48 protein-coding genes and 3 pseudogenes (1 of these 51 running past the window's edge) are annotated in these 57671 nt (G+C 44.3%); 27 read left to right on the plus strand and 24 right to left on the minus strand.

What is annotated here, in order from left to right; genetic code table 11:
* Positions 1–172: 172 nt before the first annotated feature.
* From JL57_RS01755 to JL57_RS01775, 5 genes are all read right to left on the minus strand, one after another.
* Positions 173–1399 carry an IS110 family transposase gene (locus tag JL57_RS01755; RefSeq protein WP_034140340.1) on the minus strand — a complete coding sequence of 409 codons (1227 nt, stop codon included), beginning with the start codon at positions 1397–1399 and terminating at the stop codon, positions 173–175.
* A 360-nt stretch (positions 1400–1759) separates the two neighbouring features.
* On the minus strand, positions 1760–2323 hold the full coding sequence (locus JL57_RS01760) for a Fe-S-containing hydro-lyase (RefSeq protein ID WP_034140341.1): 564 nt from the start codon (positions 2321–2323) through the stop codon (positions 1760–1762).
* Positions 2323–3180, minus strand: coding sequence for a fumarate hydratase (locus JL57_RS01765; protein WP_034140342.1), 858 nt, complete (start codon positions 3178–3180; stop codon positions 2323–2325). The genes JL57_RS01760 and JL57_RS01765 overlap by 1 nt, the downstream gene beginning before the upstream one ends.
* Before the next feature lie 357 nt (positions 3181–3537).
* Positions 3538–3945, minus strand: coding sequence for a hypothetical protein (locus JL57_RS01770; RefSeq protein ID WP_291299575.1), 408 nt, complete (start codon positions 3943–3945; stop codon positions 3538–3540).
* Positions 3946–4001: 56 nt separating this feature from the next.
* A complete protein-coding gene (locus tag JL57_RS01775) occupies positions 4002–4799 on the minus strand; it encodes an acyl-CoA dehydratase activase (protein WP_034140343.1) in 798 nt (265 codons plus the stop codon).
* A gap of 182 nt (positions 4800–4981) precedes the next feature.
* Here JL57_RS01775 and JL57_RS01780 point away from each other — a divergent pair, with 182 nt between their 5' ends.
* Positions 4982–5566 (plus strand): Uma2 family endonuclease, encoded by a 585-nt coding sequence (locus JL57_RS01780; RefSeq protein WP_034140344.1) that lies wholly within the window; start codon positions 4982–4984, stop codon positions 5564–5566.
* Here JL57_RS01780 and JL57_RS01785 read toward each other — a convergent pair.
* From JL57_RS01785 to JL57_RS01855, 15 genes are all read right to left on the minus strand, one after another.
* Positions 5553–6563, minus strand: a complete 1011-nt coding sequence (locus JL57_RS01785; RefSeq protein WP_034140345.1) for a 2-hydroxyacyl-CoA dehydratase — start codon at positions 6561–6563, stop codon at positions 5553–5555. The genes JL57_RS01780 and JL57_RS01785 overlap by 14 nt on opposite strands.
* A 9-nt stretch (positions 6564–6572) precedes the next feature.
* Positions 6573–7823 carry a methylaspartate ammonia-lyase gene (locus JL57_RS01790; RefSeq protein WP_034140346.1) on the minus strand — a complete coding sequence of 417 codons (1251 nt, stop codon included), beginning with the start codon at positions 7821–7823 and terminating at the stop codon, positions 6573–6575.
* Positions 7824–7862: 39 nt separating this feature from the next.
* Positions 7863–9317 (minus strand): methylaspartate mutase subunit E, encoded by a 1455-nt coding sequence (locus JL57_RS01795; protein WP_034140347.1) that lies wholly within the window; start codon positions 9315–9317, stop codon positions 7863–7865.
* Positions 9318–9334: 17 nt separating this feature from the next.
* Positions 9335–10714 (minus strand): methylaspartate mutase accessory protein GlmL, encoded by a 1380-nt coding sequence (glmL, locus tag JL57_RS01800; protein WP_034140348.1) that lies wholly within the window; start codon positions 10712–10714, stop codon positions 9335–9337.
* Between the two features lie 27 nt (positions 10715–10741).
* Positions 10742–11152 carry a methylaspartate mutase subunit S gene (gene glmS, locus JL57_RS01805; RefSeq protein WP_034140349.1) on the minus strand — a complete coding sequence of 137 codons (411 nt, stop codon included), beginning with the start codon at positions 11150–11152 and terminating at the stop codon, positions 10742–10744.
* Between the two features lie 49 nt (positions 11153–11201).
* Positions 11202–12104 carry a glutamate racemase gene (locus tag JL57_RS01810; RefSeq protein WP_291299576.1) on the minus strand — a complete coding sequence of 301 codons (903 nt, stop codon included), beginning with the start codon at positions 12102–12104 and terminating at the stop codon, positions 11202–11204.
* Positions 12101–13054, minus strand: a complete 954-nt coding sequence (locus tag JL57_RS01815; RefSeq protein WP_034140350.1) for a GntR family transcriptional regulator — start codon at positions 13052–13054, stop codon at positions 12101–12103. Before JL57_RS01815 ends, JL57_RS01810 begins: the two co-directional genes overlap by 4 nt.
* A gap of 401 nt (positions 13055–13455) precedes the next feature.
* Positions 13456–15075, minus strand: coding sequence for a cell wall-binding repeat-containing protein (locus tag JL57_RS01820; protein ID WP_034140351.1), 1620 nt, complete (start codon positions 15073–15075; stop codon positions 13456–13458).
* A 375-nt stretch (positions 15076–15450) separates the two neighbouring features.
* The gene (locus tag JL57_RS01825) at positions 15451–16668 is read right to left on the minus strand and encodes an ABC transporter permease (protein WP_034140352.1); all 1218 of its coding nucleotides are present in this window, start codon (positions 16666–16668) and stop codon (positions 15451–15453) included.
* A complete protein-coding gene (locus tag JL57_RS01830) occupies positions 16665–17390 on the minus strand; it encodes an ABC transporter ATP-binding protein (RefSeq protein ID WP_034140353.1) in 726 nt (241 codons plus the stop codon). Before JL57_RS01830 ends, JL57_RS01825 begins: the two co-directional genes overlap by 4 nt.
* A gap of 113 nt (positions 17391–17503) precedes the next feature.
* On the minus strand, positions 17504–18997 hold the full coding sequence (locus JL57_RS01835; RefSeq protein WP_034140354.1) for an efflux RND transporter periplasmic adaptor subunit: 1494 nt from the start codon (positions 18995–18997) through the stop codon (positions 17504–17506).
* 314 nt (positions 18998–19311) lie between these two features.
* Positions 19312–20886: an ATP-binding protein gene (locus tag JL57_RS01840; RefSeq protein ID WP_034140355.1), complete on the minus strand. Its 1575-nt coding sequence runs from the start codon at positions 20884–20886 to the stop codon at positions 19312–19314.
* Positions 20883–21569: a response regulator transcription factor gene (locus JL57_RS01845; protein ID WP_034140356.1), complete on the minus strand. Its 687-nt coding sequence runs from the start codon at positions 21567–21569 to the stop codon at positions 20883–20885. The genes JL57_RS01840 and JL57_RS01845 overlap by 4 nt, the downstream gene beginning before the upstream one ends.
* 212 nt (positions 21570–21781) lie before the next feature.
* The gene (locus tag JL57_RS01850) at positions 21782–22219 is read right to left on the minus strand and encodes a MarR family winged helix-turn-helix transcriptional regulator (RefSeq protein ID WP_034140357.1); all 438 of its coding nucleotides are present in this window, start codon (positions 22217–22219) and stop codon (positions 21782–21784) included.
* 161 nt (positions 22220–22380) lie between these two features.
* A complete protein-coding gene (locus tag JL57_RS01855) occupies positions 22381–23121 on the minus strand; it encodes a GerMN domain-containing protein (protein ID WP_291299577.1) in 741 nt (246 codons plus the stop codon).
* A gap of 263 nt (positions 23122–23384) precedes the next feature.
* Here JL57_RS01855 and JL57_RS01860 point away from each other — a divergent pair, with 263 nt between their 5' ends.
* Positions 23385–24125: a ZIP family metal transporter gene (locus JL57_RS01860; RefSeq protein WP_034140358.1), complete on the plus strand. Its 741-nt coding sequence runs from the start codon at positions 23385–23387 to the stop codon at positions 24123–24125.
* Positions 24126–24454: 329 nt separating this feature from the next.
* Here JL57_RS01860 and JL57_RS01865 read toward each other — a convergent pair whose 3' ends face one another.
* Entirely contained in the window at positions 24455–25147 is a 693-nt protein-coding gene (locus JL57_RS01865; RefSeq protein ID WP_034140359.1) for a GDSL-type esterase/lipase family protein, read from the minus strand.
* Between the two features lie 166 nt (positions 25148–25313).
* Between JL57_RS01865 and JL57_RS01870 the strand changes: the two genes are divergently transcribed.
* The 3 genes from JL57_RS01870 (at position 25314) to JL57_RS33265 (ending at position 26950) form a co-directional block, all read left to right on the plus strand.
* Entirely contained in the window at positions 25314–25796 is a 483-nt protein-coding gene (locus tag JL57_RS01870; protein ID WP_034140360.1) for a YlbF family regulator, read from the plus strand.
* Positions 25797–25979: 183 nt separating this feature from the next.
* Positions 25980–26573, plus strand: a complete 594-nt coding sequence (locus JL57_RS01875; RefSeq protein WP_045691471.1) for a hypothetical protein — start codon at positions 25980–25982, stop codon at positions 26571–26573.
* 29 nt (positions 26574–26602) lie between these two features.
* Positions 26603–26950 (plus strand): hypothetical protein, encoded by a 348-nt coding sequence (locus JL57_RS33265; RefSeq protein WP_291299578.1) that lies wholly within the window; start codon positions 26603–26605, stop codon positions 26948–26950.
* 88 nt (positions 26951–27038) lie between these two features.
* Here JL57_RS33265 and JL57_RS01885 read toward each other — a convergent pair whose 3' ends face one another.
* Positions 27039–28784: an IS1634 family transposase gene (locus JL57_RS01885; protein WP_034140361.1), complete on the minus strand. Its 1746-nt coding sequence runs from the start codon at positions 28782–28784 to the stop codon at positions 27039–27041.
* Between the two features lie 210 nt (positions 28785–28994).
* Between JL57_RS01885 and JL57_RS01890 the strand changes: the two genes are divergently transcribed.
* The 9 genes from JL57_RS01890 (at position 28995) to JL57_RS01930 (ending at position 37646) form a co-directional block, all read left to right on the plus strand.
* Positions 28995–30137: a histidinol-phosphate transaminase gene (locus JL57_RS01890; protein ID WP_034140362.1), complete on the plus strand. Its 1143-nt coding sequence runs from the start codon at positions 28995–28997 to the stop codon at positions 30135–30137.
* Positions 30124–30828 (plus strand): energy-coupling factor ABC transporter permease, encoded by a 705-nt coding sequence (locus JL57_RS01895; RefSeq protein WP_034140363.1) that lies wholly within the window; start codon positions 30124–30126, stop codon positions 30826–30828. The genes JL57_RS01890 and JL57_RS01895 overlap by 14 nt, the downstream gene beginning before the upstream one ends.
* A gap of 25 nt (positions 30829–30853) precedes the next feature.
* Positions 30854–31150: a hypothetical protein gene (locus JL57_RS01900; protein WP_291299579.1), complete on the plus strand. Its 297-nt coding sequence runs from the start codon at positions 30854–30856 to the stop codon at positions 31148–31150.
* On the plus strand, positions 31071–31982 hold the full coding sequence (cbiQ, locus tag JL57_RS01905; protein ID WP_291299580.1) for a cobalt ECF transporter T component CbiQ: 912 nt from the start codon (positions 31071–31073) through the stop codon (positions 31980–31982). The genes JL57_RS01900 and cbiQ overlap by 80 nt, the downstream gene beginning before the upstream one ends.
* Before the next feature lie 68 nt (positions 31983–32050).
* On the plus strand, positions 32051–32851 hold the full coding sequence (locus tag JL57_RS01910; RefSeq protein WP_291299581.1) for an energy-coupling factor ABC transporter ATP-binding protein: 801 nt from the start codon (positions 32051–32053) through the stop codon (positions 32849–32851).
* A gap of 204 nt (positions 32852–33055) precedes the next feature.
* Positions 33056–34480 carry a cardiolipin synthase gene (gene cls / locus JL57_RS01915; protein ID WP_034140387.1) on the plus strand — a complete coding sequence of 475 codons (1425 nt, stop codon included), beginning with the start codon at positions 33056–33058 and terminating at the stop codon, positions 34478–34480.
* A gap of 291 nt (positions 34481–34771) precedes the next feature.
* Positions 34772–35284 (plus strand): RNA polymerase sigma factor, encoded by a 513-nt coding sequence (locus tag JL57_RS01920; protein WP_034140366.1) that lies wholly within the window; start codon positions 34772–34774, stop codon positions 35282–35284.
* Positions 35281–36558 (plus strand): DUF4349 domain-containing protein, encoded by a 1278-nt coding sequence (locus JL57_RS01925; RefSeq protein WP_034140367.1) that lies wholly within the window; start codon positions 35281–35283, stop codon positions 36556–36558. Before JL57_RS01920 ends, JL57_RS01925 begins: the two co-directional genes overlap by 4 nt.
* A 239-nt stretch (positions 36559–36797) precedes the next feature.
* A complete protein-coding gene (locus JL57_RS01930) occupies positions 36798–37646 on the plus strand; it encodes a YitT family protein (protein ID WP_034140368.1) in 849 nt (282 codons plus the stop codon).
* Positions 37647–37708: 62 nt separating this feature from the next.
* On the opposite strand, the gene JL57_RS01935 is transcribed toward JL57_RS01930, so the two are convergent.
* Entirely contained in the window at positions 37709–38434 is a 726-nt protein-coding gene (locus tag JL57_RS01935) for a polysaccharide deacetylase family protein (protein ID WP_291299585.1), read from the minus strand.
* A gap of 2 nt (positions 38435–38436) precedes the next feature.
* A complete protein-coding gene (locus tag JL57_RS36180; RefSeq protein WP_366556968.1) occupies positions 38437–38670 on the minus strand; it encodes a DUF6268 family outer membrane beta-barrel protein in 234 nt (77 codons plus the stop codon).
* On the opposite strand from JL57_RS36180, the gene addB reads away from it, so the two are divergent.
* From addB to JL57_RS02000, 13 genes and pseudogenes are all read left to right on the plus strand, one after another.
* Positions 38568–42380, plus strand: a complete 3813-nt coding sequence (addB, locus tag JL57_RS01940; protein WP_034140370.1) for a helicase-exonuclease AddAB subunit AddB — start codon at positions 38568–38570, stop codon at positions 42378–42380. The genes JL57_RS36180 and addB overlap by 103 nt on opposite strands.
* Positions 42377–46513: a UvrD-helicase domain-containing protein gene (locus tag JL57_RS01945; RefSeq protein WP_034140371.1), complete on the plus strand. Its 4137-nt coding sequence runs from the start codon at positions 42377–42379 to the stop codon at positions 46511–46513. Before addB ends, JL57_RS01945 begins: the two co-directional genes overlap by 4 nt.
* Positions 46514–46748: 235 nt before the next feature.
* Positions 46749–49781 (plus strand): FAD-dependent oxidoreductase, encoded by a 3033-nt coding sequence (locus JL57_RS01950; protein WP_034140372.1) that lies wholly within the window; start codon positions 46749–46751, stop codon positions 49779–49781.
* A gap of 40 nt (positions 49782–49821) precedes the next feature.
* The gene (locus JL57_RS01955) at positions 49822–50289 is read left to right on the plus strand and encodes a hydrogenase iron-sulfur subunit (RefSeq protein WP_045691635.1); all 468 of its coding nucleotides are present in this window, start codon (positions 49822–49824) and stop codon (positions 50287–50289) included.
* Complete coding sequence (locus JL57_RS01960) at positions 50282–51235, plus strand: 4Fe-4S dicluster domain-containing protein (RefSeq protein ID WP_034140373.1); 954 nt, start codon at positions 50282–50284, stop codon at positions 51233–51235. The genes JL57_RS01955 and JL57_RS01960 overlap by 8 nt, the downstream gene beginning before the upstream one ends.
* A 10-nt stretch (positions 51236–51245) precedes the next feature.
* The gene (locus JL57_RS01965) at positions 51246–52262 is read left to right on the plus strand and encodes a 4Fe-4S dicluster domain-containing protein (RefSeq protein WP_034140374.1); all 1017 of its coding nucleotides are present in this window, start codon (positions 51246–51248) and stop codon (positions 52260–52262) included.
* Positions 52262–53104, plus strand: coding sequence for an FAD/NAD(P)-binding protein (locus JL57_RS01970; protein WP_034140375.1), 843 nt, complete (start codon positions 52262–52264; stop codon positions 53102–53104). The genes JL57_RS01965 and JL57_RS01970 overlap by 1 nt, the downstream gene beginning before the upstream one ends.
* 23 nt (positions 53105–53127) lie before the next feature.
* Complete coding sequence (locus JL57_RS01975; RefSeq protein ID WP_034140376.1) at positions 53128–54372, plus strand: (Fe-S)-binding protein; 1245 nt, start codon at positions 53128–53130, stop codon at positions 54370–54372.
* 653 nt (positions 54373–55025) lie between these two features.
* Positions 55026–55872: pseudogene (locus JL57_RS01980) on the plus strand (DegV family protein).
* A 458-nt stretch (positions 55873–56330) separates the two neighbouring features.
* Complete coding sequence (locus JL57_RS01985) at positions 56331–56591, plus strand: hypothetical protein (RefSeq protein WP_034140377.1); 261 nt, start codon at positions 56331–56333, stop codon at positions 56589–56591.
* Between the two features lie 157 nt (positions 56592–56748).
* Positions 56749–57096 carry a hypothetical protein gene (locus JL57_RS01990; RefSeq protein ID WP_034140378.1) on the plus strand — a complete coding sequence of 116 codons (348 nt, stop codon included), beginning with the start codon at positions 56749–56751 and terminating at the stop codon, positions 57094–57096.
* A pseudogene (locus tag JL57_RS01995) lies at positions 57089–57637 on the plus strand (ABC transporter ATP-binding protein); the annotation flags it as partial. The gene JL57_RS01990 and the pseudogene JL57_RS01995, both read left to right, overlap by 8 nt.
* 3 nt (positions 57638–57640) lie before the next feature.
* Positions 57641–57671: pseudogene (locus JL57_RS02000) on the plus strand (hypothetical protein); its annotated part runs 1117 nt beyond the window's last position; the annotation flags it as partial.

Consider the following 57671-nt stretch of genomic DNA (forward strand, 5'->3'; position numbering starts at 1 on the left):
AGCCAAGTTTTCTTACGAAAATGAATCTACGCGCTGTCATTTCATACTGTTATTTCAGTGAACATTAAAACCCTCAAAACCCTCAAAACCCTCTAAATCTTTGTTTCCAAATCACCTACCCCTAAAAAGACAATAACATGCCCGAGAACACTGTTATAGCTACGCACGGAGGTTATGATGCTTTAACTATTTGGTATCCTTTTGATTCTAGTGCCTTAATCAAACGTTGTTCTTTCTTCTTCTCCTGATTTTCGATAAACTGTGTACCAAGTTCTTGATATGGGGTTTTAGTTTGTAAAATTTGATAGGCTATTCTAAGAATTAAGTGAGCTACAGCTACTATGGCTTTGTTTTTGCCTAAACGTTTTACCAAACGCCAATAGGTTGCTGATAATCGTGTATTTCTTGTAACAGATGCAGCCCATGCACATTCGCATAAAACACCTTTTAAAGCTTTATTACCTCGTTTCGTTTTACTCCCTTTTTTTTTACCAGCGCTTTCATTATTACCTGGGCTAATTCCGCTCCAAGATGAGAGATGGCTATCATTAGGAAATACAGACATATCTGTACCGAACTCGGCGATCATAATACTTGCAGCTCTTTGGTTAACTCCAGGAATTGTATCTAGTAATTCAACTTCATTACGAAATGGTTTTAAACACTCATCAATTTGACGTTCAACGCGTTCTATGGTCTCTTCTAAATATAAAAGGTGATTCCAGGAATAACGGATCATATCTCGATGATGTGGGCGGACATTTCCATTTAATGCTTCCATTAAATCAGAGATTTTTGATTTTATAGGCCCAAAAACCATATTACGAAGTTTAGACGCAGTTAAAGTTTCTCCTTGAATTAGGGTTTCTAAGATACAACGGCCAGAAACTCCAAAGATATCCGAAACATAGGTGGTGATTTTAATATTGGCATCTTGAAGAATCTTGTGGATTCGATTCTTTTCTTGAGTAACCTCTTGAACTAACTTTTTGCGATATCGAGTTAGATCACGGAGGTCTCGTATGTCATGAAGAGGAACAAAACTCCCCTCAATGAGCCCACTGCGAAGAAGTTGCGCAATCCATTCAGCATCTTTAACGTCGGTTTTTCGACCAGGGACATTCTTAATACGCTGAGAATTTGCAAGAAGTTGCTTAAAAGAACAACTCTCTAGGATATTCCATACAGGCTTCCAATAGACCCCAGTACTCTCCATAGCAACATGGGAGCAATTAAACTCTTCAAGCCATTTAGCTAATGCAAGGAGTTCGGTCGTTGTAGTAGAAAACGTTTTAACTACTTTCTTAGGCTTTAGATCAAGAGGACCAGTGAGTATACAAGCTACAACTGTTTCCTGGTGAACATCCAAGCCAGCACATGATTCCAAAATAGCGTCCATTTGAACCCTCCTTTAATTAATTGGCGGGAGATTCAGTAACCTGAAACTAAAAGAAATTTCTTACACGTGCTCAAGGCACACTAATTTGTACTCAAAGGTTACTGAAACCAGTTTCTTTAACGGGGGAAATTCCACCAATAAACTTGCGGATATTTAACTCCCGCCAATAAGAGTATTCCAAATGGAAGACTATGGAATTCGCATGACTGGAAAACATTTTCATTCTAATTTGTGAACGCCGGGGTTCATGATTGTTTCTTTATTCAGATCAGATTAATCAATTTATTCAGGCTCATACTAAAATGAGAGGCTTTTGTGCCATTTAGCACAAAAGCCTCTCAAAACCCCACTTGAAGTGAGTTATTCTTTATGCCTTCTGTACAGCGCTTTCCCAGATTCATATAGATTGTTTCCCTCATGATCGATAATCACCATGACTGGAAAATCTTTCACGACTAAGCGTCGGACTGCTTCCGGCCCCAGTTCGGGATAGGCAATGACCTCAGCTGAAACAATGCGCTTAGCAATGAGGGCACCTGCTCCTCCGATCGCTCCAAAATAGACAGCACCGTGGTTCTTCATGGCTTCAATCACTTCCGTTGAACGAAGCCCTTTACCGATCATTCCAGTCAAGCCTTTTGGGATCAGCTTTGGTGAATAAGCATCCATGCGTCCGCTCGTCGTTGGCCCTGCCGAACCGATCACTTGCCCTTCTTTAGCCGGTGTCGGTCCGACAAAATAGATGATTTGATCGTTCATCTCAAAGGGCAAATCTTGGCCTTGCTCAAGAGCCTCGACCATTTTTTTATGGGCTGCATCTCGCCCAGTGTAAATAATCCCATTTAGTAAGACATTATCTCCAGCCTTCAGGCCCCTAAGCTTTTCCTGGGTAAGGGGTGTTTCAATGCGAATAGCTTCACCCATTAGTTTTCCCTCCCTTGCAAGGTAATTTCCTTATGACGAGTTGCATGGCAACCAATGTTTACTGCAACTGGCATTCCTGCAATATGCGTGGGATAAACTTCTAAGTTAACGGCTAGAGCGGTCGTTATTCCTCCAAAACCTTGGGGCCCTATGCCTAAACGATTGACACGATCTAATAATTCTTCCTCGATTTTCGCTAGGCGTTCTTCCGGATTGTGTTTCCCGACTTCGCGAAGTAAGCACTTTTTAGCAAGGTAAGTGGCTTTTTCCATTGTTCCTCCCACGCCCACTCCGACAATAATCGGCGGGCAGGGATTTCCACCCGCTCGATCGACGGTGTCCACCACAAATTGCATCGCACCCTCGAGACCTTCAGACGGCTTGCACATTTTCAAGCCCCCCATGTTTTCACTGCCGAACCCTTTAGGTGCCACCACTAAATGCAAAGCATCACCAGGGACGATATCGTAATGGATCACTGCCGGAGTATTATCTCCCGTATTGACTCGCTCAAAGGGATCCTTGACGACAGATTTGCGTAGATACCCTTTGTCATACCCTCGGCGTACCCCTTCATTAATGGCCTCGGTAAGACCTCCACCAACCACGTGCAAATCTTGGCCAATTTCTACAAAAAGAACCGCCATCCCCGTGTCTTGGCACATTGGGACTCTCTCATTGTGTGCTATTTCAGCGTTCTCAATAAGACGTTCTAAAACCTCCCGGCCTAAGGTCGAGGGTTCAACTTTTAATGCCTGATGAAATCCAGTCATTATATCCGCACTAAGGTCATAATTTGCCTCAATACAAAGCCTTTCAACCGCTGCAATAATCTCTTCCACGAGTATTTCCTTCATCTTCTCTACCTCCTCCTCAAAAGTCTTTTATGTCATAACCATTTCGAGGTTAATGCTACATTTCTGAATATTTCCAATCCCCGTCTCTTATTGTACTCCTAAGCAAAGCAAAAGCAAGAGACAATTTGAGGCACAAGTTCCAATTTAACATTTAGTAGTCAGTCAAATGAGTTCTTGCATAAACTATAGGCAAATACGAGCTTGAACCAGCACTGTTGACTGCCTTAACTTTGTAATAATAGGTGGTATCGGCCCAAAGTCCGGTATTTACATAAATTGTGTTTGTTACCGTCGCAATCCGGGTATATGTTCCAGAAGACGAAGTTGCCCCGTAAATATAATAGGATGTAGCGTTGCTTACTGAATTCCAAGTAAGGTGTATTTGATTGCTCTTTTTAACCAACGGGCAATGATTACAATTCCTTGGTAAAGTACAAACGCAATCAAGAAACCCCAGAGACCTTCCACAATATCTTGAAATTCCATATTGCCACGACCAGTTATTTTTTGCCCAATTTCTATAGCAAAAACAAGAACAACAAGGACAGTAAAGGTATAAATGAAGGAAATCACAGTTAGACTGTACCGAACAAGATACTTGAATAACCTATTGACAAGTATAAAAAGCACTATTCCCAAAAATCCAATGACCAAAAAATGCAGCTGTTTATCGTTGAAGTTTAGATCCAATTGCCGAGTCAATAGGACTAATTTATCGTGGAAATAGTTCATAATGCTGACTATGAATTTCAAAGTACTGCTCAATACTATAACCTCCAAGGTTGCCTATAATATTTTCCCAGGGCAGTAGTAGCGCTAAATCAAGTGTCTCGCGACTCTCCGTGAATGCAACACCCAATCGCCCCATTAAACTGAGGTGATTGCGGTATAACAATCCGCCTGCCCGACCCAGCTTCTAAAAGCTTAGCTACCGCATGGTTATGCGCGACTCCTCCGGTAAAGACCAGAAATTCACCGGTGAAGGAACGTAGGAGAGGCAAAATACGCTTGACAATTGTTGCGTTAACTCCAGCCGCGAGTTCAGCTAAGGGGAACCCTTCCACAATCTTACCGATCAACTCGCTTTCCCCAAACACGGCACATGTCGAGTTCAACTCCACCGGAGCATCTGCATATTGTCCTAGTTCTTCTAGTGACACATCAAGAATGTCCGCCATATTTTCTAAGTAGCGTCCAGAAGAGGCCGCACACTTATCATTGGTCATAAAATCGATCATTTTTCCCTTTCGGACTTGGATGATTTTACTGTCTTGCCCACCAAGGTCAACCAACGTAAAATCCGTGAGCCCCGTCTGATAAATCGCTCCCAATACATGCGCCTTAAGCTCCGGAATTGCCTCTCCACCAGCAAGTTCCAAAGTATTACGCCCATAACCGGTGGAAATTAAGCGTTTCACCACAGGCAGCCCCAACGCCTCAAAGTCCACAACCAGCTTTTCTCCCTGCTTTCGCCCATACTCCCGGTAAAAACGGATCGTATCCAAGCTTTCCAAACGGAGGATTTCTAAAGGCTCCTCTCTCTTCGGCAGCACCATGAGGGCGATCTTCACACTCCGACTCCCTAAATCAATTCCACAGATAATTTCTTGTTCAGACATGGGATTCCCCCCCTGAAATATTATGTACAAGGTATTATTTCTTTCTCATAACTATTTACTTGTAATTTTATGGTATAAATGGTAACTCAGTTGATATCATGCCAGTACGAGGGTTATAATAGTAATAATTAATACTTCTACGCTTGATTGACGAAAGCGGGAAAATATAAGGGAGTGCTTATATGCCATTATCTCAAGAAGAAAAAAAATACACGTATGCAGACTACTTGACATATCCAGAAGATGAAAGATGGGAAATTATTAATGGAATACCCTATTTGCAAGCATCTCCAGCACCTATACACCAAGAGACCTTGATGGAATTAGCTAAACAAATTGCAGTCTATTTGACAGGGAAAACTTGCACTATTTACCCTGCACCTTTTTGTGTAAGGCTGCCACAAGGCTTTGAGAAGGATGAAAAAGAAGTCAAAAACATTGTGGAACCCGATATTTCTATTATCTGCGATAAATCCAAAATTGACACTAAGGGTTGTAATGGAGCGCCCGATATGATAATTGAAATAATTTCCCCATCGTCGATAAAAAAAGATAGGTTTGTTAAGTTTCACCTCTATGAAAAGGCTGGTGTTAAAGAATATTGGATAGTAGAACCTGATCAAAAACTCGTTAGTGTTTTTCTTCTTCAGAAAAACGAACGATTCAGTCGTCCAGAAATGTACACTGATGAGGATACTATAAATGTATCTATCTTTGCCGATTTAATCATTGATTTAAGTACAGTTTTCACTTCTACCCGAGCATAGACAAAAAAGACTCTAACCTCATTTTACTGCGTGCGTCCAACCCAGTTGGATTTTCCCCCTCTAACGTTAAAATTGGATAATCAAGTTTCTTTCGTATAATCAAATCTTCGATCTGGCGATAACAAAAGCTTTGGGTATAGTGAATAATCCCGTCTAGTTGGCGGCGCTCTGCCTCCTTGGTGATATCCTCAATTCGTTGAAATACTTTATAAGGATAGGTGTATAAGCGGTACTGTTCCACGACGTCTTCCGTCTCAAAGGGCATCGCAAATTGTCTCTGGACTTCATTAAAAACCACACGGGCTCCGTGTTCTTCCAAAAAATCATACAGTTCGGGAAAAATAGGTGGAACCCCGATAAAACCAAGGCGAAGTTCACGCCCTTTCCTCCGTGATCCTAAACGTATCCGCTCTGAAAACGGTTCCCGTCCGCGCAACCTTTGGATAAAACCCTCCATCTCCCGAGCAAAGCCCTCAGGGTCGCCATTAAAATCTGAACAAGAAACAAGGTAGAGGTGGTTTTCAAATCCGCTCACACGGTTTTCTTCCCATGTCAGTCGATCAATTTCCCACGCTAAGGCTCGTACCTGATCAAGGCGCTTCTTTTGCAGATTTACGCCCTCCCACGTCGCACCTAAGGTTTCAATTAATTTGTCCATTTGAAGACGGAGCATATCAGGATCTCGATCATAGGGAAAAGCAAACGGGATAATTTCAATCCCCTCAACTTCCCAAGTCTCCATCAGGGCGTGAGTATTACTGCAATCTCCTTGAGTCACTGCAACAATGCTCTGAATGTCTGGATTATGCAAGGCTGTCGTATACAATCCCTTGATCCAACCGCAGACATTCCGTGGGTAACCGGCAAGCTCTGCCTCTTCTACTCGACGCATGGCTTCCGAACTGGTAATAAAAATATTGTTTAAATCAACCGGCGTCTCCCCCGCTGCGAAAATTACTTCAACTGGTACCGTCGTTGTTAACCCTATCTTACTCATAATCGCTGTCTACTCCTTGTTCCATTCCCTCTTTAACAAAACAAGCGTCCTATTCATCTCATTGTGCACGATCATATAGCCTTCATCCACGCCCATACCCGGTTTAGCCAACAATTGATCCGGGCGGGTGGCAAGGGATACATGCACAGCAGTTCGAGCTCCTGAATCTGTTTCATTACAGGATCCACCAACATAGGCACCTACGCCGTACTTCTTGGCATAAATTACTGCTTCAATCGTGTTCTGAATCCCCCCTAGATCCGGAGTCTTAATTTGAACCATGTCAGCAGCTTGAGCATCTACAAACTTAACAATATCTTCATAGGTATTGCACCATTCATCCGCCACGATTTCCACCTGAACTCCTCGAACCCTTAAAGCGTCGCGCAAGGCTTTGAGTTGTTCAATCTGACTGATTAAACTTCCGGCATCCATGGGTCCTTCGATTCTTAGATGCAAGGGGGCAGCTGCTTTTTCTAACTTGGCGAAGTAGTCTACCATTCTATCCACATTATCTTCAAAGGCAATTCCAATCGTACCATAAACGTCAATGTGCAAAACTGGACGATATTCCTTGCTTCCCAGCGACAGAACTCGGTTTCTAAGCCACTCCACATACTCCAAAAGCAGTTCTCCATTTTTGCCCAACTTCGTCTCAACATGGTTAATCAAGGCATGGGGTAACACCCCGGCACGTTTAATAATTGCCTTATCCGCATTATCATAGCGATCATCTCCGGTTTGAGTAAAAATTGGTACAGGCTCCAGAATCATCGGAAGATGATATTCCTTAAGTATGACTTCTGTCATCGTCTTTTTCTGAGCTTTAGCCACACCAGCTAGAATTGCTTGGCTTACCCCATAACGGATGGCAGTATGATAGCGCTCCCCATTCGGACGTCTCAAATTCTCAATCCTATCCACTAAGTTTTGGAAGGAATCCAATTGCTGACCAATAAGCATAGGCGCAATCTCTTCTAGAATAATGGGTATAAAATCCTCTGCCAAAAAAAGCGGATCCCGACCACCCGCACCAGAATATTGGACAGCAGCGCAATCCCCCGATGCCACTTGGCCATCCTCCAGGATTAACATAACAGAAATTGACTCACCCCGTTGACGAACCGCCTTAAATCCTGACGTTTGCGGCTCCCCGTTGTAAGTAAACCCATCATGAGTAGCACCAGATTTAATCGCTAGTTGGTCATCAAAATAAAAACCCGTAAGCCCTGGCGAAGCAATGACATCTACGATTTTCATTATATGTAGCCCTCCCTCCATGAGTCTTCTCTTCTAATGCTAACCCCTTGGCCGCCCAACGAGCATCCCTTTCCCAATCGCATATATGTCATCGATCACCATCTGGAAGGATGGATCTCGATCCTCATCTCGCCCACGCTGGGCAATTCGCTCTCGATGAAACTCCTTGATCGTCTCATCAAAGGGGATATTACCGAAATCCAAGAGCCTCACAGCACCTGTGGTATCCCGGGCGGGGAGAATCTTACCCGCATTATAACGGCTCGGTGCAAACGGGACATCAATCACACCGGCTTGAAATGCTCGGACGGTCCCGACCGCAGCATCTCCCTCGCCTAGTTCGAGGACCCGATCCAGAATAGCCCTTGTCTCCATCAAAATCATAGTCTCTTCCAAGGCTAACTCACCGGTCATGGGCAGAGTTTGGTCTTTTAACATGTTTAAGACTTGCTTCGTGGCACGTAGGCCTGCTGCGTTAGCCTCTTTAGTAGGAATGCCCAGTGCTTCGTGGGGAGTTTTTACAATCACTTTAGAAACTTTGGCTAAGGCTGCGGTCACTGCCCCCCACGAAATAACTCCAAAGGCCTTAGCCTCATCTTGCGGAAAACCACCCATCCATTGATGAAAGACCGTAGTAATCATTACCTTTGGATAGCCTAGTTTTGCTAAGTACTCTTCTGCCAGATTAGGCAGCGTATGCAGAGCAGCGACGTCTTGAATGAGATTACCGCATTGACCGTAACCAAGGGTCAAGCTGCGAACTCCCTGCGCAACTGCCAGGATCCCTTCCAGAACTGCCACTGCATGGGAAATGGCAGGTGGAACAAGCGTCCCGGTTAACGGTCCAAAGGGCTCACGGTTAATTTTGACACCTTGCTCCTCGTAGAGCCCGATCAGGCGGTCGACATACTGCCAGTATTTGATCGTACTTTCTATAGAAACGTCTTTAGAATAGGGAATGTTATAAGAAATTCCGCCCCCTTCGTAGTCCGTAAAGCCACCGGCGATCGTCACCTCGGCAAGTAGCCGCGCATCCGGAGTTCCATGCCGGACTTGGATCGGTACTTGAACACTTTCGACCACGCGCCGACAAGACGCCACCCCATGGTTGACTGCTGGAAATCCATTCAGCATTGAGCGTCCGATAGCCGCACTTTCTTCCATACCTGCTTGTGCTTCGGTGTAACGGTTTTGCCGGGTATAGGAATCGATCGTGGATGGCAGAAAATCTGCGCCTCCTTCATCTTGCAGGAAACGCAACAATTCAATATGCTCATTAAGCAGAGCTACGCCGGCACGAGGTTGAGCAAATGTGATCCCTTGAGCTTTTCCCTCGGCTAGCTTCTCAGCAAAGATTTTGCTTTTAGGTAATGATTTTTGATACGCTACCGCTTCCTCAAAGTTAACATCCTTACCTGTTTCCCATTGCCCCAAAACTTCCAGCCGCTGGCGCTGAAACTCTTCTGCGTCCATTTGTTTAACCGTTAATTCCATTTCTAAAACCCCTCCTACTAAAGTTTGACGATATATTTCTTCATAATCCTGAGCGCGGCGAGGGGTGCTACTTCACGAAGCAACCCCATTGCTGCTAAAATGTACTCTTTATCTAAGTAAAAGACCGCGTTTTGAGGTTTGAGAAGCGTAGGTTCCTCTGTGTTAAAAACTGCTCCTCGCAAGATACCCAAAGCATCAGGGTGGTGAAGGAGGACCCCTCCCGTCCCGATCACCACAGGTAGCGGCGTTAAATCCTTGCCATGCTGCACATAAGTCGCACCGAACGGAGTATAAACTACCTCAATCGTTCCGACATGACGGTCTACAGCCAACCCTACAGCCACTCGGCCCATAGCCACATCGAACTTGACTTCTTCCTCTGATTGAGGAATTCGCCAAGGATCTTCTTTACATAAACTTAATTGGAATTCAATTTGATCTTCTGCCCAACCCAGGTAGTCGCTCAAGCGTCGACCGGCGGCCTCCACTAACGCCTCTGAACTGTAGCGCATCCCCAAGTCGCCCTCAACCGTTCGCTTGGCATAAGGTTCTGGTAACCCTTTCAGCATAACGCTGGGTTTACTCGGGTCCCCCCTGGCAATCGAATACACATCCGTCGTAGCCCCCCCGACATCCACAATCATGAGTTCGCCCATCCCCTGTTCAGAACCATGTCCCTGAGCCAGAAGTTCTGCTGCTGAAAGCACCGCCGCTGGTGTCGGCATCATAATCCGTTCCAGAAATTCCTCGGCTGTGTCTAATCCCTTGGCCTGAATGATGTGGGTTAAGAACACATCCCTAATCGCTAAACGGGCAGATTCTACTGACAAGACGCCGAGCTCTGGCATCACATTGTCTGCTACAACTACAGGACTATGCCGTTTGCGCAGGATTTCTGCAGCCTGGGCAGCCGCTACCTTATTTCCCGCAATCACAACAGGAAGGCTTTGGGGAAGCTTGCCCAGCATTTCTGCATTTTTTAAGAGGACTTCCTTATTACCCCCATCCGTTCCTCCCGCTAACAAGAGGATATCTGGTTTATAACTAATAATTCTATTCAGATCAGCTGGCGTCAGTTCGTAGCTAAAAACTTGAAGCACTCGAGCACCCGCTCCGAGGGCTGCTCGTCTGGCTGCTTCGGCAGTAAGTTCTTTAACCAACCCACTGGCAATCATTTTTAACCCACCGGCCGCACTACTGCAAGCCAGCTTGCGAGCAAAATTCCAACCGCCTGCAGGCTCAGGAATCTGAGCTAAGGCTGCCTTTAAACCCTCCATAATACTAGTTTCAATGGTTGTACCCGCTCTGGCCGTCCCCACTATCTCCTCCGAATCAAGGTCTACAATGGTCACTTTCGTAAACGTACTGCCAAAATCTATGAGAAGGACTGCTTGCAAGGTCCGTTCCCCCCCTTTAATCCACTCCTAAATACCTAAATCTTTACGTAAATCCTCGATCGGTGTCTCTGGCATCGTTCCTGGTGGATAAACCCGGTCAAAACCCATCGCTAAAAATCGTTCTTTGACAGATTCAAAGTCCTGTTTCCCACATACCAAGTTACCTCCGACATACATACGAATATTACCTATTCCTGTCTCCTGACACTTCTCACGCAAACCTCGGCAATCCATTTCCCCGTGTCCGTACAGAGATGAAACCAGCAAAACATCGGCATTCGTTTCGATGGCTGCATGGATGAACTCTTCCTGAGTCGCGAGTACTCCAATATTGATCACTTTAAACCCCGCTTGTGTAAAGGCATAATCCAAGATTCGATTTCCCACAGCATGAACATCCGCTCCAATGACCCCTAAGACCAAGGTTTTTTGTTCCAAAATCCATTCCTCCTGGTCGCTTTCTTTCTTAAATTACTCCCCTAAAACCTCACTCACCTAAAATGACTTGTTCTACATGATCGATCTGTTCTTGGAGGAGTGTATTACCCACTTGCCGAAAAAGCCCTGGATCTCCACTCACAAAATAACGAGCCCGCCAATGTTTTTTCCCTAAGACCGATGAAGTAGGTGACTCAATCAATCCCGATCGTTCCCAATCGTCTAGATGCTGAAGTAATATCTCAAGCTCTTTGACCACTGCCAAAGCTGGGTCCACAATCAACACATCTTCTCCCAAGGTCTCCCTGATGACGGATTCAAGAAAAGGATAATGAGTACATCCCAGAATAAGAGTATCCACACCCGCCGCTTTTAACGGAGCTAAATAAGTTTTGGCAATGCCACGTGCTTCTGCTGAATTCGCCAAACCAGCTTCAATTAAAGGTACAAAGAGAGGGCAACCTTGAGCTTTAACTAAGGCGATAGCCTGTTCTCCTTGCTGCCAAGCGTCTCTAAGTTCTAAGTCATCAGGTAAGCTTCCTTTTGCCAGGGCTCGACTCACCCCGGACGCATAGGCTTTGCTGCGCACGGTAGTTTCCGTCGCAATCAGCCCTATTCTTCCAGCGATAGTTTTTTCCACTGCCAAGCGTGCTCCCGGTTCGACCATACCAACCATTGGGATATCAAATCGATCTCGTAGAATAGGAAGCGCGGTTGCCGAACTGCTATTACAAGCTACGACAATCACCTCTGCCCCTTGTCCGATCAGAAACGTGACAATCTCTTCTCCAAAACGGATTAATTCCTCTCGAGAGCGGTTTCCATAGGGTACCCGGGCAGTATCTCCATAATAAACGATTCGGACATCGAGTAATCGCTCCAGAATCTCTTTCATCACGGTAAGACCACCCACTCCCGAGTCGAACATTCCGATTACGCGCTGCTTTTTCAAAACTTCTCCCCCTTTAATTCCAGCAAAAGTCCTCTTATGAGATTAAGACTCCCAGCATCCGGTTCAAAGCGAAACTCGATACACTCCATATTTTGCGGGAGCACTTTTTCAACCCGGAATCGAAGCCTCGGAGCTAGGATTACGGCTCCACATTCCGGCAAAACCTGATTTAACCTCGCCTCATCTGGTTGAATTAGGGTTTTCAGCACTGGGTACAAACCGGCTTGCCTAAGCGCCCCTTTAACTTTTTCAGCAAATTGCTGACTTTCACAGACTAAAGCTAATCCACGCCCCATGGATAACTTGGCAATACGCACAATCGTATCCAGTTTGGGCTGCATAGAAATCCCCAAGATTGGGATGCCCAGTTTACCCAGAAGAATCTTGACTTCCGCAAGATGAGTCACTCCCGTGATCGCCATATCCATTCCGGCCAAACGATCCTGAGCTCGCGGGGATTCCTGGAGTTCAGAAAGCAAGATCGGTAAAAGGCTTACTCCTGAACCGAGATTCCAATTGACTTCCACAAGTTGTTCAGGGTTCGTGACGAGGAAAGCCACTTTCAGTCGTGAAAGAAGCTCTTTCTTTTCCATTCCCCGTACATGAACAAACGACACAAAGTCATCGATGGAAAACCCGAGTCCAACTGCCTCTTCCATGGCCAAATCAACGATCCGGAGGACTTTCTCCTTTCGACCCTCCTGCTGAAGGATTTGCGAAGTATCCTCAACGAAGGTCCCTTTACCCCTTGCCGAACTTAAAATCCCTTCACTCTCCAGTTCCTTATAAGCTTGGCTGACAGTATTTCGGCTAACAGCTAAACTTTTGGCCAACTCCCGTTCTGGTGGAAGTTTCATCCCTGCAGTCCAAATCCCTTGGGTAATTCGTTGTCGGATCTGCTCCTTAAGCTGGATGTAATACGGTACTCCGCTTTTTCGATCCAAATCCATTAATATCCCTCTTCTCTTATTCCTGAAATCCTTGTTATAGAAAACTAAGCAGAGTTTTAATCGTTCTATTTGGCTTAATCCTTTTTGGTCTGGTTAATTAGTCCAATAACTATTATACTTCTCTATTCTTTAGGGTATTCCTTCTTTGGCTAGGTCCTATCAATAAATATTATGAGTAACTTAGTAGTTAGTGATACACTTCTTCCTTTTCAACGTATGAGGAAGAAAGATATCGATCATTCACAGGAAAATCGATCCTACATCTTATGAAATGATTTATAATCTTGTATAGAGAATATTGAACAAAATGGGGCAGTAACAAACTTCTTTAACTAGTTTGTTACTGCCCCTTGGTTATGCTTCCCTACTTCGTTGTTTAAGTTGTTTAGTTATTTAAGTTTTTAGTGGTTCAATATTTGCTGGAGTTGTTGCTCGAGATAATACGAGACTCCACTATTATTGCCTACAACTGCTGACTTTGAAATATACCCTTTATTGAAAAGCAAGAAATAGTTCAGACTCGATGGAACGGTATTTGGAGGGAGCATTGCAACAAAGCCTCCTTTTTTAGCTGCTAATGCGGCTGTTAACAAAGCGCCCGCATAGGGGTTTCCCGAGTTAACATCATCCTGACGAACTAGCCCTGATGTAAAGTAAAGCGGGGACTGAGGAACCTGCGAGTTGTTGAAAAGATTTTGAAAGATGATATTCTGAGTATCGTAACGGTCATATCCACCCCAACGTTTGACTAAATACTTAGCCTGTAGCTCATCTTCCACGGAATCACCAATAACGGCTGTCCCGCCAAGCAAAATAACGTTACTAGCCTTGAGATCTGTCAATGCCTGAATTGTAGAAGGAGGCAGTTGATCTCTATCTGTAAGCAAAATCGGGCTCCCTTGCTCCGCAGCAAAAGCGCTGATCGCGATGGCATCTGGGATTGCATGCCCATTGGCAATATATACGGTGCGAGTGAGATCAATCCCTACATTAGAGGAGATAAGCGCAGCCGTATCATATCCTTGTAATCCAGCAATCCGAGTAACAGTAAACTCGTTACTCAAGGTATCCTGGATGCCTTGCGAAATTGCGACTGTTCCACCGACGATGTAAACATACTGAGCGCCCAAAGTACGAATTGCGGCCAAAGTCCGATCATCTAACTTTGTCGATTTTGTCATTAGAATCGGCGCATCGAGCCTTTTAGAGAGTGGGGCCGCAGCAAGAGCATCAGAGAATTGATCATCTCGTGCCAGAATCACATAAGGAGCCCCCATCGTCCAACCGCTTTGGGCAACCTCAACTGAGAGAGCAACATTATCTTCCGCCGTCCCTCCAATACGCGCATTTTGAGTATAGGCAGGAACTACCGGGATCGAACCGATCACATGACCGGCGAAAACGATGTTCGCTGAACCATATAGAGAGGGTGTCATACTAAACGTAAACGTCCCATCACTGAGAGTTGTAAAAGATACTGCGGATGCCCCAAGTAGCGTTCCGTCTACAGTTCCAGATTTACGGCCCAATGGGTTGCCTTCCGTATCCGTTACCTTAACTCTAATAGTATTATTCTTGTTGATAACAAGAGAATCTGTAATAATTGTCGTAGCATTCAGCACTGTAATAGTTCCAGCGGCTAAAGCTGTACCCGAAGCTCCTTGGCGTATAACTAACTGATACTCACCAGCAGTTTCTAACGTAACGTTGGAAATCGTATAATGTCCTGCTGACCCAGAAACTTGAAATAACTTATCAACTCCCTGAGCATCTGTGATGGTAGCGCTTCCCACAGATCCAGTAAAAGGGTCGGACTTATTATCCCAAAGTTGAACATTTATATTACCTGCTTCTCCGGCAATCAGTCTAGAATCTTCGCTGGTCGCAAAGTTGAGCCAGCCGAGCCATGTACTAGGATCATCACTCGTGGCCGCTGAAGCCACCCCCGGAATCATTCCCAACAGCAAAAATACCATCATCAGTAAACTCAAAACCTTTTGGGTCTGCTTCCTTTTCCCCATATAATATTTCTCCTCCCTAATTTCGGCTATCCTCCGCAAGTCAGTGCAAGTCAGGGACGGTTCTTCACTTGCATTCTTTCTGACACTCAATAAACCGTGCTCCGCTTGCAACTCCTTATCCTGCTTAACAGTTCTTCGAGTTCCTTAGATCAAATGCAAGTCGTTCCTAGCACCGTCTGACCAGAAACTAAGGGACATTACTAAGTGAACACATCAGTGAAGTTCACGGTAAAGCGAGTGCTGATGCTGAAGCATTATCACGCCTAGGTTCACATCTTGCGCTACCCAGAGGTTGGCAGTGATAGCTTCAGCATCCAACGAGCGAGTGAACGTGAACGTGTGTGAACGTGCAATGGCCCCTTACTTTCAAAGACCTTATTCGTATCTTAAAGCATCAATCGGGTCCATTGCCGCGGCCTTTCGTGCCGGGAAGACCCCGAATATAATGCCGATTGCGGCAGAGAAGCCAAAAGCCATCAACACTGAGGACACGGAAATACTGGTATCCATTGCTAAGGCCTTTCCTGCCAGGCTTGATCCTCCATAACCTAGGGCAATGCCTATACCTCCACCTAAGATACTGAGTACGACCGCTTCGATGAGAAACTGCATGAGAATATCCCCGCTTTTTGCCCCGATGGCTTTCCGGATTCCAATCTCTCGGGTTCGTTCGGTGACTGAAACGAGCATGATATTCATGATGCCAATTCCCCCGACCAACAGGGATATGCCTGCAATCCCGCCCAAGAGCATGGTTAAGGTTTGGGTGACACTTTGCATGGTTGCTAACATATCAGCCTGATTCTGTACCCTAAAGTCGTTATCTTTGCCCTCCTGGATCTTATGAGTTTTTCGCAACGTTACCGTAATCTCATCTTGTGCTGTTTGCATAAGGTCCTCGGAGGAGGCCGAGACTAAAATATTTCGTAAGGTTTTCCTGCCGATTAAACGCGCCTGAACGGTTGTGATAGGTGCTGTAATCATATCGTCACTGCTCTGAAATCCGGTAGACCCTGTAGCCGTTGTCACCCCAATGACTTGAAAGGGTACGTTATTTATTTTGATGTTCTTGCCAATGATATTAGCGTTGGCATCCCCCATGAGATTTTCCACAACCGTCGGACCGAGCACTGCGACCCTTGCACTGCTATTCACGTCCGCTTCCGTGATATAACGACCACGGGCCATTGTGACATTTTTAATTATTTCATAGCCCTCTGTGGTACCGATGATGCTCGTAGAGGTATTTCCAGAACCTAAGACCACTTGCGCATTAGTACTAGAAAGCGGGGCTACCGCTTTAACGGCAGATCCTTCCGCAATCTTGTCAACATCGGTCATGCTTAAGCTGACTGAGCTACCTGCCCCCCCATTAACCCCTCCGGAATTTGATTGTCCCGCGCTAATAGTAAGTAGATTCGAGCCCATGCCCTGAATCTGGGAAGTGATCGAAGCGGTTGCCCCATTTCCTATTCCGACCATGGCAATCACAGCCGCCACTCCGATAATAATTCCCAGCATGGTCAAGGCTGACCGCAGCTTATTAGCTCGCAAAGCCCTAAGAGAGACTCGGATACTTTCTAAAAAGTTCACTCTGCCACTCCTTCCTCGAGGACCTGGGCTTGTGCTTTACGAGGATTTTTTACCTTTTCGTCCCCTTCAATGTGACCGTCACGGAAACGCACAATTCGCTCAGTAAATTCAGCAATATCTGGTTCGTGCGTTACAATAATAATCGTATTTCCTGAGGCATGCAGTCCCTGAAAGATCGCCATGACCTCTTCACTGGAGCGACTGTCCAAGTTCCCAGTGGGCTCATCCGCTAAAATGATAGCTGGCTTAGTCACGAGCGCTCGAGCGATGGCCACTCTTTGTTGCTGCCCACCCGATAGTTCTTTGGGACGGTGATGAATCCGATCACCCAGGCCCACTGATTCTAAGGCAGCGATGGCACGAGAACGTCTTTCTTTACCTCCCATTCCTGCATAGAGCATGGGTAGTTCGACATTTTCGACAGCCATGGTTCGGGGCAGAAGATTAAAGCCTTGAAAGACAAACCCAATCTTGCGATTGCGAATGACGGATAAATCATCACCACTGGCCTTCGCGACATCGGTACCGTCGAGATAATACTCACCTTCTGTCGGTGTATCCAGGCATCCTAAAATATTCATCATCGTCGACTTGCCCGAACCCGAGGGTCCCATAATGGCTACAAATTCACCGGCTCCTACGTGAAGGTCCACCCCACCTAAAGCCGCAACTTTTATATCACCGTTAGCATAGATCTTTTTGATTCCTTTGAGATTTATCAAATAATACTCCTCCTGACGTATCCGTCAAAGCAAGTTTAACTGAGTATTCCGTGCTGCCACCTTTGAACGACAATCCATTTGTCTGGTTCGAGCTGCAGGAACTATCAAATTATTTATCTCGGAGGACTACCCATGGTCGCCCTATTTCCGCCGCCGCCTAAACTAAATCCACCGGTAGTTGCTTTAGTTGTTGCCGACGTACTAACCGCGGTGACAACTTCTTGCCCCTCTTTGATACCGCTTTTAATTTCTACATTAGTTCCATCATCCAAACCAAATTCCACCGGGATAAATTGCAGACTTGCTCCGTTTTGTGCACCACTACCAGAGTTCGCCGCGCTCTGAGAATTTGTTTTCGGTTTAGTGTCTGAAGCTATTTGTCCATTACTACCTTCAGCCGAAGTCGCGGGAACCGTGACGCCTTTTTGAGTCCCTCTGGTTTTGATCGCTTCACTAGGTACCGTCAGCACATCTTTAGCTTCTGCTACAATAATGTCAAGATTAGCATTCATCCCTGAACGAAGTTTATCGCTGGCCTGTTCTACAGAGACTGTGACTTTAAACGTTGTAACATTGGAAGCTGTCGTCCCTTGAAGGGCCACTAAGCTCACAATCCCACTGCTATGTTCATCCGGGTACGCGTCAAGGGTGATATCCACTTTCTGACCAACTTCCACCTGCGCAATATCCGCCTGATCAATCATCGCCTCTACTTGGAAATTGCTTCCAGTCGGAGTAAGGGTAATGATTGAATTATCGTTGGTATATTCGTACAGTTGAAGTGGTGAACTGACAACCGTGGCGTCTGTTGGTGCAATTATTGTGGCATTTATTAAATCGGTTTGTGCACTGGCAAGCTGGACCTGTGCTATGGCAATACTGGCTTGTGCCGATTGAAGATCTCCGGATTTTGGTCCATCCGCTTGTTTATCGACTTGATATTGAGCCGACGTTACATCCGCCTGAGCAGAAGATAAGGCGAGAGCAGCTCCTCCATTTTGGGCATTTTCAGCCGTGGTTAAAGCAGCTATGACTTGGGCCAATGAATTTTGCGCAGATTGTAGGGATGACGTATTTCCACTCTGCTGAGCCTTGGCTAAGGCATCACTCGTCAGTTTAACATTCTGATTGGCCAGTAAGACCTGGTTTGCTAAATAACCAGGATCAGCATTTTGCTGAGCGGTGGTTAAATTCTGTAGTGCTTTAGCTAGAGCTGCCTCAGCCTGGGCTTTCGTTTGAGCATTGAATCCATCTTGAAGAATTTGAAGTTTAGATTGAGCGGATGTTAGGTTTGCCTCTTGTTGTAACACGGCGGTCTGAAGCTTGGTATCATCCATCTTCGCCAGCACTTGCCCGGCTTTCACGGAATCACCCGGTTGGATATTAAGTTCCACGATCCGCCCCTTTTCTGGAAAAGTCAAAGGAATCGAGTGGGGAAAGCTAACCGTTCCAGTTGCTGTAATCAGTTTGCTCACGTTTCCCATTTTTGCTTTCGCAGTAATGTTGGAGGCCACAGCGGGTTTTGCTGTGAACTTTTTATAACCCCAATATCCGCCTCCCATGACCAAGACCCCTATGACACCAATTGTCACCCATTTTTTATTCATACTCTTGCTCCTTTTCTCCCGACTTGCTCTAACGCTCTAAGCCTCTCATTGTCTGCCTTCAGTTTCTTCATTTCAAGCTTAATTTTATCCTCTAGCGTTAACTCTTCTCTATCTTTCTTCCTGCCCCTTCGATCCTTCAGAGCATCTAATGCAGCTACTCTACGATCTTCATTCTTAGGGCGTAAGGCCGATTATCTCATTTCTCATAAAAGACAGTAATCTAAATGACGCCACTGAATAATTCTTGCTAAGAATAACACAGTCTTATGGTCAAAGAACGAAGAACATCTTAAGATCTTGTTAAGGCGTTACTTCTATATAGCTTTTGGTTTTACGGGCAATGTAATCTTAAAACGGCTTCCGACGCCAGATTTGCTCTCGACTTGAATGGAGCCACCATGGGCCTGAATAAACTCCCGAGCGATAGCAAGTCCTAGTCCTGTTCCTCCGCTCTCCCGCTCTCGAGCTTTATCTACACGATAAAAACGGTTAAAGATATACTCCAGTTCTTGTTCTGGAATACCCTCTCCAGAATCTTCAACAATGACTTGTACCCAGTCACTGGAACATAAACCATCCGCTTGTTTGGTGATTTCCGCTCTTTCTGCTTTTTCTCCCTTGCGTCGGAAAACATCCCGCAAGCGATGCTTGCTCTCCGTGATGAGTGTTCCGTCATCGACAGACCTTTCAGCCTCGTCGAGTAATAAACGGAGAGATCCGCCAGGTGGCGTATGCAAAAGAGCATTCCCAATTAAATTAACCAAGACTTGGGTCAAACGATCTGGGTCGCCAATAATTTCTGGGGCATACCCTATAATTTCAACAGTTAACTTTCGTTCTTCAAATTCAATGGCAAACTGTTCAGTTATTCGTTCCAATAATAGCCTGAGATTAACTGTTTTAAAAGCCATCGGTAGTTTACCGGCTTCTGCTAGGCTTAACTGCTGAAGATCCCGAACCAAGCGAATGAGTCGCAGAGTCTCATCCTGAATGGGAAGAATAGTTTCTGGTGTAGAGGGGAGAACCCCTTCCTGAATCGATTCTAATTTCCCGAGAATGACCGCCAGAGGAGTTCGCAATTCATGAGCAATATCTGCCACCATGTTGCGCCTTACTTCCTCATTGCGGGTCAATTGTTCCGTCATCCGGTTGAAGTCTTGGGCCAAGATCGCTATATCTCCGTTGCCCTCCACGTTAACTCGTGAGGAAAGATCTCCTTTCCCTACCTTCCGGACGGCTTCCATCAAATGGTTTAAGGGCTTTGTAAAATGACGAGTCAGTAGCATCCCCAAAAGAAGTGCCACTAGAGACGTGATAACCAAGCCGATGAGCATGGCTTGAACGATCGAGGTTCCAATGGTCTTGGCAAGTTTAGTATTACTGGCATTGATAAGGCGATTATCTTGCCAGTAATAGCCCACTGTCTGATTTTTGACTTTGATTTCAGTCCATAGTTTTGTGATTTTTGTGTCTGAAGGAAATTGGGAAAGATGTCTCCCAACGTCTTTATTTAGTGAGTCACTGACAACTTTACGGTCTAAATCAAACACCCAAAAGCGTGGGATTTCGCGGGGAGGTCGAAAATTAAACTTTGAATCCGGCAAAATCAAAATTCGCACCGATTCATTTTGCCCTATCATGGCCCCAAATCTTCGTTCAGGCTCCTCAATAATTTTCTTTACGTAGCCTTGAACTCCACCCCAGCTACCATGCGCCTCATAATAACCACTTAAGAGCCGATTCCAACTCTCGCCATAGGCTTGCTGTACATAAGTTTCAGCATGTCCGAGTAAAGCTTGGGTCGATACTAAGGCAATTGTAGTAAAAACAATCGCCATGAAGAAAACCATACTTATGAGTGCGATAATAAACTTACGCCGCAGGGTCACAGGTCTTCACCAAACCGATACCCTACCCCAAATACTGTTTCTACATATTTGGGGTCGCTTGGATTATCTTCTATTTTCTTGCGCAAATTTGAGACATGAGTATCAATCGAGCGCTCATAATAGAGATATTCCTCCCCCATCGCCTGACGCAAGAGTTGCAAACGGCTATAAACCGTACCAGGACGTGAAGCAAGCAAATGGAGAATATTGAATTCCGTAGGGGTTAAAAATATCTCCTGCCCCCTTTTCTGTACTTTATGACTTGAGACATCCAGACTCAGTTCGCCTCGAATTAAGAGGGAAGAGGTTGTTTCCTGTGAAGTTCCAGAGGAACGCCGTAGTACAGTTTTGATCCGTGCCGCCAATTCCCGCAGGCTAAAAGGTTTGACAATATAATCGTCCGCACCGAATTCTAAGCCCAAGACGCGATCGATTTCTTCAGATTTTGCAGTTAGCATTATGATTGGGATCGTACTTGTCTCACGCAAGCGTTTGCACATTTCCAGTCCACTCATTCCAGGAAGCATCCAATCCAACAGCACTAGATCTGGTTTTTCCCGTTCAATGAGCTGCATGCCATCAAGACCGTTGACCGCCGTTAAGACCATAAATCCTTCCCGGGAAAGGTAATCTTTAACGAGGGTTAATATTTCTGGTTCATCATCCACTAAAACTAGTTTCATAAGCGTTCGGCGAGAGCACCCCCTATCGTCTTCAGCGGGTAGTCATCGCCTTCTCTCCTTACTGTTGTAATTTGTACCTTCTCATAAGTATAGCGGTAAAATTTCTGATGTAGTTAAGGAAGTTCTCAAGATTTTATGGAGATTTCAAGAATCTATTATAATAAGAAGAATACCCTCGCTTAAGCTATCTTAAACGAGGGCAATTTTTACGACTATTTCAACTCCATCCGCTGGGTCAGGAGATGCAAACCATGTAACAATTCTTCGTATTCCTCATCTGTATAATCCCTAAGCACTTCCCCGAGGAAGTTCTGGCGCTCTGCAATCACTGCTTCAAGAACTTGATTTCCTCTCGCCAATAAGTGCAGCTTGACTACTCTTCGATCTTTGTCATCCCGCACCCGTTCAACAAGTTCAGACCGTTCCATCCTGTCAGCTAAGTCAGTCGCTGTGCTGCAAGCTACAAATAAGTTCTTACACAAATCTCCCATCGTTAAGGACCCAAATTCTCGAATGGTTAAGAGTGCATTGAACTGAAGTGCAGAAATCTCCATGTCCATTAGAATCGATCGACCGCGCTTGAACAAAATAGTATCGGCCTGTCTTAAGGTTTCCTCTAACTGTTTTGTCAATTCTTCGGTAGGTGCCATCTTTCATGTCCCCCCATTAGCCATTTAATTTATTTTAACATAAATTAGCAGCTTGTACATCACTAAATATCACGAAGGGAGTTGGGGGAACGGAAAACGGCCCCTGGGTCCATTAAATGGAACCAAGAACCGTTGTTGCGTCCTCACGGACCGTCACCCTCTTAGGTGGAGCTAGGGGGGAAATTGAAGAGGTTGATTGAGCTGGGAGAATTAGGAAGTGCTCCGTTACTGAGGCTACTACTACTTGGTACAACTACCCCTAAGCCAGAGGCGTTGTTAGTCCCTAGACTTGGGACAGATGTGTTTTCAGAAACAGCCCCTTTAACTAGGCTCGCTTTGTATTTTAGCTGTGACGCATCGATTATCCCATACTTGGTAATAGGCTTTCCCTCGATACGAATCTGGACTTGGCTGATCGTCGAAAACTGGGTCAAGGTGTTGACGAGTCCGTATAGTGCCACTTCTGGGGAAACCTTAGAATTTGAGATAAGAAACTCTTTACTTAAATCGACAATAACGACACTGTCCTTAATCGCTATATCCAAAAGAGTTGTGGCTGTAGAAACAGAATTCTGCATTTTCCCTTTTGCAGTTGGTCCTTTCAACCACTGATTAACCGTCTCTCTCGCTAAGCTTACCGTTTTAGGCAACATTCGTTCTTCTTTTACCAGAAATTTCCCAGTTACATCCGCAAAATAAAGCGCTACCGTTTTTCCCTCACTAGGGATTGTTGTTGCAGGAAGGCTTGCGTTTTTATCCCCACTCACACCGATCCAATCTGCAATAGAACTTGAGTTTCCCTCCTTTTGGACTAACTTCTCTAGCGTTCCACAGCCTGTCACAAGAATTATGCTGAGGAAAACAACCCCAATCATTAAACGATCACGGACCTTTAGTCTCATTTTTCCTGCCCCTTCCTCAGACGGATTTTTAGGATAGTTTAGTAAATCACTTCTTAAATTAACTTATGCTTTGTTTGTAAATATAGTACAAGTTCTTACTTACCGTGAACTAAAGAGAAGCCGTTAGGGCCTAAATGCCTTAACAGCTTCTCCTCATTTATTTATAAAATTATATTGAGCGAAGACAACCCGATCGTTGTATAATGCATGGCTGTGAGCCATAAATATGGATATCGTGATGTTGTAGAAAGGAGCTCCTCCCGATGCATGAGATGTCTGAAATTCTCTGGATAAGTATGATTGCTGGGCTGGCAACTACGTTTGGAAGTCTACTTGTTCTCGTGTTTGGCAAGCCAAAAGAGCGCATCCTAGCCTCCTTCTTAGCCGGGGCTGGAGGGGTGATGCTGGCGGTCGTGTTCGTCGATTTGCTTCCGAATGCTTGGAAGATCGGACCCCCACTTCAAGTCGGTTTCGGAATTTCCCTAGGTATCCTCTTCATGTACCTTGCTGACAATCGTCTCAATACTTCAGATAACAGGCTCCCTTTATCTCGACGTCAACGTTTAAAAAGGATCGGTCTTCTGATCGCGACGGGAATCGCGCTTCACGATATCCCTGAAGGCATGGCTATTGCCGTCAGCCAAGAAGCTGCACCAGGCTTAGGCTTCCTTATCTCAATAGGTATTACGTTGCACAATCTCCCGGAGGGAATGGCCACGACCGCACCGTTAATCATGGCCCGCATTCGTTGGTGGAAAATTCTCCTCCTCAACATTGGAATTGCCTTTTTCACCCCGCTCGGTGCCTTGCTCGGACTCTTCGCCCTCGCAGGTGTGAAAAACTCTCTCACGTTTTTTCTATCCTTTGCCGCAGGTGCGATGCTGTTTCTCGTTTTTTCTGAACTGTTGCCCCTCTCCCGCGAACGGCACCCTCATTATGCACTGTTGGGTGGAACCGTGGGATTTGTTTTATTTGCGTTGATTAGTATATTGCTGCCGGCTTAGAGAGGAAGTGGGAGGAAGTGTCTTAGCACGTTCGCACTCGTTCCATTGCTATTCGCTTGAGGATATGGCTAAAACTCAAAACCTCTGGGCTTTCTGCATGTGAACCGTTGAGTTTCTTAACGCTATATCCTCTGCGCTCATTGACGCAATTCCTCTCACATGCTCTCTAAGCTAAGAAACTTCCTCTGGGCTTGTGGGTCGGCGAGGGTTTGGAACGTGTTAGTTCTTCGAAGAGGCTGTTTGCGTTTATGCAAGCTTGAGGACGGTTCTCGGACTTGTACTCGACTTGTACGATTTGCGAGTGCTCTCTCACGCAAGGAGGGTTATTCTTACTTTAGAATTCGTGCAGCATAGTCCCCCATTGCTTTGTATCCCTTGGCATTAGGATACTTCCCATCTATGGTTAAGCCATCTAAGTATTTTCCCTCCGTGTCAAACAGCACAGTTGAAAAATCTAACATCAGGATTTTTTGCTCCTGAGCGTAAGTCATTTCCCATTCTCTTGTTTCTTGAATACTTTTTTGAACCCCGGGATACCCGATCGGAAGGGCCAGGACAGGGATGATATGATTTGATTTGGCCTTTTCCACGATTCCAGTTATATTAGTTTGGACGTCTTTGAGAGGCACTTCCTGAAGGGCATCTCCAATTCCTGCGAAGATAATAACCCTACCTGGCTTCTCTGCCACAACGTCAGTGTCAAACCGATCAAGTAGGTCTTTCGCTGTTTGTCTCACTTTTCCCTTATTGACCACAGTTACCTCTAGGACCTCCGCTGTACGTTGAGTCCAGGAATTCGCCGGATCTAAGGGATATCCTAAGGTAAATGAATCTCCCAAAGCGACTATCTTTGAATTGCTCAGCGTTGGTACAGTATTGGTTACCGTAACCCCAGGTACCGTTTCTCCCACAGGAACTTTGCTACTTGGACCCCATAATCCAAAATATCCTGTGGTCAATACAATTAGAGCTAGCGCAACTGCCACTTGAATTAAGCGTATTTCCAATCGATACGTCCGCATATGATCCTACCTCCTTCCATAAAATATTCTACATCATTCGTCACTTTCCTTCTAACATACCAAAATGCCAAAATACAACTTATTCTCACTTGTCAAATGCTAGACATTATACACCAGTATGCCTTGCAACGCATATTTTGTATAAGGAAAAAAGGAGGTAGCCTTTATGAATTACATTAACAAGGCTCGGGAATTAGGGGAGGCCCTGTCACAGACCCCTGAGATTCAGGCTTTAAAAGCAGCAGAAGCGTCGATTATGGCCGATACTCAAAGCCGGGAGGCCTTTAGCCAGTACCAGGAAAAAGAACGCGGAATTGTAACTACACAAATGATCAGCAAGGTCGTACCAGAAAAAGATTCGTTAGCGCTGCTTGATCTTAAGATCCGTCTTATGAATAAATATCCTCTCATCAAAGCTTATTTTATTCAACAGCAAAATTATGAAAAGCTTATGGCTATGGTTAATCTGACCTTAACGACTGCAATGCATGGTATGCCATCGGCCAATGACCTTCCCATTCCGGAAGAGTTAAAAGGCATGGCACAACAGATCCTTGATAAAATCAGTGGTGGAAATCCCTTGGAAAAGATGCAAATCTCGCCTGAAATGTTACAAGGAATTAAACTCCCTCCAGGCTTCAAATCGTAAAGGAAGTGTGATACAGAGTGCCACCGCAAGGCTATCTTAGGCCCCATATTATTAACGATATCACGCATCCCGTAACTCTAATCGCGTTCTTGATTGTCATCCTATTAGGCGCCTGGGTCACTATTTGCACATGGTTTTAATCGTTTTTTAAGTAAGTTTTGTGGATTTGAAAGGAGGAGCGCCGTGATCAACCGACATGACTGTGCACCCCCGTTGCCGGCAACTCCTTTCTCTTTTTCTATCTTAGTCTCAACTCCCATTCGACGCAATTTACTCTTTAGTCCCGTCAGTGCACTCATATTTCCTTTGGCTAAAACAAACCTTCATTTTGCGGCCATGATTGTTGCTGGTTTAGATGTCCTAATGGCGTTTCTCTTTAAACGATCCTTAGCACATCCCCCCAACCTCTCTTGTACTCCCTCAGATGTTTACCCCGTGACTCTGACCATGCCTCAACTGACCCAACTTATGCAAGCCACCCTCATGGGGCAAGTACCCCTGCCTTCACCTTTACAATCCGTTCCCGGACAAGGTTTTGGCCCTCTTGGAGACGACGAGCCGCTATTCCCTGATAATTTGAGTGTTTCGCTGATTATCTCCGCACCCTTTGCCCCTTTTGACGGTAGTCCAGATACTTCATTCAGTGTCCCCTTACTTGAGGTTCCGGGAGTACCTGGTAACCTAATTATAGCGCTTGGCGCCACCATCGCACAGTTCTTTATCGAACGTGCCGGAGCAGCTACCAACGGAGTGGTTGTACCAAAGTCTAGTCTTTAGAATACCAGATTCGAAGGGAGGGTTCTCGAGTGTCAACCCAAATCTCATCAAATAATTCCCCCTCTCCTTCGCCGTTTTCACTAGGATACTCCTCAATTCCACCCGGTGCATGCCCCTCCGGTTCTTTCCCTTGTCCCAATCCGTCCCTGGATCCCAAGAATCCTGAGGTATGGGATTATGGTTTTGCACGTGCCATAACCTTTTTGCAGTCCCCAGCCCTTGGAGCAGGCATTTTAGCAATTACCTTCTTTTTCTTCATTGCCTTTTTCTCAAATGGACTCTTAGAACGAGTTACCCCAATGACCCTTGGCATTGTCGTTACTTTAGGTACATTAGGGCTTCTTGCTTTGATCGTTCTTATTCTTTTTCTGTTATAACCCGAGTTTGGCGACATTTTTTTCCAGACCCAGGCGTAGCAAGGCTTTAGACCATGCGTAAGAAAGCGTTTTGTCACTACAACATGTTTTACAGTAAGAAATTATTGAACTGGTTAATCACTTTCGGCTTCATCATTTTTTCACAACTAAATAATTTGACCAATTTTTCCTGCTGGTCAGTCATCTCTGTAATAGTTAATGAACGTTGAGAAGAATTTTTTAACCCAACCTGATTTAATCGACAGCTACTCACTTGTCGCAGCAGTTCTTCAGACGACTGTGTGATTTCCGCTTTCCTGAGCATCATCTCGATTGAGTTTATCAGCAAGTAAGCTAAGATGCAGATGGTCACATGGGCTTTCACTCGCTCTGGCCGTGTCAAATAGATGGGACGTAATGCAAGTTGTGATTTCATCTCTCGAAAAGCTTCTTCAATCTTGTTTTTCTCTCGATACTTTTGAATCACTTGTTCTTGTGGGATGGTCATATCGTTTGTAATAAAACAGGTTATTCCGTCCAATCGTCTTTTCTGTATTTCCTTGTTCTTATCAATCTCAACGGATAATTGGAACGATTGAACAATTCTTGTCGTCTTATTGCTTTTATTCACTGTCACCTCAATAGGCGTAACCGTCCCGAGAAGTAATGATTTAAGTTTTCGTTTAGCAAGCATCTTCTTGATATCTCTCTCAATCGCTTCTTTATTACGCGACTTCTTGGCAATCGCCAGACTGGCATTTTTGTCAGCAATCCAAGCCATAGCCTGCGCTATTCTCGTTTCTCGTGATTCGATATCCTCATAAAATCGAGAAACATCAAATGAGAAAATAAATCGGCGCTGATCTATTCGCCCCTCACGTGTATAAAAAAACTGGTTTTCGTCCGTTGGCTGAAATTCATGAAGTGCCAGTATCTGCTCATAATCATCTTTTGAAGCGGGCTCGGGCATAAATTCGTTAAATAACGAGTGGCAAGCCATCTCATCCTTGTCCATCGCTGATAAATAGGTGAGTTCTTGCTCTTCAAGAAGGTTTAAATGATCATCGGACACCATGCCACGATCAAAGACAAGATGACATTTGGTCAAGCCAAATCGTTTTTTCAAGTCTTCGACCACATCGGGCAGCGTGGTAACATCCTGAGTGTTACCTTCAAGTACTTTCCAATAGAAAGGAGAACCTAAGGGTGTAACCATTAAGGCGATCACAATTTGTTGTAAATCGGAGCGGTGATCTCTTGAATATCCTAGTTTGGCAATAATACATTTGCTACCTTCCAAATAAGTTGAAGTAATGTCATAGAAAAAGCCTTCACCAACCGAAGGATCAAACTGCTGAAGTTGCTGATAGATATGAGCCTGCAAGGCAGATTCCCGTTTGTTCAGGTCATCTAAATCGCGATAAACTGCATAATTAGATATTTCAGCTGAACTGCGGTGTATTGCGGGTAAAACCGTATCTTGAACCCATTCCATGACATGAATTTTGCTTCGAGGTTCGATGCAGCGATTGAGAACCATAGCTTCTGTGAGCAATCCATTAGTGAAAAATCGATGTAAGTTGAAGTTCTCCCACAACGAATGTAATAAAAGGATGGGCAGAAACACCCAATGCTTTGTGACTACAATGTCGGAACTTTTAGCTAGTGAAAGATCAGCATCCTGCTGAACCTGTAGAATCATTTTCATCCTTGTGGCATCCTCTTCAGACAAGACACCAAGGTTTTGAATGAGGCGATGCTTAGGTTTTCCGTCTTTATCTCTATAAGAAGCGACAATTTTATAATAATTGTAGGTTTTGCCTTCTTTATTAATGGTAACTTTCTTTAGAAACATTTGTGGCCTCCAAGAGCAACTCAGTTAGTACTACAAATATTATACCACAAATGCTGATAATAAAGTATATTTTCGGGTTAATATTTTCGAAAAGTTAGGACTACACAATAGTGGTTGAGGGCTGTAACCCTTGTGCTGCAAGGGCCTGGAAATTTATGTCGCCAAACTCGGGTTCTAAATTAGAATTTATCGAAAATACGGGGTGATACGATGCACGGTGGAAATCTCCGCAGAGCGCAAGAATTGTATGGCTTGGATTCATTTATCGACCTCTCCGCAAATATCAATCCTTTTGGACCACCACCCGGGGTGTGGGCTGCCTTGCAAAAGGGCATGGGGGATATTGTCTATTATCCGGATCCTGAGAGTCTAGCCTTAAGAAAGAAACTTTCCAACCATCTGGAACAACCTAAGAAAACGATCATGGTTGGTAACGGTGCCGGTGAATTAATATTCACCATTGTGCAAGCGTTGAAACCGAAGAAAGTAGCAATACCTATTCCCACCTTTAGTGAATACGAACGAGCTGCGCGTTCGGTTGGGGCTGAAGTACACTATATCCCACTTGGCCCTGAGGGCTGGGCAAAGTTCAATCGAAGGGACGGAGAAAGCGAAAACCCCAGATCTGAGGGTGATAGTGACCCGATCTGGAGTGAACTCCTCAAAGGGTGTGACTTACTCTTTCTTTGCTCTCCCCATAATCCAACGGGTAGTGTCCTTGAAAAAGACACCTTTGAACGAATTCTAAACTTAACTAAAGAAATCGGGTGTAGAATTCTCTTTGATGAGTCTTTCCTTGATTTTTTGCCAGATGAGGATCGTCATTCGGCTCGCAGCTATTTAGCTGCCAACGAGCATCTCATGGTTCTCTACTCTTTAACCAAGTTTTACAGTATACCAGGCTTACGTTTGGGCACGGTCTTTGCATCACAGTCCTTAATAGCTAATTTTGAGCAGTACCGCGATCCTTGGTCTGTGAATGTTCTTGCCCAGCATGCCGGGATCACAGCCCTCGAAGATTCAGGGTTTCCGGATGAAGTGCGAGAAAAATTGAGGGAGAGTCGATTGTATTTTTACCGAGAATTTGCCTTAGCTGAATTTTTAGACCTAAAACTTTGGCCGACATCTGTCAATTTTGCTTTGATCGAGGTATTGAACCAGACGCCAGAACCATTAATTCAGCATTTAGGACGTTCAGGGATTCTTGTGCGAGACTGTGCCAGCTTTGCAGGTCTGCCGGGCAATTTTATTCGGGTCGCGATCAAAGATATCTTCGTTATGCAACAGCTTCTTGAGGGTCTGCAAGGATTCTTGGTTAATGATAAAGGAGGTGGCAACAATGCACATAGCTGAGGGAATGCTTCCCGGCCCCTACGCACTGGCGTATTGGGTTGGTGCAGGTACTTTTGTTGCAGTTGGGGCAAAAAGCCTAGCTAATAAGAGTCAAGAAATTCCGATGATGAAGCAATTAGTGGGAGTTATGACTGCGGGGATCTTCCTGGTTTCGCTCCTGCCAATTCCTGTTCCTATGACCGGAACCTGTTCCCATCCCGGAGGAACTCCTTTGGGAGCTATTTTGCTGGGACCGGCTATTACGGTGTTAATGAGTCTCGTCGCCCTCTTATTTCAAGCCCTCTTCTTCTCCCACGGCGGCTTGACAACACTTGGGGCAAACACTCTGACTATGGGAGTTTTTGGGGGCTTTATAGGTTGGACACTTTTTTGGGGACTGCGACGGTTTAAGATTAATCTCTTTTGGGCAGGGTTTATGGCTGGATTTATTGGAGATCTCGCAATTTATGTGGGGACATCGACTCAATTAGCCTTGGCCATTCATGGAACACATCCTTTTCGGGAAGTCTTCCAGGCAATTTTAATTGTGTTTATTCCCACCCAATGGCCGATCGCTGTCTTGGAGGGAATATTTACAGGTTTAGTCTTAAAATATATTGCCGACCATCGTCCGGACATATTAATAATGCTGCACATTTTACCTGCTTCTGAAGGTGTAAAAAACGTGAGTTTGGAAAATACTCTGATTTGAATCTCTCAGAGAGAGGAAAAACAAGATGAAACAACCAGTATGGAAATTGGGATTCGTAATTTTATTGATTGGGGTTATTATATATCTGGGGGTCTACGGTCCAGAGATGCCAGGTGCGGATGCTCAGGTCAATGCCATAGCCGAGAAATATGCCTTAGAAGTGGGGGCAGGGGAACGTCCGCCCTTGATTAATACGGATAAGGGGGATCTCTTACTTTTTCTGTTTGCTATAGGAGGTGCGGTTGCCGGCTTTTGGATTGGGTATGTATGGCGGGATCTTTTCGGCCAGACTAAAAGCCCAAACAAATTGTCCAAACCCTAACCATGTCAGTGATGATCCAACTTTAGTTGAACGATGCACTTTTAGTTTTATGTGCGAGGGGGAAAAATTGATGCTGGCGCAAGGGATACGAGATCAGAATCCAACGACAAAATTGTCTCACGTTGACGGCCGCGTCAAAGTACTCCTTACCGTTGCTAGTTTGCTTGCTGCTACAAGTACAAGTTCCTGGCTATTGCCGTTTTGCTTTGGCGTTATAAGTCTGCTGCTCTTACGTTTTGTCGGAGTAAGCTGGCGTTTGTTGTGGCGGCGCTTGCTTCCAATCTTTCTGCTTGCGACCTTTGTGGGAGGCACTCAGATTTTCATAAATGGTCACACACCCTTGTTTGAATGGCATATCTTTTCTTTCCGTTTGATTGGGTACTATGAAGGAATTGAACGAGGTGCCTTATTTGCAGCTCGAATTATCGGTGGGATTAGTATAATGTCAGTCTTAACCTTGACAACCACCGTTCAAGAGTGGATTCAAGCGCTTGCTTGGTTTAAGGTTCCCCAATTTTTGATTGAAATCATGACCCTGGCCTATTCCTCATTATTCACCTTATTAGATGAGTTAGAACGCCTGCAAAAAGCCCAGCAGATGAGATTGGGTTATGGAACATGGTGGCGAAGTATACAATCCATTGGGGCCATCGGGGGGATATTATTTATTCGTGTTTTCGACAAGAGCGTCCGGTTATGGCAAGCCATGAGATGCCGAGGCTATAATGGGGAAATATCCGTTCTAAATGATCGTGCTCTAAAAAGGAATGACATTCTAGTATCCGGCTTAGGATTAATGATTATTCTTGGCAGCTGGTTCGTAGGGAGATAGACTATTTAAAATGATAAAACCATAAGGAATTTGAGGGTGACGTTGTGGTATTGTTGGAGACACAAAATTTGAATTTTGCCTATCCTAATGGGGCGGAAATCTTGCACGGCGTAGACTTTTCCGTAAATGCGGGGGAATGTGTCGCCCTATTAGGAGCCAATGGTTGTGGAAAAACAACCTTGTTTCAGCACTTCAACGGGCTTTTGAAACCTCGTTCTGGACGTATCCTTTTGATGGGTAAGGAGATATCCCAGTGGTCTAAAACTGAGGTATTTACACATGTGGGGATGGTTTTTCAGGATCCTCATGACCAGCTCTTCGCAGCAAGTGTCTATGAAGACGTTTCCTACGGCCCGAAAAATCTAGGGTTATCCTCCTTTGAAATTCAGGAACGAGTCGAATCGGCCTTAAAGCAATTGAAAATGTGGGATCAACGGAATCACAGCATTCATCAACTGAGCTACGGTCAGAAGAAACGGGTAGCAATTGCTGGAGTTTTAGCGATGCGCTCTGAAATCATTGTTCTAGATGAACCAACGGCAGGTTTAGATCCTCGAACTGCGGCTGACCTGATGCTTACTTTAAAAGGATTACAGGTCAATAAAGGTTTGACAATCATACTTTCAACTCACGAAGTTGATATTGTACCGATCTACTGTGATAAGGTGTATGTCATGCAAGAGGGACATATCGTTATTAAAGGAACACCCGAGCAGGTTTTCTCGGATCCCGCACTGATTAGAGAGGCTTACTTGCGTCTGCCTCGAATCGCCCACCTTTGGGAGATCTTGAAGCATAAAGAGGGACTTAACTCATCTGCTAATCCACTAACTATCAAAGAGGCACGAGAAGCCTTTCGTAAGTTGTAGTTCTATCGCAATGGAATATAGTGAACTGATTCAATAGAAGATGAAACGTTCATTAGGATAAAAGTAGGGACCCTTGATCAATTTAAATCAAGGGTCCCTACTTTGTTTTGTACCTTGAACTCTACCTATGGATTACTATGCTTATTTTTGGAGAAAACTAGACTCTATGAAAAAAATATAGGTATGGAGAGGGTCGGTCATAATATGATATGGTATTTTCTGTTGTTTATAAACCTTCTTCAGGTGATTATTCTTGGCAAAGTCATACTCCTGGAAAATAGAGCCCACGGAAATACGATTACTTGGCTCTTCTTACTCGGTCTTCTTCCCATCTTGGGGTTCGTCCTCTATATAGCATTTGGACGAAAGGCACGATTATTTCGCCATAAACATATCCCTGCTAATCCATTGGAGAAATCAGTACTTCAGCAACAGACTGAGAATAACTATAGGGATTTGTCATCTCGCTTAGTTACAGAATCGGAAATGAAATTAGCTTGTCTACTTTTAAACATGGGCTTTGGACCTCTAACAGTTCATAATCAAATTGAAGTTCTTTTAAATGGCGGAGAGAAATTTCAAGCCTTATTTAACGCTTTAGAAGGAGCAAGCCATCACATACATCTTAGTTATTATATTTTCAAAGACGATGAAATTGGCGAAGATGTCTTAAAAATCTTAACTCGTAAAGTTGCTGAAGGAGTAGAAGTTCGTGTTCTGCTTGATGGTATGGGAAGTCTTTCAATTTCAGGCGGTTTTATAAAAAGTATGCGAGAAGCAGGGATTCAGGCAAAATGGTTTTTCCCGATTCGCTTTCCATATCTAACGTCAAAATTAAACCTGCGTTACCATCGTAAAATTGTCGTGGTGGATGGTAGGACAGGTTTTATGGGAGGACTCAATATTGGAGATGAGTACTTATCTCGTGACTCTAAATTAGGTTTTTGGCGGGACACGCATCTAAAACTTGAAGGAGAAGCTGTGCATACCCTCCAATCCACGTTCCTAAACGATTGGTATTTTGTAACTCGTCAAGAATATACTGGAGCCTGTTATTACCCACCATCTAACATTACTCAGAATCTGCCCGTTCAAATACTCGCCAGTGGCCCAGATTCCAACTGGGCCACAATTTTACAGAGTTTTTTTAGTGCGATCACTATGGCTAAGCAGAGCGTTTACATAGAAACACCCTACTTTATCCCAGATGAGAGTTTGATCATGGCCCTAAAAACGGCAGCTCTCAGCGGTTTAGACGTGCGACTCGTTGTACAGGGAATCCCCGAACACAAACTGACCTATTGGGCAATGAATTCTTATTTCGAAGGATTACTTCAGGCGGGCGTAAGAATATTCCGTTACATGAAAGGAACCCTTCATGCCAAGATCCTGCTCATAGATCATCAGCTTGCTTCTGTAGGGTCTGCAAATATGGATCTTCGCAGTTTTGACTTAGATTTTGAGATCTGTACCTTTGTCTATGATCAGTCTGTGACTGAACACTTAACCCAGAATTTTCTGGATGACCTAAAAGAGTCTAACGAAGTTATTCTTAAGGAGTTTCGAGGTCGCCCAGTCATTGAACGATACAAAGAATCGAGTGCCCGTTTGTTTTCAGCGCTTTTATAATTATGTTCAACTTTGGCTAAACGAATTAAGGCAAATAGAAAGATGTCAGCTGTGTCCTGAAATGGCCTAGTGACATCCTTTTGTTTTGTTTAAAGCAGATTAACAAAATATTTTTTAATTATCGTCAGATAAGTCGCTCCAGGTACGTCTATAGATAGTGTAAGTGTTGAATTTAAGAAGTCCTTATAAGGGTAATACACTTCCAAAATATATGATATGATAGCTTAAGCAAGCCACATAGACAAAGCTTGTTGAAACATATTAAAGAGAAGGCAGGAGGCTGACGACGAGGTGGAGGCCAATTCGTCCTTTGATGAGACCTATGAACTACTATTTCCCTTGATCTACCGATTTGTGTCGATCCGCGTACCCAAGTCGGATGTGGAAGATGTCACGGCTGATATTATCGTAAAGATATGGCGGGGTTTAGCTGATATAGAGCAAATGACTGCTCTAAAAGCATGGGCTCTAAAAATTGCAACTCATCAGATTGCGGATTATTACCGGACCCATAAACGCAAACCCATGATAACTTTGGAGGACACAACTAAGCCCCTAGCTCAGGAATGCGATCAAAGTGAAACTTGGGCGACCCTTTTAAGTGTAGGAGAAACCTTAGCAAAACTCTCTCCTCAACAGGTCAACGTCATCCAACTTCGATTAATAGAGGGTTTTAGTGCTGGGGAAGTTGCCCAAATCTTGGGAACGACCCAACAGGCTGTGGATAGCCTTTTATATAGGGCGAAGAAAGGGTTCCGTAAAATTTATCAAGGGAACCAAAACAAAGGAGGGAGGGTCCTATGAAATGGCATTTGAATAAAGCAGAACCCATGGCCCTCTGGGAAGAAGATGGTGATTTAGAACGCATGAAGACCTTTTTCCGTACGATGGAGTTAGATCCTGAGAGTAATGAGCAGATTAAACAGAGTGTGAAACAAAAGGCCCTTGAAAGAATGGCAAAGGCTGAAGAAGGGGAAAGGTTGCCTATGAATAGCAATGAAGGCTTAGTTCAACGGACGCGAGTTAAATTGCGTACCTGGATGGGAGTTTTTCCTTGGAAACTCAGTGTTTCTGTTGCTATGTTAGCCCTCTTTGTAATCATTGGGCAAGGTGCTATGAACTCCTCTTGGAACATTTTTCCCCGTATGAGCTCGGAGAAATCTACACAATCCTCCATTGCGGCCCCTGAAATGGCAGGTGCTGTAAGAGCAAAGGGAGAACCCACGACCCAGGGCGAAGCTCTATATGGCGACATGGCCGCTAGGGACGGGGCAGAGCAGAAAGCGTATTCTTTAAATACAGCTGCTGATACAGCATCCCTCAAACAGGATCAGCTGGCAATTCTTCCTGTTCCACCAGATCAAGATATCGTTCCTCCAGCCGATGCCGGGGTCACCCGAAAAATTATTCATGATTTATCCTTAACCCTCGAAGTAAAAATCCTGAATGACTCGGTCACCCTGATTAGCCAGGAAGTTGAGAAACTTCAAGGATATGTCGTTTCATCTCAACAAAGCGGGTCAGATAATCATTCATCTGCCCAACTTACGGTTAAGATTCCAGCCGATAAACTCAACGTATTACGAGATTCGCTCTCAGCTTGGGGCAAGGTCCTCGATCAGCGACTGTTTACTAACGACATTACCAACCAATACTATGACGTTCAGTCTCGCTTACAAGTTCGAGAGGCAGAAGAGAAACGTTATCTCGAAATTTTGAACCAGGCCAAAACAGTCGAGGATGTGCTTAAGGTGGAGAATGCCCTAGGCAACGTCCGACAAGAAATCGAACACCTTAAAGGGCAATTAAAACTCTGGAATAATCAAGTGGATTACTCGACAGTAAACTTTCAGCTCGTTACCCTCCAAAGCCCTAATCTCAATGTTAAGAACCCTTGGCACCCAATCTCCTGGAGTGAAACCTGGAAAGCTGCTGGGGACGCAGTATTGAAAACCTTGAGCAGCACTTGGAATGCCCTAAATTATCTTGTCGTCGGAATAGGGTATGCATCCCCATTCCTAATAATCGCTGCTTTGGGATGGGGCGTTTACCGAGTATGGAAGAAAAGAAATTCTTAGTGACCTCAGGAAAGGGCCTAGACCTGCATATCAGCATGGTCTAGGCCCTTTCTCTGTACTTATCAGAAAGTATAACTTTCGTAGCATACTGCAAGAAGGCTAATACGTGCGAAGACAGTGTCTTCGTGTGGGCGCAAGCCAAGTTTTCTTTAGCCGCCCTTAACTTTACGTTTAAGATATATGTCTGTATAATGAAATAAAATGTAATCTTTACCATGAGTAAGGCAGGAGGTATTGATTTGAAACTCTCAAAGCGAACAAAGTATATTGGAGGATTTATCGGGATTGCTGTCGGCGCCATCCTCGCTGCTTACGGGATTCAGGGTTTTATTGTCTATTCCGGGTTAAGTGGAGGTGGAGTTGGTGGAATTGCACTGCTCCTTTACTATACCGTGAACCTTCCGATTGGAGTCGTGACCTTTATCTTGAATGTGCCTTTGCTTGTCTTAGGTTGGCGAGAAGTCGATAAACAATTCGTCTTTAAAACCATCTGGGGATTGGTAATTTTCTCGTTTTTTCTGGATCTGTTCATCGGTGTTCAACCTCTTGATTTCGACGATGTTTTTCTAGGGTCTCTTTATGGAGGGGTCATCTTAGGGGTTTCCACAGCTATCGTATTTCACTTCGGTGGGAGCCTAGGTGGAACTGACATCGTCTCTAAAATTATTCAACGGAAGTATGGTGTGCCCATGGGTACATCTGCCCTTGCTATTAATGGAGTTATTATCCTAATTTCTTGGGCAATACTTGGTCCAAAAGCGGCACTTTATACCTTGGTTATGCTATTCGTCTATGGCCGTGTACTTGATGTAATCCAGAGCGGAGTTCCGACCAAATCGATTACGATCATTTCAGATCATTCTGAGGCACTCGTCGATCGAATTATGCTTGATCTAGGCCGGGGTGCGACGTTTTTACATGGCAGAGGAGCTTACTCTTGCGAGCCAAAAGATATTATTATCTGTGTCGTCAGTCTGCCAGAAATAGGCCGTCTAAAACGAGCTGTGCGCGAAATAGACCCACAGGCCTTTATCATTATCCAAAATGCAGGAGAAGTTTTAGGTCGTGGCTTTATTAATAATGCTTGATCAAATTCAAAGAAGACTCCCACTTCTATAAGTGGGTGTTCCTTATTTCACTCAATACCTAGTTACTTCATTTCTGAATCCAAGGTTCTAAGTTCACTCAAAGTAGCTAAGCGATACCCCTGTGCTTGAAGATTGTCAATGATTGAACCTAATGCTTTCACCGTTTGACTTCTCTGATACCCTCCGTCATGCATCAGGATAATGGCACCTGGAAAAACGTCGCGCAGGACGTTATCCACGATGGGTTTAACGCCAGGGTTACGCCAATCTTTGCTATCCACACTCCAGAGGACGACCATATGGCCATTTTTTTTAACCGTTTCTAGTTGGGTTTTGGAGACAAATCCTCCTGGGGGACGATAGAAATAGGTGTGGGTACCAGTAGCCTCGAAGATTATTTTGTCTGTTTGACTTAATTCCGCAACTAACTTGCGTTGTTGATAATCATGGTTAAAACTGTGGTTTCCAATTTCATGGCCCTCATTAATCAAGCGCTTTAGCAAGAACGGGTTGGCCTGTGCCGCTTTCCCTAAAACAAAAAATGTGGCCCGTGCATTCTTTGCTTTGAGGATATCTAGAACAGCGGGAGTATCGATGGGATCAGGCCCATCATCAAAGGTCAAGGCTACCACTTTTTCCTTAGTATTTGCCAGGTAATAGGTTCCCGGCGTCCGAACCAGTGAGGGGGTCGTCAAGGAACGTTGAGTCATACCCAGAAATCCTACCGTAATGATGAGCAATAGGAACCTTATCAGCAATTTGCGTCGAGAGAATACGTAAATCTGCAACACTATCTACCCTCCAATCGCTTATATATTCCTATGGATGAAGAACTAGTTCCATGCCAAGAATCTTTTAACTTCACTAACTTCATGAAATTAACTTGAAGGGACAACATGTCCTTAGAAAGGAGCGATTGATTTGGGTTTCCGTTTCGTATTCGGGCGGGCTGGTAGTGGCAAGAGCACCCTATGTTTGGATGAAATCCGTAGCGAACTACGCAGGGAACCCTTAGGGGAGACACTCATCCTCCTAGTTCCCGAGCAGGCAACTTATCAGATGGAAATAGCCTTAGCCAATACTCCTGATCTTGGTGGAAGTTTACGCGCTCAAGTCTTAAGTTTTCGGAGACTTGGCTGGCGTGTCTTTTCTGAAACTGGGGGAGGGCAAAAAATACTGATCGGTACCATTGGTAAACGGATGCTCCTCCGCAAGATCCTCTTAAAGCATCGTCTTCATTTCAAAGCGTTTGCTCGCTCTGCTACCCGACCAGGTATGGCTGATCTTCTCGCGCAAGCTATTGGGGAATTCAAAACTTACCGGATTGTTCCGAGTGCTTTACGAAAGGTCACGAAAACTGATGGAATTTTAAATGATAAACTCCAGGATTTAGCCCTTATTTATGAAGAATTCCAAGCAGCTCTAGGCTTAAGAACCCGCGACCCAGATGATGAATTATCGATCTTGGCAGAAAAACTCCCTATGGCCCCCCTTCTTCAAGGGGCTAAAGTGTGGGTTGACGGGTTTACAGGATTTACCCCTCAGGAATTAGAAGTCTTGAAAACCCTTGTTTGTACTGTCCAAGACGTAATTATTACACTTCCTCTTGATCCAATCTTAATCAGGGAGGAACGCCCACAAGACGAGGGGATCTTTAAGGTCGGGGAAGAATTTTTTACAGGTCCTTGGCATACTTATCAAGATCTGCAACGTATTGGAGCAGAGACGGGTATACTTTTACACCCTCCAACGTTTCTCGAGAGCACAAAGCGCTTTAAGCACCCTTGGCTTAGTCATTTAGAAACGAATTTTTTTGTTTACCCTGTCACAAAAATGTCTGAAGCTAAGACAGAAGTGGGAGTCTCACGATTAGATGGAGAGGGAATTCAAGTCCTATCGGCCGTTAACCGGCGGGCTGAAGTGGAAGGGGTGGCACGGAAACTACGGGACTTGGTCAGAGATGAAGGGTTACGCTGGAACGAAATAGCTATCATGAGTCGAGATCTTTCGGGCTACCATGACCTGATTACCCAGGTGTTTACGTCCTATGATGTCCCATATTTTTTAGATCATAAACGCTCTGTCCTGCACCATCCCTTGATTGAATTGGTGCAATCAATTCCTGAAGTGGTGGAGCGACACTGGAGCTACGAACCACTCTTTCGTTGTTTAAAGACGGACTTTTTCCCTCTGCATAGGGATGCCATCGATCGGCTGGAAAACTATGTACTGGAACATGGGATTCACGGAGAGGGTTGGAGTAGAAACGCAGCCTGGCGTTACCATCGCCAATGGTCATTGGGGCAAGATGAGGAACAACGTGCTGAGGAATTGAAATTTCAAGCTGAACTAAATTCTGCCAGGCAAACAGTCTATGAGCTAATCAATCCATTTATCCAAGGGATTATACCCGGAAACCAACCAGAGACCTTGAATGTACGGGACGCGACTGAAAGCCTATACGATTTCTTAGAAAAGCTTAATGTTCAAGCAACTTTAAAGGAATGGTCACTGCAGGCTCAGCAGGAGGGAAATCTTAGCGAGGCTAGACTCCACGCCCAAATCTGGGAAGCCGTTATCCAAGTCCTTGATGAAATTGTGGCAGGATTAGGGGATGAGTCTTTGAAGCTTGAAGACTATTCTTTAATTCTCGCCTCTGGTCTGGAAGCTATTGAACTGGGCCTGATACCACCTGGACTAGACCAAGTATTAGTGGGGTCCTTAGATCGTTCCCGAAATCCTGAAGTTAGGGTTCTCTTCCTCTTAGGAGCCAATGAGGGTGTACTGCCTGCTCGGCCGGGAACAGACGGTGTTTTTGACGAGTATGAAAGGGAACAATTGAAGCTTGTTGGTATCCCACTGGCTCCCAAAGGAAAGGCTCAGACCTTTGAAGAACAATTTTTTATCTACTCTGCCCTTACCCGAGCTACTGAAAAGCTGGTGGTTTGTTACCCGCTCACGGATGAGGAGGGGAAAGGTCTCACAGTTTCACCCGTTGTGAGAAGACTGAGGCAGCTTTTCCCAAACCTTTCCGAAAGTTTCTTAGGGAACCAAGAGGATATTCAACGCCTTAGTCATCCCGATACTGCCCTTCAAGCCTATGCAGAACAACTACGCACCTTGCGTCAAGGGGAGCCACTATCCCCACTGTGGAAAGCTACTGAGAAATGGCTGACCCAGGATTCTCTTCGCAATAATCAAATGGAACGTTTTCGCGCTAGTCTTTTCAGCCAAAATCAGGAAGAAAAAATTCAACGTCCTCTCGCACGCCGCTTATACGGTAAACGTCTAAAGGCCAGTATCTCTCGTTTAGAACAATTTGCTAAGTGTCCCTTTGGTCATTATGCCCGTTATGGGCTCAAGCTTCGAGAAAGACCTACATATCAGTTATCCAGCCCCAATATGGGCGAATTTTTTCATACCCTCCTGCATGATTTCGCAATCCAACTCCAGGAACGCGGCTTAGATTGGGGCAAATTGACCAAGGAAGAATCTTGGGCACTCGTCAGTGAGCTTGCGGATGGACTAGCCCCAAATCTGCAACATAAAATCCTCCTAAGCAGCGCCCGCTACCGCTATTTAACTCATAAATTAAAGCGCACGGTTCATCACGCTGTGAAAGTCCTCGCTGAACATGCTCGCAGAGGGATTTTCATTCCGATTCAGCTGGAAGTTGGCTTTGGTCCTGATCAAACATTGCCGGGAATTGAGATCCCTTTGACGGAAGAGGATTCTCTGCTTTTATGCGGACAAATTGACCGTGTAGATGCCGCCTTTCTAGATGGACAAGTGTATTTGCGAATTCTCGATTACAAATCCCGTGAGCTAAGCTTAGCGCTGGATACGATTTATTATGGACTAAATCTTCAATTACTCGCCTATTTAAATGTCGCTTTGCAGGGGGCTGAAGTCTTACTTAATACCACATCCTCAGCTTTTGGTTTATCCGGGCAAGCTGAAAATCAGTCGCCAATCCAGTCAGATAGCTTGCTTAGTGAACTCGTTCAACTAAAGTTGAACATCGAGTCTTCGGTGGGGGACTCTACCCCCACCGAAGCAGAGCCGGGGGTAGCACTCCCACTTGTAGAAGTGGGAGTCTTACGATCAGATATAACTGCCAATCTGGATAGCGCTTTACCGCAGAAGGTCCCCGCAGGGTTTCTGTATTTTCCTGTCCTGGAACCCCAGCTGGAAGAGAAGATCCCGATTAGTTCGGAAGAATTGGAACAACGTCGTGTCCAAGCCATCAAAGTCAGTGGGTATCTATTAGCTAATCCACGGGTCTTAGAAGCCATGGATTCTTCCTTTGCCACCGGACAATCGGATTTACTCGGGCTAAACTTAAAAAAAGATGGAACCTTTAAGAAAGGCGCCAATGTCCTGACTGAGGACCAGTTTTCGATGCTTAGTGATTATCTTCATAAGTGGTTCCGACAGACAGGGGAAAGGCTATTAGATGGAGATATTTCCCTATCTCCATACCGAAGAGGAAAGAGCACGGGCTGTCAATACTGTTCTTATAAACCCGTGTGTCACTTTGATCCTTATCTTCCAGAAAACCAATATCGAGACCTACCTGCCTTGAAGCAAGAGGAGGTCTGGAAGCGTGTCGAGAATATCACGACCTCCACGCAAAATTTTGGATCCTCAGCCGATGACCGCCCACAACTAAGAGAACTCAAAAGCTCTAAAAACCTTGATCTCAACTGGTTGGAAGGAGGGGATCGAAGATGAGTGAGCCAAAATGGACAGCGGAACAATTAGCCGCCATCCAATTAAGGGGCCAGCTTTTGGTAGCTGCTGCTGCTGGTTCTGGTAAAACTGCGGTCCTCGTAAAACGCTTGATTCACAGAATCACAGACCTTGAAGAGCCAGTCGATGTGGATCGGTTTCTTGTCGTAACCTTTACTAAAGCGGCAGCTAACGAAATGAAAGAGCGTATCGGCAAAGCTTTAGATGATGCTTTGTTTCAGGAACTTGAGATGGGAGCAGTTGAGCGTCTCTTAAACCAACGCACCCTGCTGAATCGGGCCAGCATTACGACCTTACATTCCTTTTGTTTGGAATTGATCCGCAAGTATTTTTACCAACTTGAACTAGATCCAGCCTTTCGAGTTGCTGATCAAGCAGAAGCTGAACTTTTGCGTCAGGACATGGTTGAAGACCTCTTTGAAACTCACTATGAACGAGAAGACCTCGCCTTTTTAAAGCTTGTCGATGCCTTTGGTTCGGATCGTGATGACCAACCTTTGATGGATCATGTTTTGCATCTCTATAATTTTGCCTATAGTCAACCACTGCCAGCTAAATGGCTGAATGCTCTTCAGAAGGCCTATGTGTGGGATTCTATTGAATCCTTGATGCAAAGCGAATGGGGACAATCCGTCCGCCAAGGACTCCTGGATCGTGTCGGTGAAAGTTTAAATCTACTTGAACGAGCCCTCCAGATCACCTGCCATCAAGGTGGGCCAGCGCCCTATGCAGAGACAATCCAAGATGATTTAAATCAAGTTGGCTTACTAAATCGTGTCTTGAAAGAAGGAGATTGGACCCAGGTCGAAACACAATTACAATGCGCCGTCAATTTTTCTAAGTTAAAGCCAATTCGTTCGAAATCTAAGAAAATACCCACCTCTGACCTGGAACCAGAGGACCTTGACGAAGCAACCCAAAAGTCATTACAAGAAGAATGCAAGAAATTAAGAGATGAGGCTAAGAAGAAACTCAATTCTCTCAAGGATAACGTCTTTGCCTTTCCTATAAAGCTCCAACTTCCTGCCCTTCGCGAGATGGGGACGATGGTAGAAACACTCAGTGCTTTAGTCCAAGAATTCTCTCAAGTCTATAGGGCAGCCAAAGAATCTCGGAACATCTTAGACTTTACGGATTTAGAACATTTTGCGCTGCAATTACTGGAGGTAGAGGGGGATGCTTCGCCCATCGCCCAAGGATTAAAGGAGTATTTTGCGGAAGTGCTGGTGGATGAATACCAAGATATTAACCCCGTCCAAGAGCGCATCTTACAGCTTGTCTCGAGGCAAGAGGGATCTCCTAATCTTTTTATGGTCGGAGACGTGAAGCAAAGCATTTATCGCTTTCGCATGGCCGATCCCAGCTTATTTCTTACCAAATACAGCACATTGCCCCATTGGACCCCTAGTTCGCTGAGTGAACCAGCTGAAGCGAAGATTGTCATAGATCTCAACAAGAACTTTCGAAGTCGTCTTGAAGTGGTAGACGGAGTAAATTTCCTCTTTCGTCAGATCATGACCCAGGGCGCAGGAGAAATCTCCTACGATGACCAAGCAGCTCTACAATATGGTGCCTCATTTGTCTCTGGACAAGATCAACTGCGCACAGCAGAAGGACCGATTGAAGTTCACCTGATTGACTCTAGCAGTATAAAGAAACAATTAACCGACCTTTCCTGTGATGAGGGAACGGCCGACAGAGAATCTTCTTCTCTAGAAAGCAACTTAGACACGGAGGCGCAGTCCTCTTCAAGGACGGAAGAAACCTTATCTCCGGAAGATCTTGATAAGGCACGGATCGAAGCCCGATTAGTCAGTGAACGAATACAGCACATGGTGCAAGAGTCAGAATTTCAAATCTTTGATAAAGAGCTTAAACTTTTTCGTCCCGTCCGCTATTCGGATATTGTCATCTTGATGCGCTCGTATTCAGCGGTTGCCCCGATCTATGTAGAAGAATTCCAAAGCTCTAACATTCCCGTCTATGCGGAAACAACCAGTGGTTACTTCGGAGCCAGCGAAGTGGAAACAATGTTGTCCTTGCTTAAGACAATCGACAATCCACGTCTGGATATTCCCTTGGCGGCGGTCCTGCGTTCTCCCCTCGTGGGTCTAAATGGGAGTGAGTTAGGCAAAGTCCGAATGATGCTGCCTGAAGGAGACTTCTTTGAGGCCTTAACCCTAGGAGTATGGGCCGGACTACATGAAACTTTGACCAAGGAGCTAGAAAGGGATTTCAGACAAATCTTAGGTCTCTATGAAGAATCTTGGGAGCGACGACTAGAGAAGGCCCAAGTTATTTTAGGCAGTGCTCCGGCACTTAAGGATAAAATCACCAGGTTTTGGAGTAACCTACAAACCTGGAGAACCAGATCTCGTCGATCATCCTTAGCGGATCTGCTCTGGTCTCTGTATGAAGAGACCGGGTACTTGACTTATGTGGGGACCTTGCCAGCAGGCATTCAGCGTCAGGCTAACCTAAGGGTCCTCTATGACCGTGCTAGTCGCTTTGAATCCACAAGGTACCGTGGCTTGTTCCGTTTTCTCCGTTTTTTAGATCGCTTTCAAGGACAAGGCAAAGACATGGGCAATGCCCGTGCTTTAGGAGAAAATGAAAATGTTGTTCGTTTGATCACAGTTCACGCCAGCAAAGGCTTGGAGTTCCCAGTTGTTTTTGTCGTTGGTTTAGGACGAACGTTTAACACACAAAGCCTCAAGGGAAAGGTGCTCCTCCACTCAAAGCTAGGAATGGGTATGCCGATTATCGATGTGGAAAACAATGTTCGCTACCCCTCCTTAATCCAGTACGCTCTCAAACAACGTCTAGCCCAAGAATCATTGGCTGAAGAATTAAGGATCCTCTATGTAGCACTCACTCGAGCTAAGGAACGACTTTTTCTCTATGGTAATATAGATACCTTCGATAAAACACTTGCCAAATGGCAACGAACTTCGGAGTGGAACGAAATCCCCTTACCAGATGGTCAACTTCGGAGTGCCAAATGTTTTCTAGATTGGATTGGACCTGCCCTAGCCCGCCATCCCCAACCGCTCTTCGGGACAGCAGAATTCCCAGAAAACCCTCAAAGGACGTTTTCCCTGCCTGAAGCAGGTTCACGCTGGGAAATCCATCTTCATCAAAGTTTGATGCCAGTTAATGAAGAAAGTAGCGAGAGGTATCACGAAGAGAGTGACGAAGTATATCGAGAAGAGGATGATAAGGATAACGATGGTGAAATAGCGGACCTTAAAGAAAGTATTAACTTAGTAAACCAAAACAAATCAGAGTGCCCAGTTGAAGACAAAACTGTTGAGCAATGGTTTGTTGAGGTCAGCCAGCGGTTAAGCTGGCAATATCCCCACCATAAATCTGTTCGCCAAATAGCCAAAACAAGTGTGAGCGAACTAAAACGGCAGAATAATTGGCATACCCAAGACGACGTTTCCCCGATTTCGACGCTCTCTAAGCAAGCTGATGTTATGAAACGACCTAAATTTCTTCAAGTCGCGCAATCAATGACAGCTGCAGAACGAGGAACAGCCTTGCACGCGGTAATGCAGCACATTCCCTTTAAGGAACTGAGAAATCTCTGGCCAACCTTAGTTCAGACAGAACAGTTGGACTATATTCTCGAATTCTTGAATCTACTCGAGGAACGTGAAATTCTCAGTGCCGAGGAAAAGAGCATCATTCAGGCAAGTCAAATTGTTGAGTTTCTGGGATCTCCACTTGGACAGCGGCTCTTTAAGGCAGAAAAAGTACTTCGAGAAGTCCCATTTACCTTGACGATTCCAGCTGAGGATCAAACAACTGTTTTAGTCCAAGGGGTTATCGATGTTGTGATTATTTATATTGACGATCGCCAAGAGGAAAAAGCGGAAATTCTCGACTACAAGACGGATTCATTTCAGACAGATAAGGTGATGGATCCTGAGGAGGTCTTGAAAAAACGATATGCCCTTCAACTTTCACTTTACGCTCAGGCTATCGAGCAGTTAACCAAGATCAAGGTCGTAAAAAGCACCCTCTACTCCTTTAGCTTAGGACGAGAAATAGATATTTCTACCGAGCTTCACCAAGATATACTAGGGAAGGCGTTCCCCTTAATTTGTTAAATAGTGAGTACAAGAAACCCTAGAATCCCACTTCTAGGAGTGGGATTCTAGAAAAAATCATGGATTTAAGCCGTTTGGATTAAAAAAGATAAGTCTAATTTCGTAAATAACATAATTTTTAAAATTTTTGTCATATAGAGAAAGGATTTATGCTTTATATGGCGAATTAATAAACTGTTCCTTGTGATTGTTGTAACTATCTTTAATAAGGAGTAAGGAAGAAAGAGGGGTTGTAATGAGTCAAAATAAAATAGGTTCTGTTTTGATTGTTGGCGCAGGAATTGCCGGGATTCAAGCTGCACTGGATTTAGCAGAGTCGGGATACTTAGTTCATTTGGTAGAAGAATCGTCAGCAATTGGCGGAACTATGCCAATGTTGGATAAGACCTTCCCAACCAATGATTGCTCGATGTGTATTTTATCCCCAAAATTAGTGGAATGCGGACGCCATCTTAATGTAAGAACCTACACCAATTCACAAGTTGTCAAAACAGCAGGAGAAGCAGGTAATTTCAAAGTTACCATTAAGCAAAAGGCACGTTATATTGATCTCGAAAAATGTACGGGTTGCGGAGCCTGCGCTGAAGCTTGTCCAGTTAAAGTCGATGATGAATTCAACCAGGGCTTAGGAAAACGCAAAGCTGCCTTCAAACAGTATTCGCAAGCCTTCCCCAATGCCTATGGAATTGACGAAAAGAATTGTTTGTATCAAACCCGCGGTAAAGCCAAAGGTAAGGACATTTGTCTGAAATGTGTTAAGGCCTGTCAAGCTGGGGCAATAGACCATCAGATGGAAGACAAAGAATTTGAAGTTGAAGTAGGCTCGATGATTCTTAATCCTGGTTTTAAAGTATTTGATGCCTCTAGCCTCGATTACTACGGTTATGGACAAATCAAAAGCGTTATTACAAGTCTGGAGTTCGAGCGTCTGCTCAGCGCATCAGGGCCCTTTGACGGTCATTTGGTAAGGCCTTTTGACCAAAAAGAACCACAGAAGATCGCTTGGATTCAGTGTGTCGGTTCCAGAAACGTCAAAATCGATAAAAATTACTGTTCCGGTGTTTGCTGTATGTACGCAATAAAAGAAGCAGTCATCGCTAAAGAACACAGCCATATACCGGTTGATACTACCATATTCTACATGGATATGAGAACTCCTGGTAAAGACTTTGAAAAGTATTATGAAGGTGCTAAGAATCAACATGGAGTTAACTTCATTCGTTCCCGTATATATGAAGTAACCGAAGCCAAAGATGGTTCTGGAGACGCTGTCATAAGATACTCGACAGAAGACGGTCAAATCAGCACTGACCAATTTGATTTAGTCGTTCTATCTGTGGGGATTGAACCAGGAGATAGCTCTAAAGAATTAGCCAAACTGTTAGATCTTAAAGTCAATAAATTTGGCTTTGCTGAGCTTGAACCCCTCACTGGAGTAAATACCTCTAAAGCAGGGATTTTTGCGGCCGGAGCCTTTAGCGGACCCAGAGATATTCCGGAAACTGTTATGCAAGCCAGTGCAGCTGCCGGATCAGCTTCCGCTTTATTAGCGGATCAGCGGGGAACCTTAGTCAGTGAAAAAGAATATCCAGCCGAACTGGATGTTGCCGGAGATGTTATCCGAACAGGTGTCTTTATATGTCACTGTGGGGTCAATATTGGCGGCGTTGTCAATGTCCCTAGCGTCGTTGAGTACGCTAAGACTCTGCCCACCGTGGCTTATGCAACTGATAAAATCTATGCTTGTTCTCAAGATGCTCAGGCTTCGATCAAAGCTCTGATTAGCGAACAAAAGTTGAATAGAATTGTGGTCTCTTCCTGTAGTCCACGAACCCACGAGCCTTTATTCCAAGAGACGTTGAAGGAAGCCGGTTTAAATGCTCACCTGTTTGACATGGCCAATATCCGTGACCAATGTTCTTGGGTTCATATGCATGAGCCGGAAAAAGCGACGGAAAAGGCTAAAGATCTGACAAAGTTAGCGATTGTCCGCGCTTCCATGCAACAGCCTGTTCAACCGATCTTCATGGCCATGAACCATGCTGCCTTGGTCATCGGAGGCGGAGTAGCGGGTATGACCAGTGCTCTATCCATTGCAGATCAAGGTTACGAAGTTCATTTGGTTGAAAAAGACCAAGTTCTAGGCGGCGTTGCGCGAAGATTCTCCACTGGCTTCAGAGGAGAAGATATGAAAGCATTTGTTGCTGGGCTTATCGACCAAGTAAGCAACCATCCCAAGATCAAACTCCATGTAGGTGTGGGCATCAAAGAGGTTGGTGGCTTCTTAGGCAGCTTTACAACCACTTTAGAAAATGGCGAACAGATAGCACATGGTGTAGCAATCCTGACCATTGGTGGGCAAGAATACAAGCCTAAGGAATATTTATACGGCCAAGATCAGCGAATAATGACCCAAATTGAAATGGATGAGGCAATCTATAACCATGACTCAAAGATAGAAAATGCCCAGAATTTCGTCTTTATTCAATGCGTTGGCTCGCGTTGTGAAGAAAACCCTTACTGTAGCCGTACGTGCTGTACTAAATCGGTTAAATTAGCGCTTAAAGTTAAAACCAAAAATCCAGGGGCTAATGTCTTCGTTTTATACCGCGATATGAGAACCTATGGTTACTTTGAAGAGGACTATGAGCTAGCGAGACGAATTGGAATCATCTTTGTCCGTTATAGTGAGAATGAAAAGCCAGTCTTGACTAAAGAAGGGGAGACCCTGATTGTAACGGTACGAGATCACGTCTTAGATCGCCCCTTAGAAATTGAAGCAGATGTGGTTTGCTTAGCTGCTGCCATTAAAGCACCTGCCGATGGCAGACAACTCTCTAAGTGGTTCAAAATCCCCTTAAATGCTGAAGGTTTCTTCTTAGAGGCTCATATGAAATTGCGCCCAGTCGATTTTAGTACTGATGGCGTCTTTATGGCAGGTATCGCACACAGTCCCAAGAACATGGAAGAAGTCATTGCGCAAGCTAAAGCCGCTGCAGGACGCGCGGGTGTGGCCTTGTCTAAAGATCAGGTTGAATCTGCTGGTCTAAATGCCTTTGTTAACAAGCGTAAATGTACTGCTTGTGGGACTTGTGAAGCGGTTTGTTCGGCCAAAGCAGTCACGGTTGATTTGGTCAATCGCCTAGCCGTTGTTAACGATGCTCTATGTAAAGGCTGTGGAGCCTGTGCTTCAAGTTGCCGCTGCGGAGCCATTAGCCTCAGAGGGTGCACAAACGAGCAAATTGTTGAGATGTTGAATTTCCTATAAATGTTTGTGAGCCAATAATGATTGGGAAAGGTAGATGATTATGGGAGAAATTCAGGTAGAAGCTGAAAATAAAAAGTACGATCCAAAAATTGCTGCTTTCTTGTGTAACTGGTGTAGTTATGCAGGCGCGGATCTAGCGGGTGTTGGCAGAATTCAATATCCACCCACCATTAGAACAATTCGGGTCCCGTGTTCCGGCAGAATCAATCCTTTGTATATCTTAAAAGCTATGGCTAATGGCGCTGATGGAGTCTTGGTCTCCGGATGTCACCCAGGGGATTGCCATTATATAAGTGGCAACTATGTTGCACGCAGAAAATTTGCGCTCATTAAATCGTTGCTAACCCATGTGGGTTTAGAAGAAGATCGAGTTAACTTTTCTTGGGTATCAGCTGCAGAAGGTGGCCGATTTGCGGAAGTCGTAAAAGGGGTTACCGAACGGGTTAGTGCACTTGGACCTAATAAAGGGGTCTTTAAAGTAGATGACGGGGGTGCAACGGATGAATAATATCATAAACGATATCCGAGAAAAGGCCCGTCAATTACTGGCTGAAGGAAAAGTAGACGTTGTTATTGGCTACGAAAAAGGTTCCTTACCCTTAAAAGCAACTCCTTGCTTTGTGCATTCCGTTCAAGAGGTTGACTCCTTGATTTGGGATGAAACCTGCGAGAATAATTTAGCGGCCTTTGTGGCTAAGACTCCTGGCAAAAAAGCCATTGTCGCTAAAGGATGTGACAGTCGCGCTTTAGTCGTCCTGTTACAGGAAAACCAATTGCTTAGAGATGACTTGTATATCATCGGTGTTTCCTGTCAAGGGGTCATCGATCAGAGAAAGATCGAGGCCGAAGTAGGGGAAATTCTCGAAGCTAGTATAAGCGACGGAAAAGTATCCGTTAAGGGAATGGAAGGGGATAAAGAGTATCTTTTTACTGAAGTAAAAGATGCTACCTGCCAAACCTGCCGTTACCCAAATCCAGTCTTGGTGGATCTCCAAGTTGGCGAATTGATTGAAGTTTCTCAAGAGGTTACTGCCTTTGCAGACGTTACCGCTATGGAAGATAAATCTGAGAGCGAGCGCCAAGAGTACTTCAAAGCAGAAATGAGCAAGTGCATTCGCTGTTATGCTTGCCGTAATGCTTGTCCTTTGTGCTATTGTCAGGAATGTTTTGTGGATTGCAATTCCCCAAGGTGGTTGACAGGCGGAGTGGATCGTGCAGAAAATCTTCTCTTCCAAACTGGCCGTGTGCTGCACTTAGCTGGCCGTTGTGTTGATTGTGGGACTTGTAGCCGTGCCTGTCCACAAGGGGTGGATATTCGGGCCTTAAATCGCAAAATGACTAAAGATGTTTACGAAATGTATAACCATGAATCAGGGATCAACGAAGACGTTAAACCTGCTCTAAATGTCTATAGCACAAATGATCCAGAAGAACAGTTCTTGGTAAAGGAGTGAGGTGAAGATAATGAAGATAAGTAAAGAAAAATTCGGCCAAGCATTTGATGCTTTAGTGGCTGAGTACCAAATAATTGCTCCGGTTAGTGATGCTAGCGGAATTGCTTTCAAAGGAGTTAAAAGCTTCTCAGAAGTCAAGCAAGATTATCTAAATTCTAAGCTTCCTCCCAAAGCCTTCTTTTTCCCTCAACATGAAAAACTCATGTCTTATAAGAAAGAGGGTAAAGAGGTAACTGTTAAGAGCGAACTAAAAGTTGAAAATACTGTTCTTTTTGGAATTAGACCGTGTGATGCTAAAGGGATGCAACTCTTAGATATGGTCTTCAAAAATGATCAGTATACCGACCCTTATTATTTTGAACGACGTGATAAATCAGTCATAATCGGAGTTGCCTGTAACAAAATTGCCCCGACTTGTTTTTGCTCCGTTTTTGATCTTTCTCCAGCAGGCAGTGAAGGTTCCGATCTATTTTTGATCGATCTCGGAGATGCCTACGAAGTAGAAGTGATCACTGAGAAAGGGCAAGCCTTAGCTGCTCGTTTCGAAGCATTATCAGAACTGACAGTGGATGAACAAGCCTTGGTTGATAAAATTAAAAGCGCAGAAACCACGAGCAAGGTAGATGTTTCAACGATTACCAGTAAACTTGACAAAATGTTTACTAATCCGTTTTGGGATACTCTCCAAGAAAAATGCATCGGGTGTAATGTTTGTTCCTTCTCCTGTCCTACCTGCCATTGCTTTGATATTTCCGAGGAAGTGCGAAAAAATGAAGGTACCAGAGTACGAACCTGGGATGGCTGTATGGCCCCTCTCTTTACACTTCATGGTTCTGGTCATAACCCACGAGATCAGAAAAAGGCCCGTTGGCGTCAGCGGTTAATGCACAAGTTCAACTATTTTGTCCATAACAATGGATCTATGTCGTGTATAGGCTGTGGTCGCTGCATAAAAAGTTGCCCAGTTAATATGGATATTCGACAAGTCATTGATGGGGCTAACAAAGCAGAATTGGTGGTGGAATGATGCAACAGAATCCTTATATACCCATAACAATGAAGCTGGTTAAAAATTTAGTAGAAACTGAAGACAAGCTGATCAACACCTTTACTTTAGAGTATTTAAACAAACAAGATGAAGAGAACTTCAAATATATGCCAGGTCAGTTTGCAGAACTAAGCGCCTATGGTCATGGAGAAGCTCCCTTTGGAATAGCAACCTCTCCGACTGAACCTGGAATTCTCAAGTTTTCGGTAGCTAAAGTAGGCTGTGTCTCTAATGCCTTACACCTCATGGAAGAGGGTACCATGGTAGGAGTTAGAGGACCGATGGGTAATTACTATCCCATCGAAGAGTTTAAAGGGAAAAATCTTGTCATTATCGGTGGCGGTTTTGCTTTTACGACTCTGCGTTCATTAGCTAAATACATGCTCGATCCTAAGCATCGTGGTGACTATGGTGATATTACGGTTATTTACGGTGCCAGAAACCCTGGCTTATTGCTCTACAAGGAAGAATTAGCTGAGTGGGAGAATAACCCCAACATTAATTTGGTCACCACCATCGACAGGCCAGCAGAAGGCTGGAATAAACATGTTGGCTTTATTCCAACCATTACTGAACAAATTGCTCCTTCTTCGGTTAACTCTTATGCTGTCGTTTGCGGACCCCCAGCCATGATCAAGTATACTTTACCTGTCTTAGAAAAACTCAACTTCCCACCTGAGCGAATTTACACGTCCTTAGAAATGCGTATGAAGTGCGGCTTGGGAATCTGTGGTCGTTGCAATATCGGAACAGAGTATGTCTGTAAAGATGGACCAGTCTTTTCCATGGCTCAATTAAAAGAGCTCCCTAATGAATATTAATCAAGTCGGAGGTGATAGTAAGAATGGCTGAACCCATTAGAGTTAAAAGCTTAGATCCTACCTTGAGAGATGAAGTGGCTGGATTATTAAAAGGTTATGATTTTTCCAATTGCCTTTCTTGTGGTATGTGTACGGCTGGTTGTGTGTATAGTAATTTAATTGAGGATCAGGATCCTCGTAAATTCATTCGCAAAGTAGCACTTGGAATGCGGGAAGAATTAACTAGCGATCCATTCGTCTGGAATTGCAATATGTGTGAACGATGTACGGTGGAATGCCCCATGGGTGTTAACATCGCCGCGATAACAAGGGCTTTCCGAGGAAAGACGCCAATGCCACCCGGTCATTTACAAATCATTGCTGATGACCATATGCGCACAGGTAACCAGATGGCTGTCGAGCAACTCGATTTTGATGAGACTCTAGAGTGGCTTGAGGAGGAACTTCAGGCAGAACTGAATGATCCTACTTATAAAGTGCCTTTAGACAAGCCTGATGCTGATTTTATCTTTGGTTTTAATGCCAGAGAGGTTAAACACTATCCCCATGAACTGCAGACGATTTTACACGTCTTTCATGCTGCCAAAGCTAATTATACGATTAGCAGTAAGCGGTGGGATGCTACCAATATCTGTCTCTTCACAGGGAAAAATGATGAATTCCAGGAAATCTCACGACCGCTCTTTGAAGAAGCTGAGAGATTAAATGCTAAAGAGATTGTCGTTACAGAATGTGGTCATGCCTTCCGATCGACACGAATGTTTGCCCGTACTTTCTGGAAAGGTAAACCGATCCCAGTACGCCACATCGTCGAGAAGTATGCTGAATGGATAAAAGATGGCAGCCTTAAACTCGATAAGACTAAAAATCCACTCCCAGTGACCCTTCACGATCCCTGTAATACGGTTCGTAAGGAAGGAGTCATGGAACCACAGCGCTATGTCTTGAGAAATACTGTTATGGATTTCCGTGATATGAATCCTGAAGGAAAGTATAACATTTGTTGTGGGGCCGGTGGCGGAGCCTTAGCAGTAGCGGCAACCAAAGGGCAGCGTATGATTAAAGCTAAACCTAAAGTTGATCAATTAGTGGCTACTGGTGCAAAAATAGGTTGCATCCCTTGTCATAACTGCATTGACCAGTTTAACGACATGAATAAATTCTATAAGCTTGGCATGAAGATGCATCATTTAAGTACTCTCATTGAAAATGCATTGGTAACGGATGAAGATCTTGAGAATGAAGCCGGAACAGAAGAGACTGTCTAAATCTTAATACTTGTAAGTACCTGAAAAAGCCCCGTCGGCGGAAAATAAACCGCCGTTCGGGGCATTTTCTTTATTTATCTATCTATCGATTTATTTGTCTATCAATCTATCTATTTAGGGCTTGCTAATTTATCGAAAAGTCTAGACTCCGCAAGGGTTTAAGGGTAGTGTCTTAATAAATATGTGCATGGAAAAACAGCCTTTGGCGTCAAAAACCATGCACATAGAGTTAAAATCAAATGTTGCATCGATGCACCATTTGGCCTCTTTGTTCCTTGATAAAGTTAACCTCGGACGTGATTTGCTCAGGCGTCCTGTTGGAAATTTCCATCCTCATACCGGCTGCTCATGAGGGCTATAGCGCCAATCCACCCTTTTCGGGTTGCCCAAAGTCTGAGTTGGATTTAAGGCGGAAAATCGTAAGATTCTGCTTGCTAAGAGGAAAAAAGAGGTTTGGTTAGCAAGCCCTATTTAGTAATGTAATAATCTATAAAGGTCATTACTGACATTCTCTCAGATATTTATAAATAAATTGTGAATAACAAATACACGATGCTTTGATAAAGGTTATAATATAGCTATAATGAATACATGCTTATGAGATTATGGAGATTGGCATGTAACGAAAGAGAGCTAAAATAATGGCAGTATAAATTTTGACGGATAGCACCAGCTACTTAGGGGAACAACTTAGGAAAGAATTCAATATTAGGATGGTATCCTTGAATCTATCCTTTGGAACTGAGAGCATGAGAGAAACTGACATTGATAACGAGACTTTCTATAAGATGATGGCTGCCAAAGGAATTCCAACCTCCTCACAACCTTCGATCGGAGAAATGGTTGATGAAATGATCAGTGTGGTTGAGATGGGCGATAGTCTATGTTGTATTTTCTTATCTTCAGAAATGAGTGGGACTTTATCCACAGCTCAACTTGCCAAAGAAATGGTTTTGGAAAAGCATGAGAATGCTAAGATAGAGATCGTCGATTCAAGATCTAATTGTATGCAACTTGGGTTTGCCGTTATCCAAGCTGCCAGAGCGGCAAAAGCAGGACAGACATTAGAGCAGGTCCAAAGCAGCGGCGTTAGAGAACATAAAAAGAAGTCGCTTCTTATTTATCCCTGAGAATCTTGAATACTTGAAAAAAGGCGGAAGAATTGGAGGAGCTAGTGCTTTAATCGGAAATCTATTTAAAATTATTCCGATTTTGACTGTGGAAAATGGCAAAACAAGTATTCTCACCAAAGTAAGAACCAAAAAGAATGCCGTAATGGCCATGGTGGATAAAATGCTCCAGGATATTAGTCAATATGGGCTAGGAGAAGTCGTTGTTCTGCATATCAATTGTCAGGGCGAAGCCGCTGAACTTGCCAACGTAATTCGTGAAAAACTCAAGATAACCCCAAAGATTATGGATATAGGACCCGTTATTGGGTTGCATGTTGGTCCAGGAACAATAGCAATTTGTTATTACACCGAAAAGGTCATGCGATAATTACGACATCAAACATAACCACGATATAGGTCTTAGATAGGAAAAATGGTATAATGATATATAGAAAGCCATCTTAGATCAGTATGGCTTAAAAATAATGTGTTTGCTGACAGAAGAAAAGAGGTTTTTCAGATGTACCAATACCAAGGAATACTTTTTAATAACGCCAATCCGCGCCACCCTGATGGCACTAAAGCATGGAGTCAAATATGTAGAATATGCGCCGTCCAATACCAAATTAAACGTAGTATGCTGGAAAGTGTTTGAAGCGGAACCTGTGGTGTACAAGGTTGTACACGTCAAGCAAGGTATTACATCAATTTTGAAGACGGAGAACTGGTAGAAGTTCCCGAATAGATTTTTTTAAAAGATTGTTCTATAATAGATATTATAGAACTTGTTCTAAAAGTAGTTTGCTTCATTAAGGAAGTTTACTTTCCATTAAAGGAGGATTTCAGATGCCTACTAAACTTAGTAAAGCCCTATGGTCCCTCGCGATTCTCTTTATCGTCGTTACAACGGTCGTTTTTTCCTTTGGGATCATGTTAGTTGGAGCGGCGCTGGCGAGTTTATACGGCATATACAAATATTACTTCGGAAAGAAACGATCCAGTAAGTTCAAACAGAGACCGCAGGAGTATATGTTTGGGGAAGTCATCGACATAAAAGCCGAAGTGATAGATCAGACGCTTTTAGATAAAGCTCCGTATCGAAATTAAATAGTGATCCTCTACCATCGCCTATTAATAGGCGGTGGTTTATATTTTTCAATGAATAATTCATAACTAAACTACTTACAAAGATTTGTCCGAGCACAGTGTTATAGTTGAAATAAGAAGACCGTTCCTTATAAAATAAAGAAAGAAGGAATGAAATATGTCAATTTCAAAAGTAAGTCTGTCAGGAAAATTAAGTCTATCTAGTCTGACTTCCGAACCTGCCCCAAGTTTAAAAAGCTCTAAGCCAATGACACTGACCAATACATTTCTAACATCAGTCTTTATGCTTTCAGCCCTAGACCTGATTATTGCCTTCCTCAGAAATGACTCATTATCCAATTACACTATGTTCGTGATCTCAAATCTGGGCCTAACCGCTTTAGGCCTGATGATTTCCTCGGATCTTATCGCCGAGAATGACCGCGAATCAGTCAAATGTTTTTTGGCTTATATGTTATTTCTATGGGCCTGTATTACAGTTGTTAAACTTATATTCCTTACATAATCCCATCAGTGAATTTCTGACAGTCATTGGAATTCTAACTTCATTTTTGGTTTAAGATAGGATGTAGAGTATAATTGTGTAACAACAAGTGCCTAAAGCGATCATAGCGAAAAGGACGGAACAGCTTCTGGATATGTTTGGACTCGGAGACCGAGTTGATGAGTTATTGGAGAGCTATTCTCATGGTATGAGGCAGAAGGTGGTGTTAGCTGCAGCCCTCATCAACCAGCCCAAGGTGATCTTGCTTGATGAGCCGACTGTCGGGCTTGATCCTGCCAGTGCCCGCCTATTGAAAGATGTGTTACAGGAGATGGCTCGGCAGGGAGCGGCAATTTTTGTCTCTACTCATATTTTGGAGATTGCAGAAAGAATGTGCCACCGTGTTGCTATTCTTAAGGACGGTCTGCTGATTGCTCAGGGGAGTCCGGAGGAACTGCGTCAGAAGGTTGGGCACGGAGGGGAAAGCCTGGAAGATATCTTCCTGGAACTTACAAGTGGTCACGAGAATTCCGAATTAATAAAAAGTCTAGAGGAGGGATAAACAGTGAAAATAGTCTTACCTCCTCCTCTGATGG

Source organism: Desulfosporosinus sp. BICA1-9, assembly GCF_000802135.1.

Bases quoted from the DNA above. Each gene is read 5' to 3' on its own strand.
- JL57_RS01755 (WP_034140340.1), bottom strand. From the start codon at position 1,399: ATGGACGCTATTTTGGAATCATGTGCTGGCTTGGATGTTCACCAGGAA.
- JL57_RS01760 (WP_034140341.1), bottom strand. From the start codon at position 2,323: ATGGGTGAAGCTATTCGCATTGAAACACCCCTTACCCAGGAAAAGCTT.
- JL57_RS01765 (WP_034140342.1), bottom strand. From the start codon at position 3,180: ATGAAGGAAATACTCGTGGAAGAGATTATTGCAGCGGTTGAAAGGCTT.
- JL57_RS01775 (WP_034140343.1), bottom strand. From the start codon at position 4,799: ATGTCTGAACAAGAAATTATCTGTGGAATTGATTTAGGGAGTCGGAGT.
- JL57_RS01780 (WP_034140344.1), top strand. From the start codon at position 4,982: ATGCCATTATCTCAAGAAGAAAAAAAATACACGTATGCAGACTACTTG.
- JL57_RS01785 (WP_034140345.1), bottom strand. From the start codon at position 6,563: ATGAGTAAGATAGGGTTAACAACGACGGTACCAGTTGAAGTAATTTTC.
- JL57_RS01790 (WP_034140346.1), bottom strand. From the start codon at position 7,823: ATGAAAATCGTAGATGTCATTGCTTCGCCAGGGCTTACGGGTTTTTAT.
- JL57_RS01795 (WP_034140347.1), bottom strand. From the start codon at position 9,317: ATGGAATTAACGGTTAAACAAATGGACGCAGAAGAGTTTCAGCGCCAG.
- JL57_RS01815 (WP_034140350.1), bottom strand. From the start codon at position 13,054: ATGGATTTGGATCGAAAAAGCGGAGTACCGTATTACATCCAGCTTAAG.
- JL57_RS01820 (WP_034140351.1), bottom strand. From the start codon at position 15,075: ATGGGGAAAAGGAAGCAGACCCAAAAGGTTTTGAGTTTACTGATGATG.
- JL57_RS01835 (WP_034140354.1), bottom strand. From the start codon at position 18,997: ATGAATAAAAAATGGGTGACAATTGGTGTCATAGGGGTCTTGGTCATG.
- JL57_RS01845 (WP_034140356.1), bottom strand. From the start codon at position 21,569: ATGAAACTAGTTTTAGTGGATGATGAACCAGAAATATTAACCCTCGTT.
- JL57_RS01850 (WP_034140357.1), bottom strand. From the start codon at position 22,219: ATGGCACCTACCGAAGAATTGACAAAACAGTTAGAGGAAACCTTAAGA.
- JL57_RS01855 (WP_291299577.1), bottom strand. From the start codon at position 23,121: ATGAGACTAAAGGTCCGTGATCGTTTAATGATTGGGGTTGTTTTCCTC.
- JL57_RS01860 (WP_034140358.1), top strand. From the start codon at position 23,385: ATGCATGAGATGTCTGAAATTCTCTGGATAAGTATGATTGCTGGGCTG.
- JL57_RS01865 (WP_034140359.1), bottom strand. From the start codon at position 25,147: ATGCGGACGTATCGATTGGAAATACGCTTAATTCAAGTGGCAGTTGCG.
- JL57_RS01870 (WP_034140360.1), top strand. From the start codon at position 25,314: ATGAATTACATTAACAAGGCTCGGGAATTAGGGGAGGCCCTGTCACAG.
- JL57_RS01885 (WP_034140361.1), bottom strand. From the start codon at position 28,784: ATGTTTCTAAAGAAAGTTACCATTAATAAAGAAGGCAAAACCTACAAT.
- JL57_RS01890 (WP_034140362.1), top strand. From the start codon at position 28,995: ATGCACGGTGGAAATCTCCGCAGAGCGCAAGAATTGTATGGCTTGGAT.
- JL57_RS01895 (WP_034140363.1), top strand. From the start codon at position 30,124: ATGCACATAGCTGAGGGAATGCTTCCCGGCCCCTACGCACTGGCGTAT.
- JL57_RS01900 (WP_291299579.1), top strand. From the start codon at position 30,854: ATGAAACAACCAGTATGGAAATTGGGATTCGTAATTTTATTGATTGGG.
- cls (WP_034140387.1), top strand. From the start codon at position 33,056: ATGATATGGTATTTTCTGTTGTTTATAAACCTTCTTCAGGTGATTATT.
- JL57_RS01925 (WP_034140367.1), top strand. From the start codon at position 35,281: ATGAAATGGCATTTGAATAAAGCAGAACCCATGGCCCTCTGGGAAGAA.
- JL57_RS01945 (WP_034140371.1), top strand. From the start codon at position 42,377: ATGAGTGAGCCAAAATGGACAGCGGAACAATTAGCCGCCATCCAATTA.
- JL57_RS01950 (WP_034140372.1), top strand. From the start codon at position 46,749: ATGAGTCAAAATAAAATAGGTTCTGTTTTGATTGTTGGCGCAGGAATT.
- JL57_RS01955 (WP_045691635.1), top strand. From the start codon at position 49,822: ATGGGAGAAATTCAGGTAGAAGCTGAAAATAAAAAGTACGATCCAAAA.
- JL57_RS01960 (WP_034140373.1), top strand. From the start codon at position 50,282: ATGAATAATATCATAAACGATATCCGAGAAAAGGCCCGTCAATTACTG.
- JL57_RS01965 (WP_034140374.1), top strand. From the start codon at position 51,246: ATGAAGATAAGTAAAGAAAAATTCGGCCAAGCATTTGATGCTTTAGTG.
- JL57_RS01970 (WP_034140375.1), top strand. From the start codon at position 52,262: ATGCAACAGAATCCTTATATACCCATAACAATGAAGCTGGTTAAAAAT.
- JL57_RS01975 (WP_034140376.1), top strand. From the start codon at position 53,128: ATGGCTGAACCCATTAGAGTTAAAAGCTTAGATCCTACCTTGAGAGAT.
- JL57_RS01985 (WP_034140377.1), top strand. From the start codon at position 56,331: ATGCCTACTAAACTTAGTAAAGCCCTATGGTCCCTCGCGATTCTCTTT.
- JL57_RS01990 (WP_034140378.1), top strand. From the start codon at position 56,749: ATGTCAATTTCAAAAGTAAGTCTGTCAGGAAAATTAAGTCTATCTAGT.